General features: G+C 63.4%; 40 protein-coding genes, 3 rRNA genes and 1 riboswitch (2 of these 44 running past the window's edge). Of the genes, 18 read left to right on the forward strand and 25 right to left on the reverse strand.

What is annotated here, in order from left to right; translation table 11 throughout:
- The 15 genes from ACN9MU_RS31075 to ACN9MU_RS31145 form a co-directional block, all read left to right on the forward strand.
- Nucleotides 1–29, forward strand: the end of a protein-coding gene (locus ACN9MU_RS31075; protein ID WP_426166147.1) for an adenosylcobinamide-GDP ribazoletransferase. It extends 739 nt beyond the left edge of the window; the window shows 29 of its 768 coding nt (coding positions 740–768); its start codon lies off the left edge, out of view; it ends in the stop codon at nt 27–29.
- Entirely contained in the window at nt 20–559 is a 540-nt protein-coding gene (locus ACN9MU_RS31080; protein ID WP_426336606.1) for a histidine phosphatase family protein, read from the forward strand. Before ACN9MU_RS31075 ends, ACN9MU_RS31080 begins: the two co-directional genes overlap by 10 nt.
- Nucleotides 554–774, forward strand: a riboswitch (cobalamin riboswitch). (Overlaps the previous gene by 6 nt.)
- A gap of 69 nt (nt 775–843) precedes the next feature.
- Nucleotides 844–2,682: a TonB-dependent receptor domain-containing protein gene (locus tag ACN9MU_RS31085; protein WP_426336607.1), complete on the forward strand. Its 1,839-nt coding sequence runs from the start codon at nt 844–846 to the stop codon at nt 2,680–2,682.
- 19 nt (nt 2,683–2,701) lie between these two features.
- Nucleotides 2,702–3,724 carry a FecCD family ABC transporter permease gene (locus ACN9MU_RS31090; RefSeq protein ID WP_426336608.1) on the forward strand — a complete coding sequence of 341 codons (1,023 nt, stop codon included), beginning with the start codon at nt 2,702–2,704 and terminating at the stop codon, nt 3,722–3,724.
- A 1-nt stretch (nt 3,725) separates the two neighbouring features.
- Nucleotides 3,726–4,496, forward strand: coding sequence for an ABC transporter ATP-binding protein (locus tag ACN9MU_RS31095; RefSeq protein WP_426166158.1), 771 nt, complete (start codon nt 3,726–3,728; stop codon nt 4,494–4,496).
- Entirely contained in the window at nt 4,493–5,095 is a 603-nt protein-coding gene (gene cobO / locus ACN9MU_RS31100; RefSeq protein WP_426166161.1) for a cob(I)yrinic acid a,c-diamide adenosyltransferase, read from the forward strand. Before ACN9MU_RS31095 ends, cobO begins: the two co-directional genes overlap by 4 nt.
- Nucleotides 5,089–6,393: a cobyrinate a,c-diamide synthase gene (locus tag ACN9MU_RS31105; RefSeq protein ID WP_426336609.1), complete on the forward strand. Its 1,305-nt coding sequence runs from the start codon at nt 5,089–5,091 to the stop codon at nt 6,391–6,393. Before cobO ends, ACN9MU_RS31105 begins: the two co-directional genes overlap by 7 nt.
- Complete coding sequence (cobU, locus tag ACN9MU_RS31110) at nt 6,390–6,941, forward strand: bifunctional adenosylcobinamide kinase/adenosylcobinamide-phosphate guanylyltransferase (RefSeq protein WP_426166165.1); 552 nt, start codon at nt 6,390–6,392, stop codon at nt 6,939–6,941. The genes ACN9MU_RS31105 and cobU overlap by 4 nt, the downstream gene beginning before the upstream one ends.
- 2 nt (nt 6,942–6,943) lie before the next feature.
- Nucleotides 6,944–7,921, forward strand: a complete 978-nt coding sequence (gene cbiB, locus ACN9MU_RS31115; RefSeq protein WP_426344910.1) for an adenosylcobinamide-phosphate synthase CbiB — start codon at nt 6,944–6,946, stop codon at nt 7,919–7,921.
- On the forward strand, nt 7,914–8,894 hold the full coding sequence (gene cobD / locus ACN9MU_RS31120; protein WP_426319661.1) for a threonine-phosphate decarboxylase CobD: 981 nt from the start codon (nt 7,914–7,916) through the stop codon (nt 8,892–8,894). Before cbiB ends, cobD begins: the two co-directional genes overlap by 8 nt.
- The gene (locus tag ACN9MU_RS31125; protein ID WP_426343903.1) at nt 8,891–9,769 is read left to right on the forward strand and encodes a cobalamin-binding protein; all 879 of its coding nucleotides are present in this window, start codon (nt 8,891–8,893) and stop codon (nt 9,767–9,769) included. Before cobD ends, ACN9MU_RS31125 begins: the two co-directional genes overlap by 4 nt.
- The gene (locus ACN9MU_RS31130) at nt 9,766–11,208 is read left to right on the forward strand and encodes a cobyric acid synthase (RefSeq protein ID WP_426319663.1); all 1,443 of its coding nucleotides are present in this window, start codon (nt 9,766–9,768) and stop codon (nt 11,206–11,208) included. The genes ACN9MU_RS31125 and ACN9MU_RS31130 overlap by 4 nt, the downstream gene beginning before the upstream one ends.
- A gap of 175 nt (nt 11,209–11,383) precedes the next feature.
- Nucleotides 11,384–14,398, forward strand: a complete 3,015-nt coding sequence (locus tag ACN9MU_RS31135) for a hypothetical protein (RefSeq protein WP_426343904.1) — start codon at nt 11,384–11,386, stop codon at nt 14,396–14,398.
- On the forward strand, nt 14,395–16,035 hold the full coding sequence (locus ACN9MU_RS31140; RefSeq protein ID WP_426343905.1) for an SWIM zinc finger family protein: 1,641 nt from the start codon (nt 14,395–14,397) through the stop codon (nt 16,033–16,035). The genes ACN9MU_RS31135 and ACN9MU_RS31140 overlap by 4 nt, the downstream gene beginning before the upstream one ends.
- A gap of 307 nt (nt 16,036–16,342) precedes the next feature.
- Nucleotides 16,343–18,220, forward strand: a complete 1,878-nt coding sequence (locus tag ACN9MU_RS31145) for a reverse transcriptase domain-containing protein (RefSeq protein ID WP_426166179.1) — start codon at nt 16,343–16,345, stop codon at nt 18,218–18,220.
- 55 nt (nt 18,221–18,275) lie between these two features.
- Here the strand turns inward: ACN9MU_RS31145 and ACN9MU_RS31150 are convergent, their stop codons facing one another.
- From ACN9MU_RS31150 to ACN9MU_RS31170, 5 genes are all read right to left on the reverse strand, one after another.
- A complete protein-coding gene (locus ACN9MU_RS31150) occupies nt 18,276–20,003 on the reverse strand; it encodes a M4 family metallopeptidase (protein ID WP_426166181.1) in 1,728 nt (575 codons plus the stop codon).
- A gap of 211 nt (nt 20,004–20,214) precedes the next feature.
- Nucleotides 20,215–21,927 (reverse strand): lactate permease LctP family transporter, encoded by a 1,713-nt coding sequence (locus tag ACN9MU_RS31155; RefSeq protein ID WP_426336616.1) that lies wholly within the window; start codon nt 21,925–21,927, stop codon nt 20,215–20,217.
- Between the two features lie 70 nt (nt 21,928–21,997).
- Nucleotides 21,998–23,443 (reverse strand): LutB/LldF family L-lactate oxidation iron-sulfur protein, encoded by a 1,446-nt coding sequence (locus tag ACN9MU_RS31160; RefSeq protein ID WP_426336617.1) that lies wholly within the window; start codon nt 23,441–23,443, stop codon nt 21,998–22,000.
- The gene (locus ACN9MU_RS31165; RefSeq protein WP_426336618.1) at nt 23,440–24,141 is read right to left on the reverse strand and encodes a LutC/YkgG family protein; all 702 of its coding nucleotides are present in this window, start codon (nt 24,139–24,141) and stop codon (nt 23,440–23,442) included. Before ACN9MU_RS31165 ends, ACN9MU_RS31160 begins: the two co-directional genes overlap by 4 nt.
- A complete protein-coding gene (locus ACN9MU_RS31170; RefSeq protein ID WP_426336619.1) occupies nt 24,138–24,950 on the reverse strand; it encodes a (Fe-S)-binding protein in 813 nt (270 codons plus the stop codon). The genes ACN9MU_RS31165 and ACN9MU_RS31170 overlap by 4 nt, the downstream gene beginning before the upstream one ends.
- A 108-nt stretch (nt 24,951–25,058) precedes the next feature.
- Between ACN9MU_RS31170 and ACN9MU_RS31175 the strand changes: the two genes are divergently transcribed.
- Nucleotides 25,059–25,754 (forward strand): FadR/GntR family transcriptional regulator, encoded by a 696-nt coding sequence (locus tag ACN9MU_RS31175; protein ID WP_426166194.1) that lies wholly within the window; start codon nt 25,059–25,061, stop codon nt 25,752–25,754.
- Nucleotides 25,755–25,834: 80 nt separating this feature from the next.
- Here the strand turns inward: ACN9MU_RS31175 and rrf are convergent.
- The 3 genes from rrf to ACN9MU_RS31190 all read right to left on the reverse strand — a co-directional run bounded on the left by rrf (nt 25,835) and on the right by ACN9MU_RS31190 (nt 30,654).
- A 5S ribosomal RNA gene (gene rrf, locus ACN9MU_RS31180) occupies nt 25,835–25,947 on the reverse strand.
- A gap of 84 nt (nt 25,948–26,031) precedes the next feature.
- A 23S ribosomal RNA gene (locus tag ACN9MU_RS31185) occupies nt 26,032–28,903 on the reverse strand.
- A 220-nt stretch (nt 28,904–29,123) separates the two neighbouring features.
- Nucleotides 29,124–30,654 (reverse strand): 16S ribosomal RNA (locus ACN9MU_RS31190).
- The 16S, 23S and 5S rRNA genes sit together here, the layout of an rRNA operon.
- Nucleotides 30,655–31,122: 468 nt before the next feature.
- Here ACN9MU_RS31190 and ACN9MU_RS31195 point away from each other — a divergent pair.
- Nucleotides 31,123–33,069: a sigma-54-dependent Fis family transcriptional regulator gene (locus tag ACN9MU_RS31195; protein ID WP_426343906.1), complete on the forward strand. Its 1,947-nt coding sequence runs from the start codon at nt 31,123–31,125 to the stop codon at nt 33,067–33,069.
- A 4-nt stretch (nt 33,070–33,073) separates the two neighbouring features.
- On the opposite strand, the gene ACN9MU_RS31200 is transcribed toward ACN9MU_RS31195, so the two are convergent.
- The 5 genes from ACN9MU_RS31200 to ACN9MU_RS31220 all read right to left on the reverse strand — a co-directional run bounded on the left by ACN9MU_RS31200 (nt 33,074) and on the right by ACN9MU_RS31220 (nt 39,133).
- Nucleotides 33,074–34,225 carry a porin gene (locus ACN9MU_RS31200; protein WP_426343907.1) on the reverse strand — a complete coding sequence of 384 codons (1,152 nt, stop codon included), beginning with the start codon at nt 34,223–34,225 and terminating at the stop codon, nt 33,074–33,076.
- 173 nt (nt 34,226–34,398) lie between these two features.
- Complete coding sequence (locus ACN9MU_RS31205) at nt 34,399–36,114, reverse strand: PQQ-dependent methanol/ethanol family dehydrogenase (RefSeq protein ID WP_426344911.1); 1,716 nt, start codon at nt 36,112–36,114, stop codon at nt 34,399–34,401.
- Between the two features lie 17 nt (nt 36,115–36,131).
- A complete protein-coding gene (locus tag ACN9MU_RS31210) occupies nt 36,132–36,524 on the reverse strand; it encodes a DUF779 domain-containing protein (protein WP_426343908.1) in 393 nt (130 codons plus the stop codon).
- Between the two features lie 22 nt (nt 36,525–36,546).
- A complete protein-coding gene (gene adh / locus ACN9MU_RS31215; RefSeq protein ID WP_426343909.1) occupies nt 36,547–38,067 on the reverse strand; it encodes an aldehyde dehydrogenase in 1,521 nt (506 codons plus the stop codon).
- A gap of 127 nt (nt 38,068–38,194) precedes the next feature.
- The gene (locus ACN9MU_RS31220; protein WP_426343910.1) at nt 38,195–39,133 is read right to left on the reverse strand and encodes a beta-propeller fold lactonase family protein; all 939 of its coding nucleotides are present in this window, start codon (nt 39,131–39,133) and stop codon (nt 38,195–38,197) included.
- A gap of 150 nt (nt 39,134–39,283) precedes the next feature.
- On the opposite strand from ACN9MU_RS31220, the gene ACN9MU_RS31225 reads away from it, so the two are divergent.
- Entirely contained in the window at nt 39,284–41,413 is a 2,130-nt protein-coding gene (locus ACN9MU_RS31225; protein WP_426343911.1) for a TonB-dependent receptor family protein, read from the forward strand.
- On the opposite strand, the gene ACN9MU_RS31230 is transcribed toward ACN9MU_RS31225, so the two are convergent.
- The 12 genes from ACN9MU_RS31230 to ACN9MU_RS31285 all read right to left on the reverse strand — a co-directional run.
- The gene (locus ACN9MU_RS31230) at nt 41,410–43,572 is read right to left on the reverse strand and encodes a TonB-dependent receptor (protein WP_426343912.1); all 2,163 of its coding nucleotides are present in this window, start codon (nt 43,570–43,572) and stop codon (nt 41,410–41,412) included. The two genes, ACN9MU_RS31225 and ACN9MU_RS31230, sit on opposite strands and share 4 nt — an antisense overlap.
- Nucleotides 43,569–44,384, reverse strand: a complete 816-nt coding sequence (locus ACN9MU_RS31235; protein WP_426166214.1) for a substrate-binding periplasmic protein — start codon at nt 44,382–44,384, stop codon at nt 43,569–43,571. Before ACN9MU_RS31235 ends, ACN9MU_RS31230 begins: the two co-directional genes overlap by 4 nt.
- 12 nt (nt 44,385–44,396) lie before the next feature.
- Nucleotides 44,397–44,858 carry a cytochrome c-550 PedF gene (gene pedF / locus ACN9MU_RS31240; protein WP_426166217.1) on the reverse strand — a complete coding sequence of 154 codons (462 nt, stop codon included), beginning with the start codon at nt 44,856–44,858 and terminating at the stop codon, nt 44,397–44,399.
- Between the two features lie 125 nt (nt 44,859–44,983).
- Nucleotides 44,984–45,736, reverse strand: coding sequence for a YfaP family protein (locus ACN9MU_RS31245; protein ID WP_426166220.1), 753 nt, complete (start codon nt 45,734–45,736; stop codon nt 44,984–44,986).
- Between the two features lie 4 nt (nt 45,737–45,740).
- Nucleotides 45,741–46,538 (reverse strand): YfaP family protein, encoded by a 798-nt coding sequence (locus ACN9MU_RS31250; protein WP_426166223.1) that lies wholly within the window; start codon nt 46,536–46,538, stop codon nt 45,741–45,743.
- Nucleotides 46,535–48,220: a DUF2300 domain-containing protein gene (locus ACN9MU_RS31255; RefSeq protein WP_426336627.1), complete on the reverse strand. Its 1,686-nt coding sequence runs from the start codon at nt 48,218–48,220 to the stop codon at nt 46,535–46,537. Before ACN9MU_RS31255 ends, ACN9MU_RS31250 begins: the two co-directional genes overlap by 4 nt.
- The gene (locus ACN9MU_RS31260) at nt 48,220–52,806 is read right to left on the reverse strand and encodes an alpha-2-macroglobulin family protein (protein WP_426343913.1); all 4,587 of its coding nucleotides are present in this window, start codon (nt 52,804–52,806) and stop codon (nt 48,220–48,222) included. Before ACN9MU_RS31260 ends, ACN9MU_RS31255 begins: the two co-directional genes overlap by 1 nt.
- Complete coding sequence (locus tag ACN9MU_RS31265; RefSeq protein ID WP_426166231.1) at nt 52,743–53,405, reverse strand: DUF1175 family protein; 663 nt, start codon at nt 53,403–53,405, stop codon at nt 52,743–52,745. Before ACN9MU_RS31265 ends, ACN9MU_RS31260 begins: the two co-directional genes overlap by 64 nt.
- Nucleotides 53,402–54,985, reverse strand: a complete 1,584-nt coding sequence (locus tag ACN9MU_RS31270; RefSeq protein WP_426343914.1) for a DUF2138 family protein — start codon at nt 54,983–54,985, stop codon at nt 53,402–53,404. The genes ACN9MU_RS31265 and ACN9MU_RS31270 overlap by 4 nt, the downstream gene beginning before the upstream one ends.
- A gap of 132 nt (nt 54,986–55,117) precedes the next feature.
- A complete protein-coding gene (locus ACN9MU_RS31275; RefSeq protein WP_426343915.1) occupies nt 55,118–55,615 on the reverse strand; it encodes a zinc-ribbon domain containing protein in 498 nt (165 codons plus the stop codon).
- Nucleotides 55,608–56,627: an RNA 3'-terminal phosphate cyclase gene (gene rtcA / locus ACN9MU_RS31280; protein ID WP_426319700.1), complete on the reverse strand. Its 1,020-nt coding sequence runs from the start codon at nt 56,625–56,627 to the stop codon at nt 55,608–55,610. Before rtcA ends, ACN9MU_RS31275 begins: the two co-directional genes overlap by 8 nt.
- Nucleotides 56,628–56,647: 20 nt before the next feature.
- Nucleotides 56,648–57,671, reverse strand: partial view of an RtcB family protein gene (locus ACN9MU_RS31285; RefSeq protein ID WP_426323886.1) — the 3' portion only. Its footprint extends 203 nt past the window's final position; only the last 1,024 of its 1,227 coding nucleotides appear in the window; its start codon lies off the right edge, out of view; the stop codon is at nt 56,648–56,650.

Below are 57,671 nucleotides of genomic sequence, written 5' to 3' on the forward strand. Positions count from 1 at the left end.
TCGCGGCACTGGCCTGCATGTGGAACTGATCCTCGTCCGCCATCCGCAGCCCGATGTCGCGCCCGGCCTGTGCTACGGCAGCAGCGACATTCCGGCAGCAGCGGACGCCCTGGCCGCCGGCCACGCCGCCCTGGCGCCGCAACTGGCCAGCGCCCTCACCCGCGGCTACCGCCTGTACTCCAGCCCCCTGCGGCGCTGCACGGCCCTGGCCTCCCTGCTGGGCGCCTTCACGTCCGACCCGCGCCTGGTGGAAATGGATTTCGGCGCCTGGGAGCTGTGCAGCTGGCCCGACGTCGCGCGCGCCGAGGTCGATGCCTGGGCCGCCGACCTGCTCGATTACCGCCCTGGCGGCGGAGAAACCGTGCGCGAGGTGGCGCGCCGCGTGCAGTCCTTCCTCGATGAGTTGCAGCACGACGCCATTGTCGTCTGCCACGCCGGCACCATGCGCCTGATGGCGGCCATCGCCGCCGGTGAGCCCTTGCAGCAGGCGGCCGCCAGGCCAAACCACATCAAGTATTGCGGGATCCTTCGCTTGTCCTGGCCAGCCAAGTCCGTATAATGGCGGGGTTTTGGTGCCCGCAATCGAATTCTCGAATGCAGTTAAACGGGAAACACGGCGCTGTCCCTGACAGCCAACGTGTGCTGCCCCCGCAACGGTAAGCAAGTGCCGCCTTCAATGTGCGGCAGCGACCTCCCGGCCACTGTGCGCAAGCATGGGAAGGCCAGGCCGCCAGACTTGCCAGCCCGGATACCGGCCAGACCAGGTGGGAACGCGCCCTGCGCCCGTTCCTGTTCATGCCGGCTTACGGGGACGTGGGCCGGCGGCTCGTTACGAAAGTTGTCATGTCCTTTCCCCTTACCCGGCAAGCGGCCATCGCGTCGCTGGCACTGGCCGTTGCCGCACCTGCCGTCGAAGCACAAACCCAGGCTGCCGTACTGAATTCCGTGCTGATCACCGCCACCCGCACGCCGCAAGCAGCACGCGACATCATCAGCGACACGCTCAGCATCGGCCCAGAGGAAATCGCGCGCAGCGGCGCCGGCTCCATCACCGAACTGCTGCAGCGCCAGCGCGGCATCGAAGTGAGCCGCAACGGCGGACCGGGCACCAATGCCAGCGTGTTCCTGCGCGGCTCCAACGGCAACCAGGTCATCGTCCTGATCGACGGCGTACGCATCGGCTCCGCCAGCAGCGGCGCGGCCGCCTGGAATGCCATTCCGCTGTCCGCCGTCGACCATATCGAAGTCGTGTACGGCCCGTTGAGCACCCTGTACGGCGCCGATGCCATCGGCGGCGTGGTGCAGATCTTCACGAAGAATGGCCAGGGCAGCCCGGCGATCGATGCCGGCGTATTGGCAGGCACTTACGGCACCCGATCCGGCACCGCAGGCATTGCCGGCAGCGCCGGCGCCTTCAACTATGCCCTCAGCGCGGGCAAGGAACGCTCCGGCGGCTTCTCCGCCACGCTGCCGGCCAGCTCCAGCTACAACAGCGATGACGACGGCTACGACCGCAAGCACGCCAACGGCCAACTGGCCTGGCAGGTCGCGCCCGGCCACGAGCTGGGCGTGCAGTTCCTGCATAGCGACCAGGAAGCGGATTACGATAGCGGCACCAAGGTGCGCGCCTGGAGCACGCAGAAGCTCGACACCGCCGCGCTTTACTCGCGCAACCGCCTGAGCGACGCCTGGCAGATGACGACGCAAGCCGCGCAATCGCGCGACAAGTCCGGCAGCTTTGCCGCCACCGCCAGCCAGATCGATACCAAGCAGACCCAGTTCAGTTGGCAGAACGATATCGCGCTGGGCACCGACAGCCTGCAGCTGCTGGCCGAACACCGCAAGGAAGAAATCGAATCCAACACCGCCGCCCTGGTGCGTGAGCGCAGCACCACTTCCTGGGCCGCCAGCTACAACATGAAGCGCGGCGACCACCTGCTGGCCGCCGCCGCCCGCAACGACGACAGCTCGCAGTATGGTTCGAAGAGTACCGGCTCGCTGGGCTACGGCTACCGCATCACGCCGGGCCTGCGCGTCAACGCCAGCTACGGCACCAGCTTCCGCGCGCCGACGTTCAATGAGCTGTACTACCCCGGCTACGGCCTGCCGGCCAATCGCCCGGAAGAAGGCCGCAACCGCGAAATAGGCGTCCACTTCGAACAGGGCGGCACAGCGCTGGGCGCCGTGGCATACCGCAACAAGCTGACCGACCTGCTGGTGAACATCGCCCCTTGTCCGCTGCCCGGCTTCCGCCTTGGCTGCGCCTACAACGTCAACCAGGCCACGCTGGAAGGCATCTCCCTGTCGGCACGCCAGCAGCTGGGCAGCAATTTCACGCTGTCCGCGAGCGCCGACCTGCAGAACCCGCAGGACGACATCAGCGGCAAGCTGCTGGTGCGCCGCGCCAAGCGCCACGGCAACCTAGCGCTGGAATATACTGCGGGCAGCCTGAGTACCGGCGCCGAGTGGCAGCTTTCCGGCTACCGTTTCGACGATACGGCCAACCGCAACCGCCTGGGCGGCTACGGCTTGCTGAACCTGTATGCGGCCTGGGAATTCGACCGTTCCTGGACTGCCACCCTGCGCTGGAACAACGTGGCCGGCAAACACTATGAACTGGCGCGCAATTACGCCACCGCCGGTTCCACCGTGTATGCCGGCCTGCGCTTCAGCTACAAATAAATGAGATAAGCTGCCCGCTATGCATCCACTTTCCGCCAACCTGCGCATGCGCGCCGTCACCGTCATCATCCTGCTGGTGCTGTTATCGCTGGCCAGCCTGGTTGCCGCCGGCATGATCGGTTCGGTCAGCATCCCGCTGGCCGACATGCCTGGCGCGCTGCGGGAGTTCATCAGCGGGCAACCGACCTCATTGCCTGGCCACTTGCTGGGCCTGCGCGCCGAACGCGCGGCGACGGCGTTTGTCACCGGCGCTTCCTTGTCGCTGGCCGGCGTGATGATGCAGGCCTTGCTGCGCAATCCGCTGGCCGACCCTTATGTGCTGGGCATTTCGTCCGGCGCATCGGTTGGCGCACTGGCGGCATTGCTGTTCATGTGCGCGGCGTGGATGGTGGATGCCGCCTCCTTCGCCGGCGCGGTCGTGGTATCGATGATGCTGTACTTCCTGGCGCGGCGCGACCTGCGCGGCGGCACCGCCGCGGAAGGCGGCACTGCCCTGCTGCTATTGACCGGGGTGATCCTGTCTTCGGGCTGCATCGCCCTGGTCACCCTGATGCTGTCGATTGCGCCGGAAAGCCGCCTGCGCACCATGGTTTTCTGGCTGATCGGCGACCTGTCCGGTTCCCCGATCCGCTGGCTGCCGTGGATTGTGCTGGCCGGCGGGATGGCGTTCGCCCTGCGCGCTGCACGTTCGCTGAACGTGATGGCGCTGCATGCGGAAGCGGCAGCCACCCTGGGCATCCGCGTGAGCGCGCTGCGCAAGGGCCTGTTCTTCTGTTCCGGCCTGCTGACCGCCAGTGCTGTAACAACGGCGGGCAGCATCGGCTTCGTCGGCCTGATCGTGCCGCACGCTTGCCGGTTCGCCTTCGGCCCCGACCATCGCCTGCTGGTGCCAAGCGCCGCGCTGGTCGGCGGCGCCTACCTGGTGCTGGCCGATACTGTGGCGCGTACCATCATCGCGCCGCAGCAACTGCCTGCGGGCGTGGTCACTGCGCTGGTGGGCACGCCGGTCTTCCTGTACCAACTGCACCGGCTGAGGAAATAAGATGATCGGCACCCATCAACTACGCCTTGCCATGGGCAAGCGCACCCTGGTCGACAGGCTGGACTGGCAGGTCGGCGACGGCGAATGCTGGAGCGTGATCGGCCGCAACGGCGCCGGCAAGAGCACCTTGCTGCGCACCCTGGCCGGACTGCGCCAGCCGGAAGCCGGCCATGTCAGTATCGACCGCCGCGCACTTGGCGAATGGCCGCTGCAGGAACTGGCGCTCAAGCGCGCCTTCCTGGCGCAGGCCCGCAGCGATGCCTTCTCGTACTCCGTGATCGAAACCGTGCTGTCGGCGCGCCATCCCTACCACGACAACCGGTATTGGGAAAACAGCGACGACCACCAGGCCGCCATTGCCGCCCTGGCCGCAATGGAAGTCGACCACCTGGCGGCACGCGACGTGCGCACGCTGTCCGGCGGTGAGCGCCAGCGCGTGGCCATCGCCGCCATGCTGGCGCAGGATACGCCGCTGCTGCTGCTCGACGAACCGGCCAACGCGCTGGACCTTGCGCACCAGGTCAGCGTGATGTCGCTGCTGTCCAGGCTTTGCCGGGAGCAGCGCAAGACCGTGGTGATGGTTGGCCATGACCTGACGCTGGCGCACAGCGTCTCTTCCCACGCACTGCTGCTGATGGGCGACGGGCGCTGGCTGGCGGGCCCGGTCGAGGAAGTGATGCAGCCCGCTGTCCTCAGCGAATACCTCGACCATCCAATCGAAACCGTCCGCCACGGCGAACGCACCATCTTCATTCCCGGGAGCCCCCAATGAGCGATATCAACGACCGCCACCGCGACCGCATGGCGCGCAAGAAGGCCATTATCGACGCCAAGATCGCGGCAGCCGACAAGAACATCGGCGTCCTGATCGTCAACACCGGCAATGGCAAGGGCAAGAGCTCGAGCGGCTTCGGCATGGCGATGCGTGCCATGGGGCACGGCATGAAAGTGGGCGTGGTGCAGTTCATCAAGGGCGCCATGTCGACCGGCGAAGAACAGTTCCTGCGCCGTTTCCCTGAAGAGTGCAGCTTCCACGCCATGGGCGAAGGCTATACCTGGGAAACGCAGAACCGCGAGCGCGATATTGAAAAGGCGCAGCAGGCCTGGCAGCAGGCGCGCGCCTTCCTGCGCGATCCATCCTACGGCATGGTGGTGCTGGATGAACTGAACATCGCCCTGAAGTACCGCTACCTGGACGTGCACGACGTGATTGCCGACCTGCTGGATCGTCCGGAGATGCAGCATGCGGTGGTTACCGGCCGCGCCGCGCCGCAGGAACTGATCGACGTCGCGGATACCGTCACTGAAATGACCGTGGTCAAGCACGCGTTCAAGGCCGGCATCGCAGCGCAGCCGGGCACGGAATGGTAGCCCGCGCCGTCCTCATTGCAGCCGCCGCATCCGGCCAGGGCAAGACCACTGTCACGGCAGCGCTGGCGCGCAAGCTGGCGAGCGCCGGGCGCCGCGTGCGGGTCTTCAAGTGCGGACCGGATTTCATCGACCCGATGGTGCTGGCGCGCGCTTGCGGCTCGCCGGTCGAATCGCTCGACCTGTGGATGGTGGGCGCTGAACGCTGCCGCGCCCTGCTGGCCGAGGCGGCGGAGCAGGCCGATGCGATCCTGGTCGAAGGTGTAATGGGCCTTTACGATGGCACGCCTTCCGCCGCCGACCTGTCGCGCGAATTCGGCTTGCCGGTATTGGCCGTGATCGATGCCGGGGCCATGGCGCAAACAGCCGGGGCGTTGGTGCACGGCTTGCGCGATTATGGGCCGGTGGCCATGGCTGGCGTGGTGGCGAACCGCATCGCCAGCGCCGGACACGCGGCCATGGTCGCGGCCTCCCTGCGCGACATCCCACTGCTGGGCACCCTGCCCAAGCAGGCCGCATCGCTGCCCGAGCGGCATCTGGGTCTTGTATTGCCGGACGAAGTCGCCGGCCTCGATGCATTGCTCGACACGCTGGCCGGCCAGCTGACGCTCGATCTCGCAGCCTGGGACGCCTTGCCAATCATGTCGATTGCGGCTGGCGCAGACGCTGCTGCCGGCAACGGCGCGCCAGGACGGCCTCTTGAAGGCTCCCGCATTGCCATCGCACGCGACGCGGCCTTCATGTTCCTCTACCCGGCCAACCTGTCGACGCTGGAAGCACTCGGCGCGCAGCTCGACTACTTTTCGCCGCTGGCCGACGAGCCGGTGCCGCGCGAAGCCACGGCCGTTTACCTGCCTGGCGGCTATCCCGAACTGCACGCCGCAGCGCTCTCCACCGGACAGCGCTGGCAGGCATCGCTGCGCGCCGCGCATGCCGACGGCCTGCCCATCGTCGCCGAGTGTGGCGGCATGATGGCGCTCGCGGACTCGCTGCAGGACAAGGAAGGCAAGGAGTGGCCGATGGCCGGCCTGTTGCTCGGCAAGGTCGCCATGCAGGCCCGCCTTGCCGGCCTGGGAGCGCAAGCGATGCCTACCGCGCAGGGCCCGCTGCGCGGCCATACCTTCCATTACTCGCGTCTGGAGACCTCGGTGCCCGCCGCCGCGACGACGCAAAAGCATCCAAGCGGCGCCGCGGGCGAAGCCGTTTACCGCGTGGGTTCGCTGCAAGCGTCCTACTTCCACGGCTATTTCCCGTCCAACCCCGCCGCGGTGGCGGCCTTGTTCTTGCGGAGCGCTGCATGACACGCACACTGGTCTTTGGCGGCGCCCGTTCCGGCAAGAGCGTCCACGCCGAGCAGCTTGCGGCGGCTTCCGGCAAGGAGGTGGTCTACATCGCCACAGCCGCAGCGGGCGATGCCGAAATGTCGGCCCGTATCGCCCAACATCGCGCGCAGCGGCCCCAACACTGGCGCACCGTCGAAGAGCCAGTCGCGCTTGCAGCCGCCCTGGCCGAATGGCGGGCGGCGCACCGCCTGGTGCTGGTCGATTGCCTGACGTTGTGGCTGTCCAATCTGATGTTCAGCGACGGCACGCAATACCCGGAAGTCGGCACGATCGAGCTTCCGGCGTGCTTCCACGAACAGCGCGCGGCCCTGCTCGGCGAGCTGGCGGTCGAGCGCGGCGAGGTCGTGCTGGTGTCGAATGAAGTCGGCATGGGCATCGTGCCCTGGGGCGCCGTCTCGCGCAGCTATGCCGACGAAGCCGGCCGCCTGAACCAGTCGGTTGCCGCCGTCTGCGACCGGGTCGTCTTTGTCGCGGCGGGCCTGCCGCTGATGCTGAAAGGCGCCTGATGCTGCTGGCTGGCCTGGACTGGACCACATTCGCTGCCGCACTGCTGGCTGGCGTGCTGCTCGACGCCATCCTCGGCGAAGTCTCGCGCCTGCATCCGCTGGTCGGCTTCGGCCGCCTGGCCAACGCAATCGAAGCGCGCCTGAACCGTTCCAGCGCCGCCGCCCCGGCTGCACCCGTTGCCCGCTTCGCACTCGGCGCACTTGCCTGGGCGCTCGCCGTAGTGCCTCTCACCATGCTGGCAGCATGGACCTTCGCACAGCCGCTGCCCGCCGCAGCACAGGCGGCCCTGCACGCCACCCTGCTGTACTTCTGCCTTGGCCTGCGCAGCCTGCGCGACCACATGATCCCGATCGGCCGGGCCCTGCAATCCAAGGACCTGCCGGCCGCCCGCGCCCTGACCGCCCGCATCGTCAGCCGCGACACCGAACAGGCCACCGTTTCCGAACTCGCCAAGGCCGCCACCGAATCAACGCTGGAGAACGGCAATGACGCCGTCTTCGGCACCCTGTTCTGGTTCGCCATCGCCGGCGGGCCCGGCGCCCTGCTGTTCCGCCTCGCAAACACGCTCGACGCCATGTGGGGCTATCGCACTGAACGTTTCAACCTGTTCGGCCGCAGCGCGGCCCGCATCGACGATGCGCTCAACTATCTGCCGGCGCGCCTGACCGCCATGAGCTACGCCCTGCTGGCGCCCGGCGCCGGAAGCACGCGCCGCGCATTGGCCTGCTGGCGCAAGCAGGCTCCCGCCTGGAGCAGTCCCAACGCGGGGCCGGTCATGTCTACTGGAGCCGGCGCGCTCGGCCTGCAACTGGGCGGGGCAGCAAGCTATGGCGGCCAGACCGAACAGCGCCCGCCGCTCGGCGAGGGCGCCGAAGCGTCTGCCGCCGACATTACGCGCGCCTGGCGCCTGGTGCGCAACGCAAGCGGGCTATGGATTGCCGTCATGCTCGCCATCGCCTATGGAGTACATCATGCTTGAACACGGCGGCAAGCTGCGCGAAGCAGCGCAACGCTACGGCCGCAACGACTGGCTGGACTTGTCGACCGGCCTGAATCCGGGCGGCTATCCAGCGCCAGCCTTGGCCTCCGACGCCTGGCATCGACTGCCCGAGCACGACCCGGCCCTGCTGCATGCCGCGCAATGCTACTACCGCGCACCGCGCATGCTGGCAGTCGCGGGAACACAGGCGGCAATCCAGGCCCTGCCCCGCCTGCGCGCGCCATCGCGCGTGGTGGTCGCCAGCCCAAGCTATGCCGAGCACCTGCATCATTGGTCGCAGCATGGCCACCGCACCAGCCCAGTTCCTTACAGCGAACTTGACGCCGCCGTGGCCACGGCCGACGTTGTGGTGGTCTGCAACCCGAACAACCCTACCGGCGCCTTCGTACCGCGCGCAACCCTGCTCCGGTGGGCGGAAGCGCTGGCAACTCGCGGCGGCTGGCTGGTCGTCGACGAGGCCTTCGCCGACACCGATGGCGCCCACAGCCTTGCCGACGCCACGCAGGCCGCTGGCCTGGTCGTGCTACGCTCCGTCGGCAAGTTCTTCGGCCTGGCAGGCTTGCGCCTCGGCTTCGTCGCGGCGCGCGACGACATCCTCGCGCCGCTGGCCGACATGCTCGGCCCCTGGGCAGTCAGCGGACCGGCGCAGCAAGTCGCGCGCGCCGCGCTGGAGGACAGCGCATGGCAGGGCGCCGCGCAGGAAAAGCTGCACGCTGCCGGCACCCGGCTGCGCGCGCTGCTGGCCAGCCACGGCATCGCCAGCAACGGCACCTCGCTGTTTCAATGGTGGCCTGAACCGCTTGCCGAAGAATTCCACGACCACATGGCGCGCCGCGGCATCTGGGTACGCCTGTTCCGCGAAGCGGCGCGCGGCATCCGCCTCGGCCTGCCGCCCGACGAGGCAGGCTGGCAGCGCCTTGAACTGGCATTGAACGAATGGACGAACCGATGAAAAGTTACCTGCTGATCTCCGCACTGTGCGCCGCCCAACTGCAGGCGCACGCCGCCATCACCGTCAACGACGATGACGGCAAGCCGGTCACCCTGCAAAAGCCGGCGCAGCGCGTCGTCGCACTGGCGCCGCACGTCACGGAACTGCTATTCGCAGCCGGCGGCGCCGAAAAAATCGTGGGTGCGGTCAGCTACAGCGACTATCCCGAAGCCGCCAAGCAGATTCCCCGCGTCGGCGACAATCGCCAGGTCGACATGGAGCGCCTGCTGGCGATGAAGCCGGACCTGCTGGTGGTCTGGCGCCACGGCACCTCCGAGCGCCAGATCGACCAGCTGCGCCAGCTCGGCATCCCGATGTTCCACAGCGAGCCGAAAAAACTGGACCAGATCGCCGACAACCTGGAAAAGATGGGCAGGCTGCTTGGCACCGAGCCCGCCGCCAACGCGGCAGCGAAGGAACTGCGCCAGAAGCTGGCTGCCCTGCGCGCGCAATATGCGGCGCGTCCGCCGGTGCGCACCTTCTACCAGGTATGGGACAAGCCGCTCTACACACTGAACGGCGAACACATCGTCAGCGACGCACTGAAAGCATGCGGCGGCCAGAACATCTTCGCCGACCAGAAGGTCACGGCGCCGGTAGTCAGCGTGGAGGCCGTGCTGGAAGCCGATCCCGAAGCAGTCTTCGCCACGGCGGAAAAGGACTATGGCGGGGTCGGCCTGTGGCGCCCTTACAAGACGCTCAAGGCGACCAGGCAGGACAACCTGTTCACGATCGACGGCAGCCTGCTCAATCGCGCCGGTCCGCGCATGATCGCCGGCACCGCAGTGCTGTGCGAAAAGCTGGATGAAGCGCGCAAGCACCGTCCTGCAAAATGAGCTTCCCTTACCGTACCCTGATGGTCCAGGGCACCACGTCCGACGCCGGCAAGAGCACCATTGTCGCGGCCCTGTGCCGCCTGCTGAAACAGCGCGGCGTGCGCGTCGCGCCCTTCAAGCCGCAGAACATGGCGCTCAATAGCGCGGTCACCGTCGACGGCGGCGAAATCGGACGCGCCCAGGCGCTGCAGGCGATTGCCGCCGGCATTCCGTCGCACACCGACATGAATCCCGTGCTGCTCAAGCCAAGCAGCGATATCGGCGCCCAGGTCATCATCCACGGCAAGGTGCGCGGCGACATGAATGCGCGCGACTACCACCAGTACAAGACCGTCGCCATGGCGGCCGTCCTGGAATCCCACCAGCGGTTGTCGGCACAGTATGAGACCGTGGTGGTGGAAGGCGCCGGCAGCCCGGCGGAAATCAACCTGCGCGACCGCGATATCGCCAACATGGGCTTCGCGGAAGCCGTCGACTGCCCCGTCATCCTGTGCGCCGACATCGACCGCGGCGGCGTGTTCGCCCACATTGTGGGCACCCTGTCCTGCCTGTCGGAGAGCGAACGCCGTCGCATCATCGGCTTCGTCATCAACCGCTTCCGCGGCGACATCAAGCTGCTGGAGCCCGGCCTGGACTGGCTGGAACAACAAACCGGCAAGCCGGTGCTGGCAGTGCTGCCCTACCTGCATGGCCTGTACCTGGATGCCGAAGACGCGGTGCAGGCCGTGCAGGCCGAGCGCGGCGCCTTCCGCGTGGTGGTGCCAAGCCTGCCGCGCATGAGCAACCATACCGACTTCGATGCGCTGCGCGCCCACCCCGGCGTCGACCTGCGCTTTGTACGCAAGGGCGAAGCAATCCCGCCTGCCGACCTGCTCATCCTCCCGGGAAGCAAGAACACGCGCGACGACCTGGCCGCGCTGAAGGAAGGCGGCTGGCCGCAGGCGATCGCACGCCACCTGCGCTATGGCGGCAAGGTGATCGGCATTTGCGGCGGCTTCCAGATGCTGGGCACCCAGGTGGACGATCCGCACGGCGTGGAAGGCCGGGCCGGCAGCGAGACCGGCCTGGGCTTGCTGGACATGCGAACGGAGCTCACGCGCCACAAACGCCTGGCGCAAGTCTCCGGCCAATGCGCCTTCAACGCTGCGCCGGTCAGCGGCTACGAGATCCACATGGGCGTGTCGCACGGCCCCGCAATGGCGCAACCAGCCTTCTTTATCGACGGCCGGCCGGAAGGCGCCGTCTCGTCCGACGCCCAGGTGCTCGGCACCTACCTGCACGGGCTGTTCGACCACCCGCAAGCCGGCCGCGCCTTGCTGCACTGGGCCGGCCTGGCAACGCAACACACCGTCGATACCAACGCCTTGCGCGAAGCTAGCCTGGATCGGCTGGCTGCCGCCTGCGAACCGCTGCTGGAAGCGCTGCTCAAGACGGCGTAGGAATTGCTTTATTTGCAAACACTTGCAAGATTGGCTAACATCGTCCTGTTGAGTAACCGGATTTCAAGTCAAGGCCCGCACTACAGTGAAGCTGATTCGGAAAAGCAGCCTGGTTCGCAGGCAAAAAGACGCCACCATCCATTGCGAGATTGAGCTCTGCGAAGTGGCGGGCGCAGTGGCAGGATCTCCTGGCCGCTACCTGGTCAACCTGCGCCAGGGCCGCACCGGCGAAGAGTGGCGCGAAAGCACGCGCACTCCGCAGCCGGTCGACTGGCAAGCCGCCGAAACCCTGTTTGAGCTGGCGCTGATCGAACGCGCTGCGCAAGGTTTCGTCGACCCGGCAACCGCGCCCGAACCGGCCCTGCCGCAAAGCGCGGTATCCGCTCCAGCCCCGGCGCAAACGCCATCCGATCCTGCCGCCGTCGCGCTGCTGCAGCAACTGCAAGCGGGAAACTGGAAAAAGCTGGACCAGCACCACCGCAACCGGGTCATCTGGCGCATCGGCGAACGCCGCCTGCGCGGCGCCGTCCCCGCCATGGTCGACCTGATAGCGCGCGGCGACGTCATGCAGGATTACTGCCTGGCCTGGGCGATCGGCCGCTGCGGCGATGCCGGAGCCGCCGTCGCCATGCAGGAGCTGCACGCGCGCGGCCGCAGCGATGCCGTGCGCCGCATCGCCCTGCAAGCCTGGCTGATGCTGGCCGACGGCGCCGCACTGCAGGCGCACGCGGCCCGCTTGCTGGCCGACTGGCCGGCAGTCCTGCGCAACGCCTGGGACCAGCAGGATGAAGAAAAATTTCTGTCGATTGCCGCCGGCGACGACGAGTGGCAAGGCCTGTCGAAGTCGGACTGGCTGGAGCAGTTGCACCAGGTGGCCCTCAGCCAGCCGATGGCGCGCCGCCTGCTGCGCACCCACCTGAAGCGGATGCGCCTGCGCGCCGGGACTTTCCGCGCCGTGCGCCATATCTACAAGGCAGCCGAGATGGCCGGCGATGCCGAGCTGTGGGGCCTGATCCAGCAGCGCTTTGACACCGATACCCATACCAGCAGCAGCCAGTGGATTTATGTGCGCCGCGCCTACGTCAAGTACGCGGAGGAAGCCTCGCGTCCCGACAGCAAAGTGGCTTACGGCCTGCGCACGCGCGACTACCTGCGCCGCCGCGGCTGGCGCACATTGCGCCGGCTTGCGGAGGACGGCGACGCGGCCTACGTCCGCATGGCGCTCGGGGTCCTGGCTGCGATGGATGACAGCGACGCCGGCCAGGCAAGCGCCCGCGGTGGCCGTTTCTACGACAGCTACAGCTACTGGATGGTCTTCAACCGCATGCTGCGCGCGCGCGGCCATTGGCTTAGCAACCGCCCGGGCACGAGCTGGTACCAGCCGCACCCGATCCAGCCCGACGACAGGCGCCAGGAAGCCTTCCCCGAGCTGTGGGATGCGCAGCCGCAGGCCCTGCTCTCGCTGATGCAGCAAAGCCGCTGCGCCGGCGTGCACGAATTCGCGGCGCGCGCGCTGGCCGACAACAAGGCCTTCTGCGCCGCCCTGGAGCCGGACGTGATCCGCGAGCTGTTGCGCAGCCCCTACCTGTCGACGGCACGCTTTGCCTTCCAGGTGGCGCGCCAGCGCTTCGAACCGGGCATTCCGCCAACCGAGTGGCTGCTGCTCCTGATCCAGTGCACCTTGCCGGAAGCGACCCAATACGCGCTGGACTGCATCGTGCGCGACCCGCTGAACTACGCTGCCGACCCGCTGCTGGTCGCGACCATCGCCTGCGCTCCGCTGGAGGCGGTACGCCGCCAGGGCCGCATGTTGTGCCAGGTCGCTGCGACCTTGCCAGGCCAGGCTCCGGCCATTGTCATGCAACTGCTTGACTGGCTGGACAACTGCGCCGACATCGACGATGCGCGCAACGCCGTGCCGCCGATTGGAGCCGACCTGCATTGGCTGATCGAGAATCCGCTGCGCGATGCCGCGGCAGGCGCACCGTACGAACGCCTGCTGCAACTGCTTGGCCACGCGCTGGCTGCGGTGCGGCTCCTGGCCTGCCAATGGCTGATCTTGCATCCCGCGCCCACCGGCATGCTGCCCGGCTCCAGGCTGGCCATGCTGCTGAAGGATGAAGATGCCGAAGTGCGCGGCGCAGCGGTACGCCTGTTCGGCACGCTGCCGGACCAGGTGCTATGCGCGCAGTCGGAGCTGATCATCGCCTTTGCCACCAGCGCCGAGGCAAGCGTACGGCGCGGCGTCGATCCGGTCATCCAGCGCCTGAGCGTCGCCGATGCCGGCTTCCGCCAGGCGCTGCTGGCCGGCCTGCTCGACGCGCTGTTCCGCAGCGAAACCGGCGAAGGCATGCATGCCGACCTGGTGGCCTGGGTCACCGGTCCCTTGAAGGATGAGGAACAACTGGCCGATACCGCCTTGCTGGCGCGCCTGCTGGCTGCGCGCAGCAAAGGCGCCCAGCTGCTCGGTGCGCGCCTGCTGCCCGGCTTCCGCCCCGAACAGTTTGACGTCGCGGCCTGGGCCGCTTTCGGGCGCAACCCCACGGCCAGCGTGCGGCAATGGGCTTTCCAGGCTTATCGTTCCGCTCCTCAGCGCGTACGCAGCCAGATGGAGGCGGCGCTGCGCATTTTCGACAGCCGCTTCGACGACAGCCGCGAGTTCGCCTCGGCCTTCTTTACCGAGGCCTGCACCCGCGACGACTGGACGCCGCTGCTGCTGGTAAACCTGTGCGACCACCAGGACCCGGCGGCGCAACGCTTCGGCCGCGCCATGATCACCAGGCATTTCGACGTCGGCGACGTGACCGAGCTGCTGGATAAGCTGAGCCAGCACCCTTCCGCCAATATGCAGCTGTTCGTCAGCTCCTGGCTGGAAAGCGCCTGCGCCGGCGACGTGCACAAGCTGCAGCGCATGGAACCTTACTTCCTCAGCGTGCTGTCGCAAGTGAATCGCGGCCGCGTCGTGAAAAGCCGCGTGCAGGCGTTCCTGCGCGCGCAGGCCGAACTGTCGGAGGAAATCGCCGCCTTTGTGGCCAGGGTATTTGCACGCCAGGTGCTGACAGTCGCCATCGCCGACAAGGCGCAATACATCGAAGGCCTGCGCGCCATCCAGCAGCGTTATCCCGGGCTGCCGGCAGCCATCACGATCCACACGCCAGCAGCCATCGCCGGCCGGGGAAGCAAGACATGAGATTCCAGTACCGCTACTACGGCGAGACCTACGTCAGCAACAGCGCCGCGTCGACCGATATGCGCTTCGTGCCGGATACCCTGCGCGCGCCGACCCACTTCGTCGCCGACATCAACAAGCACATTCCTTTCCGCGAGGCGATCTCCGCCCTGCACGATGTCGTGGTAGCCGACCAGCGCTACCAGCCCAAGGACAAGACAGCCTACAAGGAATGGGTAGCGCAAAACGAAGGCATGATGCTGGCGCAGTTCCAGGCCCGCGGCAGCGAGCTGAAAGAGCAGTTGCAGCCGCTGCAAGCTGAAATGCGTGCGCTGCGCGAGCGCAAGTCGAAGCTGATGAAGCCCTTCTACGATGCGCAAGCGAGGTACTACAACTACCTGTACCAGACTAACCGCGAACTGTGGATCGCGCTCGACCCGGTCATTACCGTGCATCCGGACCGCGTATTCTTCGAGTGTTTCAGCCGCGACGAATCGAGCTACGCTTCGCTCAGTTGCAGCCATAATGTGTTCGACCACATCGGCGACTTCGCCTGCGGCACCACCAACATCGACTACTCGGAAAGCCTGTACGGCGAATTCCAGAAGATCCGCGACTACAAGAGCACCAGGCTGTCGATCGATCCGGGCGGCTTCCAGGTCAAGACCGCCGACGATCCCGAATTCATCGAAGAGAAGATCGACGTGCCCGACACCTGGGTGCGAGGCTTCCTGCAGGTCAGCAGCGCAATGAACATGGTGGCGCGCCGGCTGGACCTGCACCCGATGGACGTGCACAACTTCTGCCTGCAGATGCGGCGCAAGAAGGAGCGCGTCGGCCCGCGCTCGATCCGTTTCGTGCTGGCGCCGGGAGAACCGGTGCGCGCGGTGTTCGAACCTTGGAACGAGGAAGTGGTTTGCCGCCGCTCCATCTATCAGGGCAACGTGGCGGAAGAAGTTCGCGTCTGGGGCCGCCGCCGCCTGATGCTGCTTGAGCGCCTGATTCCCGTCGCCCAGAGCTTCACTGTGCACCTGATGGGCAGCGGCCTGCCAAGCTTCTGGATCGCCAACATGCCCGGCATGCAGTTCACGCTTGGGCTTTCCGGCTGGACCGCCAACGACTGGTCGCATGCCGGCCAGTTCGATTTGCTCGCGCCGCGCGGCGAGATCGACAACGACAGCAAGAAAAAAGTCTTTGCCGCGCTGGGCAAGCGCTGGTTCGCCACCAGCGCCCAGTTGTCGCTCGACACCGGCCTCGATCGCATGCTGGTCGAACGCGCGCTGACCCTGTACACCCAGGCCGGCCGCGTGATCTACGACCTGGTGAATGAAGTCTACCGCCTGCGCGAACTGGCGCGCGAGCCGCTGCCGCTGGACACGCTGCGTTTCGCCAGCCCCGAGGAGGAGGAAGCCCGGAAGCTGGTCGCCCTCCATGCAATGAACGGACACGCCGTGGAAGCGGTTGCAGACGGCAGCATCCGCCTGAGCGCACAGGCAAAGCAAGGCGACCGCCAGTACCAGGTCATGCTGCGGCTGGATGCCGACGAACGCATCGTCGATGGCGCCTGCCAATGCAACTTCTTCACGTTCAACCGCATGCACAAAGGTCCTTGCGCGCACATGCTCGCGCTGCGCATGTCGCGGCAGCAGGCGGCTTGAGGATGACGATCGATATGAAAAAAGCAAATGAACTGATATACTCGTTCCAGCAAACACGGCGGGATGGCTCTTGCAACCCGAACGGTGGATCGCCGTTCACGTATTCAGCTCTTCCCATGCGCCACTGGCACGCTCTTCACAGTGCCATACTGACACCGGTGCCGCAAGACGGTGTGACTGCCCTGCAGTCCATTCGCAGCACCGGTGTCGTATGGCATCGAGTGGAGCGCCCCAGTCTTAAAGGCTCTTCGATGACAATCCCGCCGTGTCTGCATCTTTCGCGCTCGCCTCGCCAGGAGGCCATGCAATGAGCGCCACCGAATCCAGCCCAGTCACCACGCGCGCAGAATTGATGGAGCGCCTGCGTAACAGCTCGCGCCAGGAAGTCGTGCTGGGCGAGATGCAGCGCCTCGGCTTCTGGCCTGCCAATACCGGCGAGCCTACCGAACTGGAAGAAGTCGTCAAGCGTGAAGCTGAACTCAGCAGCGCCCTGCACCGCCTTGGCCAGGAACTGCGCACCATCCAGGACCCGGAACAGGCTCTCAAGGCGATGCGCAAGGAGCGCATGGCCAAAGCGCGGCAACGGCGGGAAGAGACCCGCCAGAAGCGTGCGCGCGAACGTTTTGAACGCGCGACGGCCTGGCATCAGCGCCAGTCCACCGAACTGCTCTACCTGGGCGAAGGCGTTTCCGCCGGCCTGAATCACGCCGAGAGCAATGCCGAAAAACTGGCGCGCTGGTCGCTGCCTGCAATGAACAACGCGAGCGAACTCGCAACCGCCATGGGCATCACGCTGCCCGAGCTGCGCTTCCTGAGTTTCGAGCGCCGCGTATCGCGCATCAGCCACTATCGCCGCTTCGCCATGCCGAAGAAAACCGGCGGCGAACGCATCATCTCTGCGCCGCTGCCGCGCGTGAAGCGCCTGCAGTATTGGGTGCTGGACAACATCCTGGCCAAGGTGCCGCTGCACCCTGCCGCGCATGGGTTCATCCCAGGCCGTTCGATTGTCAGCAATGCCCACCCCCACGTGGGCAAGTCCGTGGTCATCAACCTGGACCTGAAGAATTTTTTCCCGTCCATCAGCCTGCCGCGCATCAAGGGCGTGTTCAGGGAGCTGGGCTACAGCGAACAACTGGCCACCACGCTCGGGCTGGTTTGCACGGAGACGCCCGTTGAAGAAGTCAGCGTGGACGGCGAAAGATTCTTTGTCGCCACCGGCGAGCGCGCCCTGCCCCAGGGCGCTCCGAGCAGCCCGGCGCTGACCAACATCCTGTGCCGGCGTCTCGACGCTCGCGTGCAAAGCTGCGCCGCAAAGCTTGGCTTCACCTACACCCGCTATGCCGACGACCTGACCTTCTCCGGCGATGCCGCCGCGCGCAAGCTGGCCGGCAAGCTGCTATGGCGCGTCAAGCAGATCATTGCCGACGAAGGCTTCACGCCTCACCCGGACAAGCAGCATGTCATGAGCGATGCGCATTGCCAGAGCGTGACCGGCATCGTGGTCAACAAGAAGCTGTCCCTCGACCGCGATACCTTGCGCCGCTTCCGCGCGACCCTGTTCCAGGTCGAAAAAGACGGCCCGGCCGGCAAACAATGGAACGGCAATGAAAACGTGATCGATGCGCTCGAAGGTTACGCGCAGTTCATCAAGATGGTCGACGCCGAGAAAGGGGCACCGTTACTGCAACAGGTGCGGGCAGCCCGCGCGAAATGGACTGCGCAAGCGCCGGCAGCAAGCGCACCTGTCGCCCGCCGCAGCAGCGGCTTCCGCGCTTTGTCGGCGCAAGGCAAGGAACCGTGGGCCGGCTTCTGGCAAGCGGCAATACCGGCTGCGCCCGTGCTGGAGAAAACGCAGGAGCAGTTGACGCAGGCAAAAGCCGCTGCAAGGCAAAAGCCTGCTGCGCCCACAGGCTCTCCTTCGAGGCCGGCGGCAAGGCCGGCTACCACGCCGCAGCCTCCTACGCGCGAAAGCCGCGGGATGTTCACCGGACGTCCATGGGTGGCTATCCTCATCCAGCTCTACTTCGCCACGACCTTGTGCCTGAACTTCCGCACGCCGATTCCATTCGTCGCCGCCGTGGTACTTGCAGTGCTGGCATGGCGAAATTTCAGTGCCGGCTGGCCGCGCTATTTCTTCACCATGTTCGTAGCGGTGATTGCGACGGTCGTGCTGCGGCACGCTTAAGCCGAAAAAAAAACCGCCAGGTCACCCTGGCGGTTCTCATGCAGGGACGCGCAGCTTATTCAGCGACGTCTGCACCCACGTTGATCGCGGCGTAAGCGCGCATGGCCGCCTTGGCCTCAACGCTGCCAACGCCATACAGTTCCTGCGCTGCTGCCACGACTGCTGCACGTGCGTCAGCATAGGTCGAGCCGGAAGTCAGCTTGGTGGTGTTGGCCTTGAACCAGATGCGATATGCCTTGTCGATGCCGATGCCGGTCATGTTCTTCGGGGCCTGGGTCAGGTACTGGGAGTAGTAGTCGCTGGTGGACACCGAGCTCGAACCCATGGCCAGGAAGTAGAACATGCGGTTGTTAGGGCCGCTGCTGTAGTGCGGGTCCAGGCGCTTCAGGGAAGTGCTCCATGCATTCGGGCTCTTGCCGTCCTTGCTTGGCTTGTACAGCCAGCGCAGCGGGGTACCGGTCTTCGAGATTTCCTTGCCCATCATCCAGTCGTTGCCGGCGTTGACAACGCTGCCGGTGCCGCCGTTGCGTGCGTAGGCTTCCACCGCTTCGCCGTTGATGTCGGACGAAGATTCGTTCAGGCCGCCGGACTCGCCGCGGTAGGTCAGGTTGGACGTTGCAGCGGTCACGCCGTGGCCCATTTCGTGGCCGATCACGTCGATCGAACCAAGGCTGTAGAAGCTGGAACCGTCGCCGATGTACATGCACTTGCAGGAATCGGTGTAGAAGGCGTTGTCGTAAGCGGTGCCCACGTGTACGGCGATGTAGGTTGCGGTGTTGTTACCGTCCAGCGACTTCCAGCCCAGCACATTGCTCATGGTGTCGTAGGTGTTCTGCAAGCCCCACAGCGCATTGACGGCAGCGGTCTGGCCGTTGGCGTTGGTGGTGCTGCCGCCGGAAATGTAGTTCTGGCCATCGCCCCAGACGTTGGTGCTGTTGGTGTAGATCACGCCCGGAGTCGGGTTGGAAGTCGAAGCGTGGTTGGCATTGGTGATTGCAGCACCGCCGAACTGGCCGCCGACGCCGCGGGTGGAATCGAGCATCTGGTAGGTGGTACCGGACAGGGTGGTCTGGATCGGCACGTCGCCGTTGTACTGGCTATGGCCGGTGCCGACCACGCTCTGCACCATGCTCCACTGGTCCAGCAGGCTGCCGTCCCTGGCGTTCACGATGGTATTGTGGAAAACGGCTTCCTGTCCCTTGGTCATGCGGGTCTTCACCAGGTAGGCGAGCTGGTAGCTGCCCACCACGTCTTTCACGTCCAGTGCATTCAGGTCGGCTTCGGCCTTGGTTTCGGCGCCGGCAACGCGCACGGTCTTCATGACGGGGAAGATGATCAGTTCAGCGGACGGCGGGTCGATGTGGCTGGCGGCTGCCGGCAGGGTTGCCATTGCCTTGGAAATGGCGGCGCTGCCCGACAGGGTTGGCTTCACGTCGAAGCGCTTGGCAGACAGGCTGGCGCGGCGGTCGGTCACCGATTCGCCAACGATACTGCCGGCCTTGTCGGTCACGATCACGGACTCGGATTCGAAAATGCGCACGCCCTTGTAGGTATGGCTCATGCGGCTGATCGCCTGGCCTGAAGCGCCCGGATGCTGGGAGGCGATGCTGTAGCCGTGGTCAGTATCCAGGCCGAACTTGCCGCGCTCGCCGTTCAGGGTTGCCAGCAGGCGTGCCTTTTCCTGGGCGGAGAATGCGACTGGGCTGGCCATCATGCTGGCGGCGCCAGCCTGTGCTGCTACAAGGGTGATCGCTGCCGCGATCAGGGTCTTGCGAATCTTCATTTTTGCTCCATTAGTCCCGTGATTGTCTTGTGTTTTGTCGTCCGGTTTCTCCGGCTCGAATACCAACACTAGCTAGGTTGCATGGAGCTAGTCAACGTTTGCACAAAATTGAGACAACCTTCTGTTGTATGTCGTATTTGAGACTTTCGAAAGAAAATGGCCTGCCTTGCCTTCATTCGCAAGACAGGCCTGGACCAGTTTGCGGCCCGCGTCAGTGCGGCACCATTCCGGGGAACACATAGGCCTGCAAGACCGTCATCAGGCCCACGATGGCGGCAAACAGCAGGCTGTGTTTGAGCGTGAAGCGGAACAATTCGGACTCCCGCCCGACCAGGCCCGTGGCTGCGCAGGCAACGGCAATCGACTGCGGCGAAATCATCTTGCCGGTCACGCCACCGGTGGTATTCGCGGCCACCAGCAAGGTATCGGATACGCCAACCTGGTGCGCGGTGGTGTTCTGCAGGGAGCAGAACAAGGCATTCGACGAGGTATCGGAGCCGGTCAGGAACACGCCGAGCCAGCCGAGGAAAGGCGAGAAGAACGGGAAGGCCGCGCCGGTCCCGGCCAGCACCAATGCCAGCGTGGAGGACATGCCCGAGTAGTTGGCGACGAACGCAAACGCCAGTACTAGCCCGATCGACAGCACGGGGCGGCGCAGTTCAAGGACGGTGTCACGCAAGGCCCGCAAGCCGTTGCCCAGGCTAAAGCGCAGCAAGACCATCGACAGCAATGTCGAAACCAGGATCGCCGTGCCGACGGCCGAGACCAGGTCCAGCTTGAAGACCGCCTCATATGCCTTGGGCGCTGCGACGATCGGCGCCATCTTGACCACCATCATGTCCAGGTATGGGACGTGAAATTTCAGCACTGTGCCGGCCAATGCGCCTTTGGCAGCGAACAGCGCCTTGAACTGCGGCAGGCTCCACACCGTCACCACGGCGGTCAGCAGGCCGAATGGCGCCCAGGCACGCACCGTTTGCGCGGTGGTGTATGGCGATTGGCTGCGGCTGCGCGGCTGCGTGCCCGCTGCCGCAGCACCGCCGAACGGCGACATGGCCGCCGTGCCGCCGCCCATCGAAATGGTATTGCGTGCCCCGGCCTTGGCGCTGGCGGGCTGCCATACCTTCAGGAAGCCGGTCAGGGCGCCCAGGCTGACCAGGGCGGAGGTGATGTCCGGCAGTTCCGGGCCTATATAGTTGGAGGTGATGTACTGCGTGACGGCGAAACTGCCGCCGGCCACCAGCGCTGCGGGCCAGGCCTCCTTGATGCCGCGCTTGCCGTCCATCATGAACACCAGCCAGAAAGGCACCAGCAGCGACAGCAGCGGCAGCTGGCGGCCGGCCATGGCGCCGATGTTCATCGCGTCGAGGCCGGTGACCTGCCCCGCAACGATAATGGGAATGCCCATGGCGCCAAAGGCTACCGGCGCGGTATTGGCAATCAGGCACAGGCCGGCCGCGTACAGCGGATTGAAGCCCAGGCCAACCAGCAGCGCGGAAGTGATCGCCACAGGTGCGCCAAAGCCTGCCGCCCCTTCCAGGAAGGCGCCGAAGGAAAAGCCGATCAGCAGCATCTGCAGGCGCTGGTCGTCCGTAATCGATACCACCGACGCGCGGATGATTTCGAGCTGGCCGGTACGCTCAACCACCTTGTACAGGAACACCGCGCTGATAATGATCCATGCGATGGGCCACATTCCGTAAGCAAAGCCGTAGCCCGCAGCAGCCAGCGCCTGCGGCACCGGCATGCCATAACAGAAAATCGCGACCGCAAGCGACAATGCCAGTGTCACGGCGGCGGCGACATGGCCTTTGAGGCGCCAGACTGCCAGCGCGACAAAGAAAAAGAGAATGGGAATGGCGGCGACCAGGGCCGACAGCGCCAGGCCGCCCAACGGGGCGTAGATCTGGTTCCAGGTTTGCATTTGACTCTCCTCCAATGGTTTGAAATTTTTCTTATGCCGGCGCCAGGCGCCGTAATGGGTGCAACAATCCTTATTCCGCCTGTCCCCTTTCCCGCAGCAGGTCGGACAGGCTGCGCCGAGCGGGCACCAGCGGTGCACGGTGGCGCGTCCACCCCAGTTGGGAGGACGGAGCGAAGTCTCGCAGCCGGGTCGCCAGCCAACGGAACCAGCGATAGGCCGAGGGGCGCGCGAAGGCGCCGCTCCAGAAGCGCCACACCAGCCGGTCACCGCGGCTGAAGCTGGCCCCCTGGCCGCGCAGGGGATGCTCGACCTGCTGCGCAGGATCGCGATTCGCCTCGGTGCGCAGCCGCACCAGCAGCGACGGAATCGGAATGCGCACCGGACATACTTCGGCACAGGCGCCGCACAGGCTGGAAGCTGTCACCAGGTCGGCCGTCTCTTCCAGTCCCAGCAGATGCGGGGAGATGATCTTGCCGATCGGCCCCGGATACGTGGTGCCGTATGCATGTCCGCCCACCCGCTCATATACCGGGCAGTGGTTCATGCAAGCGCCGCAGCGGATGCACTGCAAGGTGGCGCGCAACTGCTGGTCGGCATAGGCCTGTGTGCGGCCGTTATCGAGCAGGACCACATGCATTTCGCGCGGACCATCCAGTTCGCCGGCGCGGCGCGGACCGGTGATCAGGTTGAAATAGGTGGTAATGGCCTGGCCGGTGGCCGAGCGTGTCAGCAGGCTCGCCAGCGGCACAATATGCTCCAGCCTCGCCACCACCTTCTCCATGCCCATCAGGGCGATATGCACATCCGGCACCGTGGTCGACAAGCGGCCGTTGCCCTCGTTCTCCACCAGCCACAGGGTGCCGGTATCGGCTGCCGCAAAGTTGACGCCGGACAGGCCGATATCCGCATCGGCGAATTTCTGGCGCAGGCTGCGCCGGCCTGCCAGGATCAGCGTGTCAACATCTTCGGTATAGGGCGTGCCGGGCAGGTGGCGTTCGAACAGGGCGCCAATCTCGGCGCGCGTCTTGTGCAGGGCCGGCATGACGATATGCGAGGGCTTCTCCTGCGCCAACTGCACGATGTATTCGCCCATGTCGGATTCGATACAGCCGATGCCGCGTTCAGCCATATAGTGGTTCAGCTCCACCTCTTCGCTGGCCATCGACTTGCCCTTGACGATACTGCGGGCACCGTGGCGCTGTGCGATTTCATGGATGATGGCGTTGGCTTCGTCCGCCGTGGCGGCCCAGTGCACGTCCACGCCTAACGCCTGCAGGCTGGATTCGAACTGCACCAGCAGGTCCGGCAGGTTGGCCAGCGCATGCTGGCGTATCGCTTCGCCCAGGTCGCGCAGCTGTTCCAGTTCGCCAGTGTCGGGGAATTGGTTGCTGCGCTTGGCCTGCAGGAAATCCATCGCGCCGCGCATGCTGGAGCGCAGGGCCTGGTCCTGCAAGGCTCCGCTGACCCGCTCGCGAAAGTCGGCAGGCGAAACAAAGTGCATTGGCCGCGCGTTCATGCCTGCACCTCCCTGTCGTCATCAACGATCACCACCCACAGTGCGGCTGGCCCGTGCGCGCCGTAGGCCAGGGTTTGCTGGATATCCGAAGTTTTTGAAGGGCCCGATACCAGCACCAGGTTGGTCGGCATGCCTGCGCACCAGCGCTCGGCGTGCACGGCCGCATGCAGGTCGGCATGCAGCGTGCTCGCATACACCAGCGCCACGTGCAGCGGCGGCACAAGCGATACGGTACGCGGCGTGCCCGCATCGGGCGCCAGCACCAGCGTGCCGGTGGTGGCGATTCCGGAACGCGCCACGGTAAAGCCTGCATCCACCGAGGAGAACAATGAATCCTTCCACGCTTCCAGCGGCTGCGCGAACGAGAGAGCCTGCATGCCGGCTGGCAGTGCGGCGGCAAGCGCCGTGCCTTCGGCTGTGGCATGGTCGAGCAGCAAGCGCTGCACGCCGGCCCGCCCAAGCTTGCCGACCAACAGTGCGGGCCATTTCGCGGCGCTGCTGCGCCAGACTTCCGTGCGCACCGAAGTCATGACGCGCTCCATGACGTCCGCTCGCTGCTTCGGCGAGGCTGCGCGCAGGGCGCCATGTGCATGATGCTGGCTGATGCGCGACTCCACGTCGCGGCTGTCCGGCGTCGCGGCCGGCGCGGCAATGCGCAAGGCGCCCAGGATGCGCTCGCGGCTACCCATGCTGCTCATTGCGCACCTCCATCCTGCTCCGGCGCGGCGGCATGACCGTTCAGGCGGCGCCACAGGAAGCTGGCCATATGCTCCACTTTGAGCGGCGCTCCCTGGTGCTGCGCTGCATGACCGATATTCAGCAGGCAGCCGCAGTCGGCAGAAACCAGGCGCGTGCAGCCTGTCGCGCAGGCCGCAGCGATCTTGTCGGCGACCATCGCGCCGGAAATGTCGGGATGCTTGAGCGAGAAGGTGCCGCCAAAGCCGCAGCACTCCGATTCGCGCTGATGCTCCACGCGTGTCACGCCAGGCAAGGAGTCGAGCAATGCCACGCCATGCTCCCTGGTGCCCATTTCGCGCCGGGCGCCGCAAGAGGTGTGCAGCACCACCTTTTCATCGCCCTGCGCAGGCGCAGCCTGGAAGTCGACGTGCAGTACATGCAGCAGGAATTCGCTCAGTTCGTAGATCCGACCTGCAAGCTCGCGTGCCTTGGCGGCAGCCTCCGGATCATCTTTGAACAGTTCGGGCCAGTGATGTCGCATCATGCCCGCGCAAGAGCCGGACGGCACGACGACAGGCCATGGCTGCGGGAACAAATCCAGCTGCGCGCGCGCCACGGCTTGCGCCTGCTCAGGGTTGCCGCTGCTGTAGGCAGGCTGGCCGCAGCAGCTCTGGCCGCGCGGGAAGTGCACGGTCACGCCTTGCTGCTCGAGCAGGCGTACCGCATCGAGTCCCGCTTCCGGCATGAACAAGTCGATCACGCAGGTACCGAACAGGTACACATGTTGATGGCGCTGGCTTGCCAGCGATGGGTAGTGTCGGGGCCTCATGGCGCGTCTCCTCTGTTTTGCTTATTCCGTCGACAGGTCCCATAATTCCCGCATGCCGGCGGCGCCGCAAACTGGTTGGACCATGGGCCGCAAAAGGAGATCGCCAAGATGAAAACAAGCGGGCTGGTAGAAGAGGTTCAACGCCAACTGGAAGTGGCGCTGCTGGATGGCCGCTATCCCGCCAACGCAAAGCTGCCGTCCGAGCGCGTGCTCGCCGAGCAGTTCTCAGTGTCGCGCAATACGATCCGCGAGGCGCTGCAAAGAATGGTGGCACGAGGCCTGCTGCGCAGCCGCCCTGGCGCGGGCATGTTCGTGGGCGATCAACTACGCACCGGCAGCGCATCGCCGTGGGCGCAACTGGTCGTCGATCATCCGGTGCTATTGAGTGAGGTGCTGGAATTTCGCCGTGTGCTGGAAGGCGCCACGGCCTATTACGCCGCGCTGCGCGGTACTGATGAAGAGTATGCCGGCATTCGCGCCCTGCTGGCGGGACTTGAGCAAGCGCGCCAGGACGATCACGCCGCGAAGGAAGCGGCACTCGACGCGGAACTGCATGAGGCCATCGCACTGGCATCTCACAACAGCATGTTCCTGCACCTGCATGCCAGCGTGCTGGGAATACTGCGCGAACACATTACGCTGAATGGCTCCAATTTGCGGGCACTGGATGACGAGGTATCCGGCCAGCTATTGCAGCAGCACCGCGCAATCTGCCAGGCCATTTGCGCGCGCAAGCCCGAGGCGGCGCGCACCGCGATGCAAGCGCATATCGACTACGTGGCGGGCAAGCTGGAGGCGGCCTGACTGGTCCAACCAGTAACCCATCGGACGCGCAAAACAAAAAGCCCGCCGGCATTCATGCCTGGCGGGCTTTTCTAATAAGAGCCTGACGATAACCTACTTTCACACTGGTTGCAGCACTATCATCGGCGCAGAGTCGTTTCACGGTCCTGTTCGGGATGGGAAGGGGTGGGACCGACTTGCTATGGTCATCAGGCATGACTTGTCAACAATCGTGGAAGAAGTAAAGTTGGGGTAGTGTTCTCAAACACGGTAAGTGCTACATAACCGTCAAGGTTATAGGGACAAGCCGTACGGGCAATTAGTATCAGTTAGCTTAATGCATTACTGCACTTCCACACCTGACCTATCAACGTCCTGGTCTCGAACGACCCTTCAAGGAGCTCAAGGCTCCGGGAAATCTCATCTTAAGGCAAGTTTCCCGCTTAGATGCTTTCAGCGGTTATCTCTTCCGAACTTAGCTACCCGGCAATGCCACTGGCGTGACAACCGGTACACCAGAGGTTCGTCCACTCCGGTCCTCTCGTACTAGGAGCAGCCCCCTTCAAATTTCCAACGCCCACGGCAGATAGGGACCAAACTGTCTCACGACGTTTTAAACCCAGCTCACGTACCACTTTAAATGGCGAACAGCCATACCCTTGGGACCGGCTACAGCCCCAGGATGTGATGAGCCGACATCGAGGTGCCAAACTCCCCCGTCGATATGAACTCTTGGGAGGAATCAGCCTGTTATCCCCAGAGTACCTTTTATCCGTTGAGCGATGGCCCTTCCATACAGAACCACCGGATCACTATGTCCTACTTTCGTACCTGCTCGACTTGTCGGTCTCGCAGTTAAGCACGCTTATGCCATTGCACTATTAGCACGATGTCCGACCGTACCTAGCGTACCTTCGAACTCCTCCGTTACCGTTTGGGAGGAGACCGCCCCAGTCAAACTGCCTACCATGCACTGTCCCCGATCCGGATCACGGACCAAGGTTAGAACCTCAAACAAACCAGGGTGGTATTTCAAGGATGGCTCCATAGGAACTGGCGTCCCTACTTCAAAGCCTCCCACCTATCCTACACAGATTGGTTCAAAGTCCAATGCAAAGCTACAGTAAAGGTTCATGGGGTCTTTCCGTCTAGCCGCGGGTAGATTGCATCATCACAAACACTTCAACTTCGCTGAGTCTCGGGAGGAGACAGTGTGGCCATCGTTACGCCATTCGTGCAGGTCGGAACTTACCCGACAAGGAATTTCGCTACCTTAGGACCGTTATAGTTACGGCCGCCGTTTACTGGGACTTCAATCAAGAGCTTGCACCCCATCATTTAATCTTCCAGCACCGGGCAGGCGTCACACCCTATACGTCCACTTTCGTGTTTGCAGAGTGCTGTGTTTTTATTAAACAGTCGCAGCCACCAGTTTATTGCAACCTTTTCGCCCTTCCACAGTAAAGTGGTCAAGCTACCGAGGCGTACCTTATCCCGAAGTTACGGTACCAATTTGCCGAGTTCCTTCTCCCGAGTTCTCTCAAGCGCCTTAGAATACTCATCTCGCCCACCTGTGTCGGTTTGCGGTACGGTCTCGTATGACTGAAGCTTAGAGGCTTTTCTTGGAACCACTTCCGATTGCTTCGCGAGCAAGCTCGCTCGTCCCAGTCCCTTGAATTACGCGCCCGGATTTGCCTAAGCGCCTTCTATGAACCAGGAACTGCCTATTCCAACAGGCAGACAACCTTCCGCGATCCGTCCCCCCATCGCATCATACGACGGTGCAGGAATATTAACCTGCTTCCCATCAGCTACGCATCTCTGCCTCGCCTTAGGGGCCGACTCACCCTGCTCCGATGAACGTTGAACAGGAAACCTTGGGCTTACGGCGTGCGGGCTTTTCACCCGCATTATCGCTACTCATGTCAGCATTCGCACTTCTGATACCTCCAGCATCCTTTACAAGACACCTTCGCAGGCTTACAGAACGCTCTCCTACCATATCCTTGCGGATATCCGCAGCTTCGGTGACTGGCTTAGCCCCGTTACATCTTCCGCGCAGGACGACTCGATCAGTGAGCTATTACGCTTTCTTTAAATGATGGCTGCTTCTAAGCCAACATCCTGACTGTTTTAGCCTTCCCACTTCGTTTTCCACTTAGCCAATCTTTGGGACCTTAGCTGGCGGTCTGGGTTGTTTCCCTCTTGACACCGGACGTTAGCACCCGATGTCTGTCTCCCAAGCTCGCACTCAACGGTATTCGGAGTTTGCAATGGTTTGGTAAGTCGCGATGACCCCCTAGCCATAACAGTGCTCTACCCCCGTCGGTGATACTTGAGGCACTACCTAAATAGTTTTCGGAGAGAACCAGCTATTTCCAAGTTTGTTTAGCCTTTCACCCCTATCCACAGCTCATCCCCTAATTTTTCAACATTAGTGGGTTCGGTCCTCCAGTGCGTGTTACCGCACCTTCAACCTGGCCATGGATAGATCACTTGGTTTCGGGTCTACACCCAGCGACTGGCGCCCTGTTCGGACTCGATTTCTCTACGGCTCCCCTATCTGGTTAACCTCGCCACTGAATGTAAGTCGCTGACCCATTATACAAAAGGTACGCCGTCACCCCTTACGAGGCTCCGACTGTTTGTATGCACACGGTTTCAGGATCTATTTCACTCCCCTCCCGGGGTTCTTTTCGCCTTTCCCTCACGGTACTGGTTCACTATCGGTCGATTACGAGTATTTAGCCTTGGAGGATGGTCCCCCCATGTTCAGACAGGATTTCTCGTGTCCCGCCCTACTTGTCGTACGCTTAGTACCACCGCTCTGATTTCGTGTACGGGGCTATCACCCGCTATGGCTCCTATTTCCAGAGGATTCCACTATCAGAACGACTATCACGTACAGGCTCTTCCCATTTCGCTCGCCACTACTTTGGGAATCTCGGTTGATTTCTTTTCCTGCAGCTACTTAGATGTTTCAGTTCGCCGCGTTCGCTTCACACACCTATGTATTCAGTGAGTGATGACCTATAAGGCCGGGTTTCCCCATTCGGAAATCTTCGGATCAAAGCTTGTTTGTCAGCTCCCCGAAGCTTATCGCAGACTTCTACGTCCTTCATCGCCTGTAATCGCCAAGGCATCCGCCATGTGCACTTAGTCACTTGTCCCTATAACCTTGACGGCTATAAGTTCAAGCACTTACTACTGTGTTTGATGAGTTTTACTACTACCCTAAGTAATATCTTTCGATATCGCTTAATAAAACTTTTACTTCTTCCAGATTGTTAAAGAACGTTACTACTCAAACCTAAACCCGAAGGCTTACGTTTGACCAGTACCTAACAACAGCCGATAAGTGTGAACGTTTGAGTCTGATGCCGACTCTAGAAAGGAGGTGATCCAGCCGCACCTTCCGATACGGCTACCTTGTTACGACTTCACCCCAGTCACGAATCCTACCGTGGTAAGCGCCCTCCTTGCGGTTAAGCTACCTACTTCTGGTAAAACCCGCTCCCATGGTGTGACGGGCGGTGTGTACAAGACCCGGGAACGTATTCACCGCGACATGCTGATCCGCGATTACTAGCGATTCCAACTTCATGTAGTCGAGTTGCAGACTACAATCCGGACTACGATACACTTTCTGGGATTAGCTCCCCCTCGCGGGTTGGCGGCCCTCTGTATGTACCATTGTATGACGTGTGAAGCCCTACCCATAAGGGCCATGAGGACTTGACGTCATCCCCACCTTCCTCCGGTTTGTCACCGGCAGTCTCATTAGAGTGCTCTTGCGTAGCAACTAATGACAAGGGTTGCGCTCGTTGCGGGACTTAACCCAACATCTCACGACACGAGCTGACGACAGCCATGCAGCACCTGTGTGCAGGTTCTCTTTCGAGCACTCCCAGATCTCTCCGGGATTCCTGCCATGTCAAGGGTAGGTAAGGTTTTTCGCGTTGCATCGAATTAATCCACATCATCCACCGCTTGTGCGGGTCCCCGTCAATTCCTTTGAGTTTTAATCTTGCGACCGTACTCCCCAGGCGGTCTACTTCACGCGTTAGCTGCGTTACTAAGTCAATTAAGACCCAACAACTAGTAGACATCGTTTAGGGCGTGGACTACCAGGGTATCTAATCCTGTTTGCTCCCCACGCTTTCGTGCATGAGCGTCAGTTTTGACCCAGGGGGCTGCCTTCGCCATCGGTGTTCCTCCACATCTCTACGCATTTCACTGCTACACGTGGAATTCTACCCCCCTCTGCCAAACTCTAGCCTCGCAGTCTCCATCGCCATTCCCAGGTTAAGCCCGGGGATTTCACGACAGACTTACGAAACCGCCTGCGCACGCTTTACGCCCAGTAATTCCGATTAACGCTTGCACCCTACGTATTACCGCGGCTGCTGGCACGTAGTTAGCCGGTGCTTATTCTTCAGGTACCGTCAGCAGTCGTGGATATTAGCCACGACCTTTTCTTCCCTGACAAAAGAGCTTTACAACCCGAAGGCCTTCTTCACTCACGCGGCATTGCTGGATCAGGGTTGCCCCCATTGTCCAAAATTCCCCACTGCTGCCTCCCGTAGGAGTCTGGACCGTGTCTCAGTTCCAGTGTGGCTGGTCGTCCTCTCAGACCAGCTACTGATCGTTGCCTTGGTGAGCCTTTACCTCACCAACTAGCTAATCAGATATCGGCCGCTCCAGGAGCACAAGGCCTTGCGGTCCCCTGCTTTCATCCTTAGATCGTATGCGGTATTAGCGTAACTTTCGCTACGTTATCCCCCACTCTTGGGTACGTTCCGATATATTACTCACCCGTTCGCCACTCGCCGCCAGGCCGAAGCCCGCGCTGCCGTTCGACTTGCATGTGTAAAGCATGCCGCCAGCGTTCAATCTGAGCCAGGATCAAACTCTTCAGTTCAATCTCTGTTTTTGCCGCATTTCTGCGGCAGGTCACTCACTCAAAATACTGACGAAATCTCATAAAGAGATTTACGTTTAATTTTGTGCGAGCGTTATAACGTATATTTTGAGCATCGAGCCCGAAGGCCCGGGCATATCGTCAAACGCCCACACTTATCGACTGTTGATTTTTAAAGATCGCTGCCTGTTTGTTCGACGAAGCGTTGTGTTCGTCAGCAGCAGAGAAGCGAGATTATGCGGTACAGCGTGCAACTCGTCAACCCCTTCTTTTTCGCTTCGCTGCGTTGTCGTTTGACTGCGCTGCGTTGCGAGGGACAGAACTATAGCCGACCGGCTCCCAGAGCGCAAGGGGTATCTGGCATCTTGTTTGCTTGCTTAACAATGCAACGCGTCTGGCAATCTGCTTTTGTTCAGTTTTGACACAGGTGCTACATTAAAGAAAGCCGCAAAGGCTGCTGGGGGAGACATGCAACAGGAAACTGTTCCAAATGTGAACAACGCAATCATCGAGACTGCGCACCTGCGCTCACGCACTTATGGCCTCGATCCGTGCAGCGACGTAGACCTGGGCCCCATCGACCGCTGCTCCCTATCCAATATCATTGAGCAGAACCGCTTGTTGCACACGCATGCCGTGCCGGCAATGGAAACGCTCTACCAGCAGATCGTGAACACTCACAATATGGTGATCCTGACGGACGCCAAAGGTGTGATCCTACACTCCCTTGGCGACGAGGACTTTTTGGAGAAGGCCAATCGGGTCGCCTTGCAGGCCGGCGCCACCTGGTCCGAGCAATGTAAAGGCACCAATGCGATCGGCACCGCCATCGCCGAAGCCAAGCCGGCCCTGGTGCATGCTGATCAACATTTCCTGCAAGCCAACCACTTCCTGACCTGTTCCGCGGCACCAATTACCGACCATGCCGGCAATGTGATTGGCGTGCTCGATGTCTCGGGCGACCAGCGCTCCTTCCATAAGCACACCATGGCCCTGGTACGGATGTCGGCCCTGATGGTGGAGAACCAGCTGTTTGCCGCCGCTTTCGAAGACGTCATTACCCTGCACTTCCACGCCCGTGCTGAATTTATAGGCACCCTGATGGAGGGCATCGCCTCATTTACCCCCGGCGGCCGCTTCATCGCAGCCAACCGCGCCGGCCTGTTCCAGCTTGGCCTGTCGTTCGCGGCGCTGCAGTCCCATACTTTCAGCTCCCTGTTCGGCCTTCCGGTGTCGGCGCTGTTCGACCATTACCGCACTGCGGCGCCGGGACTGCTGGACCTGTGCCTGCATAGTGGCGTGCGCGTGTTCGGCCGCGCCCAGCTTCGGTTGGCCAACAACCACTTCCAGCACCCGATCATTTCGGCGCGCGAGGAAAGCCACCCGGCGCAGACCAATCCGGCCCACACGGCGCGCCGCCTGTCCGGCCTGCGCTACCTGCGCACCGGCGACCAGCAGCTTGAGGCGGTCATCGACAAGGTCACCCGCGTGCTGGGCAAAGACATCCCGATCATGATTATGGGGGAGACTGGCACCGGCAAGGAATTGCTGGCGCAAGCCATTCACAACGACTCGCCGCGCGCCCAAGGGCCATTCGTGCCGGTCAACTGCGCCTCGATTCCAGAGACCCTGATCGAGTCGGAACTGTTTGGCTATGAGGACGGGGCGTTCACCGGTGCGCGCAAGAAGGGCGCAGTCGGCAAGATCCTGCAGGCGAATGGCGGCACCCTATTCCTCGACGAAATTGGCGACATGCCCTTCCCATTGCAAGCCCGCCTACTGCGCGTGCTGCAGGAACGGATGGTCACGCCGCTGGGCAGCGACAAATCGATTCCGGTAAATGTGGAAGTAATCTGCGCCACCAACCACAACCTGCGCGACCGCATGGCCAAGGGCCTGTTCCGCGAAGACCTGTATTACCGCCTGAACGGGCTGGTTGTGAAATTGCCGCCGCTGCGCGAACGCACCGACCTGGAAACCGTGGTCAACAAGATCCTGACGACCGATAGCGGCGGCAGACGCTATACGGTTTCATCCGAATTGATGCAGCTCTTCTTGCGTCACAAATGGCCCGGTAATTTCCGCCAGCTCACCAACCTGCTGCGCACCGGCGTGGTGATGGCCGGCGACGAGAGCGAGATCAGCATGCAGCATATGCCGGACGACTTCCTGGACGACATGCGTGAGGCACAGGCGGACGCCGCCACCGATGGCAGCCCCGCGCCGTCCGCCGCCGTTTCGAGCGTCGCTGCGACTGCCGCAACAATGCCCTGCACCGGCGCTCGGCTGGAAGACATGGAGCAGACCCTGATCGTGTGTACGCTCGAAGCGCACGGCGGCAATGTCTCCGCCACCGCCCGCGCCCTGGGCGTTTCGCGCAACACGATCTATCGCAAGCTGCCCCATCTCAAGTAGCGCCTTAGAAGAAGAGGATGCCGCCAAAGGAGGCGCCATTCATCTTGGCCTCGGCGCCCGTGAAGGATTTCGAGCGTGTCTGCCCTACTTCGCCGACCAGCGTGATGGCGCCGGTCAACGCGTAATAGGCGCCGGCAGTGAGGTTGGCGTTCGATTTCAGGCCATTCGTGCCGGCCGTATCGTCGTCGTTTTTGCTGATGCCATAACCCAGGCCAAGCTTCAGTTTTTCGCTGGCCTTGAAAGTTCCTTGCAGCAGACAGTGCTTGCTGCGTACATTGCCCTGGTCCGCATCCGACAGCACGCCAAGTCCTTTGCCTCCCTGGTAATTAGCCAGCAGGCCAAAGGCGCCATGCTGCAGCGAAACTCCAGCCTCCCATCCGGACATGGTGAAGTCCGGCACGCTCAAGGCCACACCCTCGAACTTCTGCGATTTCGCGCCAAGCCAGGCTTTAAATGGTCCGTCCGAGTATGTGAGCTGCGCCTGTACCTGCGGATTGGAGCGGGTGGTGTACTGGGCCGTCGATACAATGGGCGAATCGGCTACCGGATTGAACACGCCGGCATCCACGCTGAACCCGGACAGCTTGGGCGAGCTGTATGCCATCTGCCCGTAATATCCAACGTAGGCATAGCCAGCGCCGATGTGGCCCAGGGCGACGCGGCCACGCTGCGTGGCCTGCACGGGCGCCCCGGCGCCGATCAGCGTCATGTCACCGAAGATGGCATTGGCGCCGAAGATGCCGTTGTCCCGCCCCAGCTTGAAGGTCCCCACGTCCGCGTTGCCGAAGCTGAAATAGGCCTGGCGCACGTCGACTTCACTATTCTGCGCGATGGCGCTGTCGGTCGCAGTAGCGTGATAGATGCCAATATGCGCTTTGATGTCGAAGCCGGACTGCCTGGTGGTAGCTGAAGTTACCAGCCCGTTTGGCAACAGGCCGTTGCCGATCGTAGTACGGCGGTCCTCGCCGCCGCAGCCGATACCTTCTGCAGCCAGCGCCAGCCCGCCTACGACGTCCCCGCTGCACGATACATAGGTGTAATAGGCGTTGACGATGCCCCCAACGTTTACGTTCCAGTCACCGGCCTTGATGTCGACGGCGTAGGCTGCTGGGGCCAGCATTGCGCCGGCAGTGGCGGCAAGCACGATCTTCTTCATTGTTGTCTCCTCGGTTTGATTGATGGATGCTGCACAAGGGACAGGGCAATTTGCGTGCCGGTGCCGCGCACCGGGGCGCAAGGCGGTCCCCAGTCCGCGATGCGCCATATCGGATCAGCGCTGTTCAAAAAAAAAGCGGCCCGCAGGCCGCGAATGCAACACATGGAGATCGTCTACTTCGGCGCCAGCTTGAAGACCCACACCGAGCCACCCTGTTCAAGCAGATTGACTTTCTTCGCCACTTCGCCGCCCCACAGCGGCACCGCACCGCCCCAGCCGGAAACCACGGCCACATATTGCGTGCCGCCGTCCTGCCAGGTAATTGGCGGCGCCACCACGCCGGAGCCGGTCTGGAACTTCCACAGTTCCTTGCCGGTCTGCGCGTCAAGCGCCTTCAGGTAGCCTTCCGGCGTGCCATAGAACACCAGGCCGCCAGCAGTCGCCATCGCACCGCCCCACAATGGAGCGTTGTTCTTCACTTCCCACTTGATCTTGCCGGTTTTCGGATCGATCGCGCGCAAGGCGCCGATGTAGTCGTCGAACAGCGGCTTGATGGTGAAGCCAGCGCCGAGGTAAGCACCGCCTTTCTTGTAGCTGATCGGCTCATTCCAGATATCCATGCCCCATTCGTTTGCCGGAACGTAGAACAACTTGGTCTGCGGGCTGTAGGCCATCGGCTGCTGGTTTTTCGCGCCAAGGAAGGCCGGCGCAGCGAAGACCGAAGCGCCCTTTTTGCCCTCTTCGCCCTTGGTCGGGTCGCCTGGACGGCCTTCAACGATGTAGTTCGGACGGCCGGTCTTCAGGTCAATGCCACTGGCCCAGGTGATCTTGCGGACGAAGGGGAAGGCGTTCTGCAGCCTGCCGTCGTTGGCATCGATCACATAGAAGAAGCCGTTGCGGTCGGCCTTGCCGCCATAACGCTTGCCGTCCATGTCGAAAGTGACGAACTCGTTGGCGCCGTCGAAGTCCCAGGCGTCGTTCGGCGTATTCTGGTAAGCCCATTTGATGGCGCCTGTCTTCGGGTCAAGTGCCACGGTGGACGAGGAATACAGATTGTCACCGGGGCGCAGGTGGCTGTTCCATGGCGCCGGATTACCGGTGCCAAAGTAAGCCAGGCCTGTCTTCGGGTCGTAGGTGCCGCCCAGCCAGGTCGAAGCGCCGCCGGTTTTCCACAATTCGCCAGGCCACGACTTGTTGACCGAGCCGGTGACGCCGGTCTCCGTTGCCTTGCCTTCGCTGTCGTACTTGTAGCCCATATGGCCCTCGACCGTCGGGCGCATCCACAGCAGTTCGCCAGTCTTCGGGTCACGGCCCTCCACACGGCCGACGATGCCGAACTCGCCGCCGGAAACGCCTGTCAACAGCACGCCATTGGCGACCAGCGGTGCGGCAGTCATCGAGTAGCCTGCCGCGTAGTCGTCCACCTTCTCCTTCCAGACTACTTTGCCGGTTTCCTGGTCCAGTGCGACCAGCTGCGCATCCAGCGTGCCGAAGATCACCAGGTTGTCATACAGCGCCGCGCCGCGATTGACCACGTCACAGCAAGGCATGATGGCGTCCGGCAGGCGATGCTCGTACTTCCACAGCTTGCTGCCGGTCCTGAGGTCGATGGCGAAGATGCGCGAGTACGACGCGGTCACAAACATCTTGCCGTTGTAGATCAGCGGCTGCGATTCCTGGCCGCGCTGCTTTTCGCCGCCGAACGAGAACGACCACGCCGGCACAAGACGGCTGACATTCTGCGTGTTGATCTGCTTGAGCAGCGAGTAGCGCTGCCCTTCCGAATCCATGCCGGAGGAAAGCACGCTGCTGGTGTCCTTCGCAGCGTTATCCAGCATTGTCGTGGTCACGCTGGCAGCCTGCGCCAGCGTCGCCGCCCCCAGCAGCATTCCGATGGTGATGTATTTCACGTCCTGTCTCCTTTTTTATGGTCTATTTTCCCGAGTGCCGTGCATTCCTCGCCGGTGAACAGGCGCGAACGAAGCAGGAAACGTTTGCCGGTGCCGTTATCGAGCGAGAACATGCCTCCGATGCCGGCCACCACGTCCACGATCAGTTGGGTGTGTTCCCAGTACCCGTACTGTTCAAGCCCAATATAGAAAGGCGCGCCGCCCAGGCTGCCGAGGTAGACGTCGGTCTCGCTGACGTCGAACTCACCCGCCGGATAGCACATCGGCACGCTGCCGTCGCAGCAGCCGCCCGACTGGAAAAACATGATCGGGCCGTGCTGCTGGTGCAGTTGGTCGATGAATTCCAGCGCCGGTGCGGTCGCTGTGACCCTGGCAATTGCGTTGTCCATGCTTCGCCCCGCCTTTCCTGCCTCAGAAGAAGCCCAGCGCGTTAGGGTTGTAGCTGACCAGCAGGTTCTTGGTCTGCTGGTAGTGGTCGAGCATCATCTTGTGGGTCTCGCGGCCAATGCCCGACTGCTTGTAGCCGCCGAACGCAGCGTGGGCCGGATAAAGGTGGTAGCAGTTGGTCCAGACGCGGCCGGCCTGGATGGCGCGGCCCATGCGGAAGGCGCGGCTGCCGTCGCGGCTCCAGACACCAGCGCCCAGTCCGTACAGGGTGTCGTTGGCAATCGCCAGCGCTTCGTCTTCGTCCTTGAAGGTAGTGACCGATACCACCGGGCCGAAGATCTCTTCCTGGAAGATGCGCATGGTGTTGTCGCCTTTGAATACGGTTGGACGCACGTAGTAGCCGCCTTCCAGGTCGCCGGCCAGCACCTGGCGCTCGCCGCCCGCCAGCAGTTGCGCGCCTTCCTGTCGGCCGACGTCCATATATGACAGGATCTTTTCAAGCTGCTCCTGCGAAGCCTGGGCGCCGATCATGGTGCCGTGGTCCAGCGGGTTGCCTTGCTTGATCGCTGCCACGCGTCTCAGCGCACGCTCGATGAAGCGTTCGTAGATCGATTCCTGGATCAGCACGCGCGATGGACAGGTGCAGACTTCGCCCTGGTTCAGCGCAAACATGGCAAAGCCTTCCAGGCATTTGTCGAAGAAGGCATCGTCAGCCGACATCACGTCTTCGAAGAAAATGTTGGGCGACTTGCCGCCCAGTTCCAGAGTGACCGGGATCAGGTTCTGCGCCGCATAGCCCATGATCAGGCGGCCGGTGCCGGTTTCGCCGGTGAAGGCCACCTTGGCGATACGCTTGCTCGAAGCCAGCGGCTTGCCCGCTTCCAGGCCGAAGCCGTTCACCACATTCAGCACGCCAGCCGGCAGCAGGTCGCCGATCAGCTCCAGCAACACCATGATGGAGGCCGGGGTTTGCTCGGCTGGCTTGAGCACGACACAGTTGCCGGCGGCCAGCGCAGGGGCCAACTTCCATACCGCCATCAGGATCGGGAAGTTCCATGGAATGATCTGGCCGACCACGCCGAGCGGTTCATGGAAGTGATATGCATAGGTTTCGGAGTCGACCTGCGCCACCGTACCCTCCTGGGCGCGGATGCAGCCGGCGAAGTAGCGGAAATGGTCGATCGCCAGCGGAATGTCTGCCGCCATCGTTTCGCGGATCGGCTTGCCGTTGTCGATGGTTTCAGCGGTCGCGATGAGCTGCAGGTTCTGCTCCATGCGGTCAGCCATCTTGTTCAGGATATTTGCACGCTCGGTCGGCGAAGTCTTGCCCCATGCAGCCTTGGCTGCGTGCGCGGCGTCCAGCGCCAGCTCGACATCCTCGGCGGTGGAGCGTGCGATCTCGCAGAAAGGCAGGCCGGTGATCGGCGTGATATTGGCGAAGTACTCGCCTTTGACCGGCGGGACGAATTTGCCGCCGATGAAGTTATCGTAACGGGTCTTGAAGGGATTGGCGACGCCCAGTTTGCTGATGTCGGCGAGATTCATGTCGTCCTCTATATTGAGTGGTTGTGGGTACTGCCTTATTCGCAATTGCCGTGCCAGCGGCTTTTGCTCCTTGGCCGAAGCACCGCGCAACAACAACTGTTCCAAACTTGAACAACTGTTGCGCAAATCAACGGATCACCACGCCCCAGGGCAGTTCGCCGACCGGGATATCAGCCACCTTGCGTGCGGTAGCGGTATCGATCACCGAGACTTTGTTGGAGCGGCCGTTGGCGACATAGAGCTTGCTGCCGTCCGGAGTGATCGCCATATTCCAGGGACGCTTGCCGACTGCAATCGTGGCGGTCACTTCATTGCGGGCGGTATCGATTCGCATCACGCTGCCGTCCATCCCGTTGGAGACGTACACGCTACGCCCGTCCGGGTGGACGGCGATGCCGTTTGCATTGCGTCCGGCGGGAATGGTGGCCAGCGTGCGCAGCGTGGCCGGGTCGATCACGTACACTGCATTCGCCATCTCGCACGCGACGTACACCCGGCTGGAATCGGGCGCGAAGCCGATCCCGCGCGGGCGCAGGCCTACCGCGACGGAGCCGGACTGGCGGCGCTGCGCCACGTCAATCACGTCGACCTGCTCCGCCTCCTCGGCGCTGACATAGAGGTAGCGGCTGTCCGGGCTGAAGACTGCGTGCTCCGGATTGCGGCCTTGCACCGGGATATCCGCCAGCCGCGCGTGGGTGACGGCATCGAACAGCGCCACGCTATTGCCCTCTTCCACGGCTACCGCCACCAGCTTGCCGTCCGGCGAGACGCTGACGCCCTCCGGCGAGCGCCCCAGCGCCAGCGTTACGCTGCTGCCCGCCATGCTGTCGATGGCCAGCAGGCTGCCGCTGGAGGCATCGCTGACAAAAAGCTGGCGCCCGCCCGGATCAATGCCGATGCCGCGCGGCCGTTTTCCGGCATTCAACTGGCGTACCACGCTATCGGTTGCGGTATCGATGACGCTGATGGTGCCGGACTTCTCGTTCGGCACATAGGCGAATGGCGCGGCAAAAGCGAGGCTGGCGGCGCCTGCAGCACACAATGCTGCGACCGGGTTTGCCTTCATGATGTCTCCTTTGGTATGGTGTGTGCCCGTTAGTTATGCAAGCGATATGCCAGCAAACGTGCGGCCTGTCGTTGGCTTGGCAGGCATATTGCTTATGTGATCGGGAGACCCGCGCAGCGGGCACGCTGAACCGATCCGAGGAGACTGAACATGAACCCCATTCGCTTGAACGCCATCGCCGCCCTGCTGGCCAGCCTGTTTTCCCCCATGCTGGCGCATGCTGCGTCGGCCGAAGCCACGCCGGAAGGCGCTGCGATCGCCGACGTTGTCGTCATCAGCGGCAGCCGCGTCGAGCATTCCAGCTTCGACCTGCCGGCCGCGATCAACGTGCTCGATGCACAGCACATCCGTGACGGACAGTTGCGCGTGAATGCCTCGGAGTCCCTGGCCGCCGTTCCAGGCGTGGTGGTGCAGAACCGGCAGAACTACGCACAGGACTTGCAGGTTTCTTCGCGCGGGTTTGGCGCCCGGTCGGCTTTCGGCGTGCGCGGCGTGCGCCTGATCACAGATGGCATCCCGGCCAGCATGCCGGACGGCCAAGGCCAGGCCGCTACCTTCAACCTGGACATGGCAGAGCGCATCGAGGTGCTGCGCGGCCCCTACTCCGCCATCTACGGCAACCATGCCGGCGGCGTGATCCAGCTCTTTACCCGCGACGGCGAAGGTGCGCCGACGGTGGAAGCCAGCTTTGCCGCTGGCAGCGACGGCCTGCGCAAGACCGACCTGAATGCGCAAGGAAGCGCTGCCGGCATAGGCTATGTGCTGGATGCCTCGCGCTTCGATACCGATGGTTACCGCGACCACAGCGCCGCCCGCCGCGACCAGGCGATGGCCAAGCTGACCATGCAGCCGCTACCCGGTGCGAAGCTGGTGCTGGTCGCCAACGGTCTGCGCCAGGAGGACACGCAAGACCCGCTGGGCGTAACCTGGGCCACTTGGCAACGCGACCCGCGTGCCGGCGAAATCGATGCCACCGACACGCAAGTACCCAAGCGCACGCTGGCGGAGCGCTATAACACCCGCAAGAGCATTGACCACCAGCAGGGAGGCGCCAGCTGGGACCAGCGCTTCGAGTCAGGCCGGCTGCACGTCGGCCTGTGGGGCGGCAATCGCCGCGTGACGCAGTTCCAGGCGTTTTCCAAAGGCTTCCAGGCGCCGGCCAGCCATTCGGGCGGAGTGGTCGACTTCGACCGCGATTTCTACGGCACCGACATCAACTGGCAGGACATGCGCGAACTTGCCGGCGGCAGGCTGACGACCACGGTGGGCGTCGAGTACGGCCGATCGAGCGATGACCGCAAGGGGTATGAGAATTTCATCGGCAATACGTTCGGCGTGCAGGGCAAGCTGCGGCGCGACGAGAACGACGTGGTGTCGAACACCGATCCCTACCTGCAAACGGAATGGCAGGGCGAACGCTGGCAGTTCACCGCGGGCCTGCGCCACAGCCGCATGCGAGTATCAGTGGACGACCATTTCCTGGGCAATGGCAATGACAGCGGCGCCCTGCGCTACAGCCGGACTACGCCCCTGCTGGGAGTTTTGTACAAGCTGTCGCCGGCGGTGAACCTGTATGCGACGGCGGCGCGCGGCTTCGAGGCGCCAACCTTGAATGAGCTGTTCTATTCCGGCACCGGTGCCGGTTTCAACTTCCAGTTGCGGCCAGCGCGCAGCACACACATCGAAGCAGGCATCAAGGCACGTGCCGGCGACACCCGAATCGATGCCGCATTGTTCCAGGTGCGCACGCACGATGAACTGGTGGTCGATGCTTCGAGTGGCGGCCGCACCAGCTACCGCAACGCCAGCGAAACCCTGCGCCAGGGCGCCGAAGTATCGTTGGACAGCAAGCTGGGGGCTGGCTTCAGCGGGCGCGTGGCAGCCACCTTGCTGAAGGCGACTTACGAAAAGCCCTTTGGCAGCGTGCGTGAAGGCGCCCGTTTGCCTGGCGTGCCGCGCGCCAGCCTGTTTGCCGAACTGGCATGGAAGTCCAGCGGCGAGCACTTCACTGCAGCGTTGGAATCACTTTCGGTGGCGAGCGTGTATGCCGAAGATGCGAATGCCGACAAGCCAGCGCCTGGCTACAGCATCCTGAATGCGCGTGTGGTCGCAAAGCAGTCGACAGGCGGATGGCGCATCAGCGAATTTGCGCGCCTGAACAACCTGGCCGATCGCCGTTACATCGGTTCGGTGATTGTCGGCGACAGCAACAAGCGCTATTACGAAGCCGCTCCCGGACGCAACTGGGTGATGGGCGTCAGCGCCCAGTACCAGTTCTAGTAATTGATGCGCAGCCCGGCTGTCACCGTGCGTGGTGCGCCGGGCGCCACGAAGCGGGCCTCTTGCGCCTGGCCTGTGGAGAAGAAGTCGGCAGCCATCGCGCCGAAGGTTTCATATCGGCGATTGGTGGCGTTATTGATACGCACCTGCCATTCCCATTTTTCATTCGGACGGTAGCTGGCTTGCAAGCCAAGCAGGGTATGGCCGCCAACGCGCCAGCCCGGCCGCGCGCCATCTTCGTTGCCAAGGATGGCCATGCTGGAGGCGGCGTGCAGGGTAGCGCTCAATGACAGTGCCTCCGACACGTGCCAATCTGCGCCAAGCTTGAAAGTGTGGCGCGGCAGGCCTGCCATCCGTGTGCCTTTCCGTACCGTCACGTCGCGGCTACCGGTGAACAGGCTGCCATCTGCGCCGTACACGGCATCGAGGAAGCTGTAGACAATCGTCAACTGCACACTGGCGGCGCGCAAGCTGGCCGTGATGTCTGCCCCTTGATGCCGTGTGCGGGGAAAGTTGGCAAAGTAGCCGTGCTGGGAGACGCCGGCTGTGCGGAACAGGATGTCGTCCCTGTTTTGCGTGCGATAGATGGCCAGCGAAGCTTGCTGACCATCCTGCTTCCAGCGAGCGCCAGCTTCCACGGTACGTGAAACGACCTGCTTCAGGTATGGGTCCGATTGCAGGCCGACTGGCAAGCGGCAGGGTTGCTCGGGGTCCGCGCATCCCAGTTCGATCACGGTCGGTACGCGGTTGCTTTGGGAGGCATTGGCGAACAGCGTGAGCTTCGGGGCCGCCTGGTAGGTCACGCCGAGCGCTGGATTCAGCTTACGGTAGGTGAAGCGTTCGTGCTGCCCCGCGCCGTCATCGTGCCGGAGGGTGTTTGACAGGCGCGACCAGGCGTAACGCGCGGAGGCGGTCAGGGACCAGTCACTGCCAAGCGTCCAGGTATCGCTGGAGAACAGGGAAGCGCTGCGTGCCATACCATCGACAGCTGCTTCCAGTTCCGGCTCGCTGCCGGGCAGCGCCAGCACTTCGCGCCGTGCGCTGAACTCCCCGGCCTGGCTGAACTGCGCGAAGGATACGCTGCTGCGGTCAAACGTCGTCCCAAGCGCCAGCCGGTGCGCACCGAGTGTACGCTGCCAGCTCGCATTTGCGCCCTGGCTGCGCTGCCGTGTCACGGCCGTGTTGAAGCTGGCGGGTACCGGATCGCCGCTACTGCCGTCTTCTGCGTCGTCGCCGACATCGCCGTTCACGCCATCGCGCCGGCTACTGCGGGCGTAAGCGGACAAGGATAGCTGCGCTCCCCCATCGAGATGCCTGAGCAGGCTGGCCTGCACCTGGCGCAACTGGTTGCGGCTGCGGTCAGGACTGGTGTACACCGCCCGCCGGTCGGCTTGGTACAAGCCGTCCGGCAGCAGGCCGTTCCCCACCAGCCGACTGCCGCCTGCCAATACCGATATGTCCCATTCGAAAGGCCCCGCGCTGCGCCCTGCCTTGGCGAACAGCCTGGCCAACTGCCCCCGCGAGTCGGCCCGCCAGCCGCGGTCGTGGAACAAGGTGGCCGCCACATAGCTGTGCCATCCGCCATCGCTATGCGCTCCGTGCGACAGCTCCACTTGCCGACGTCCATAGCTGGCGCCAGTGACGCTGATGCTGCCGCCCGGATCATCCCGTCCATTGCGCGTCACCAGCACCAGCGCCCCGCCCAGCGTATTCAGTCCATACAGCGGGTTCGATCCCGGCGCCAGCAGCACTTTCCCGATGGCGGCTTCCGGCAGCATGTCCCAATTCACGACATCGCCGAACGGCTCGTTCACCCGCACGCCGTCGAGATAGACCGACAATCCCTGCGCAGTGCCAAGCAGCGGCGACGCCCGGAAGCCCCGATACGTCACGTCATGCTGGTAGGGACTGCCGGAAACCTCATTCAGGTTGACGCCCGCTAGCGTGCGCGCCATGGTTTCCGCCAGGGTCTCGCCCTGCAGCGGTACTGCGCCAAGCTGCACGGCATACGGCAGCAGACGGCGGTCGGTGACGAGGGCGGCAACAGGTGCAATGCCGACGATCTCCACCGACGGAATTCCGCCGCCCGCACCGCCTTCCTCGCCACGCGCTGCCGCCGCAAGGAGCGCCAGCAGCCCGCCCAAGGCGCTGCGCTTCATGGCTTTGCCAGTTGCACGCCATGGCGCGCAAAGATCTCCTTCAGCTCACCGCTGGCAGCCAGTTCATTCAAGGCCGCCTGCAGTTTGCGCGCCGCCTCAGTATTGTCCTTGCGCACCGCCATGCCAACCGCCCACCCGGCGCGCGGCAGGCGCTGGAAACTGACCTGCTCCACCGGGAAAGCAGGGTCGCCTCGCAATTCGGATTCGATCTCCGAGCGCGTCGCCAGCACCGCATCCAACTCACCGGCCTTGAGCTTTTGCAGAGCCTCGGCCGCCGTGTGGAACAGATGCACCTGGTCGCGGAAACGCCCATTCCCCTCCCCCAGCATCACCATGCCCGCCAGGGAAACCTGCTCCACCCCAATGCGCTTGCCCGCGAGGGAAGCCATGCCATCGAACACGGGAATGCTGCGTGCACTGCGCACCAGGCGCACTGCCTCCACGTGGTAGGGCGCGAAGATCTCCACCTTGTCGTTGGACGCCATCAGCGCGCGGTCCACCGGTACGTGCAGCATGACGTCCGCCGGGCCGTAGCCCAGGTAGTGCCCCTTCCATACCATATTACGCAAGTCGTCGTTCAGGTTTTCACCCGCAGGGAAAGGCAGCAGGCTCAGTTTCAGCGACAGCTTGCGGGCCAGGGCCGCAGCCAGGTCGACATCGACGCCATGGCCTTTGTCGGAGAACGGGGCGAACTCCTGGTAGACGGCGACCTTCAGGATGCCGGTTTCAGCATGTACCGGCAGTGCAGCCACCAGCAAGGCGCAGCAGATCAGCAGCATAGCGCGGAGGCCGCGCAGGCGCAGGATAAGCATGGCGGCCTCGCGTCAGTTGGTAACGCGACGGGTTTCCAGGTAGGTCTTGATGGCCCACATGGCTTCCTGGTTGAAGACCCCTTCGAACGGCGGCATGTACACGGCGCCGTTACGTACCTTGCCGCCGCGGATCGAGGTCAGGAAGTAACGGTCGATCTCTTTGTAGCACGCCTGCTTCTTGGTCTCGTTGCGCATGCCGACGCAATCGCGGTCCAGCATGCGCAGGTCGGGGGCAATGCCGCCGGAAACTGCTTCCAGGCCGTGGCAGCGGGCGCAGTTCTGGTTATAGGCGGAAGAGCCGATCTTCAGCGCCAGCTTGTTGTCTTTGTAAGGGTTTTCATCGCGCCATTTATCGCCGAGGACTGGCAGGCCGGTCGTGTCGACGCCCTGCGGCGTCACATTTCCGTGTGCGACGGCGAACAATGAGGTGGTAACTGCGGCCGCTGCGGCAACGGCAAGGATCAGGCGTTTCATGGATGTCTCCTGCATGGTGTGGTTGTAATACCCATGCAGGAGCAAACGGCGTGCCATGATTTTCCGCCTTGTGGGGCAGGACAGCTGCTCCAGTTTGGAACACCTGTCACAGGCCAGGTGTCACATCAGGGATAGACGAAGGACTTCACCAGGGTCAGTTCGCCCGCGGCACGCAGCGGCACCATGAAGGTCTGCTGCTTTTCGCTCGGCGTGTTCTCATTGGTGATGATCGAGACGGTGGCCACGGTGATGACCTGCTTCTCGGAGTTGCCGCCGAAATAATTCACATAGACGTGGTAGTTGCCCTTGGCCGGCGCCGGGCTGGAATAGATCTCCGGGCCATAGCCGCCGGTGACGTCGACATCCAGCCCGCTGCCGTCGGGCAGCATGCGCTGGCCAAACCAGGAGTGGCCGCCACTCGGCGTGATCACGTGCAGGTCGACATCGGTGCCCGGACTGTCCCAGGACAGCACAACCCGCAGGCGCGACTTGGTCTTGCCGCTGTAGCTGTCGTAGAACTGGCTGCGCGCGCGGCTCTTGCCGTCCGGCGAACGCACCTCGACGCCGTTCGAGCCGGGGCCGAAGATGTAGGGACGCGCAAAGCTGCCATCTTCCTGCAACTCGACCGGCATGGCGACGCCGTTGACAATCAGCTTGGCCGGCTTGTTCCGGCCGGCGCCCGCGATCTTGCCGCGGATCTGCGCCGTTTCGGCCTGCCCTGGCTGCATGTTCACGACCGATGCCGGGTAATTTACGGTCTGGGTGTACTGCTCCTCGCTGCCGCCCGAATGGCGCCAGCCGCTCTTGGGCGATTCAATGCTCACTTGCGCCATGGCGCAGGCGGGCAACAGCAACAGCGGGAGGCAGAGTTTCTTCATGTGCTCAATATACAAAGGATTTAACAAGGGTCAGGTCGCCGATTTTGCGCAGGGGGACAACGAAATCCTGCCGCTTCTCGCTAGCGGTGTTTTCGTTGAATACCAGGGTGATGCGCGTCGTGATGATGGGGCGCTGGCGCGTAGCTTCGTCAAAGTGGTAGCCCGAGCTGCCGAAATTGCCCCAGTAATTCACCCACACCTGGTAGGTACCGTGCAGCGGCGAGGTCATGGTGAACATTTCCGGACCGGGCCCGTCCACGCTGTCCGCATCCAATCCTCCGCCATTGGTGAGGAATGGGTGCGCAAAGAAGGCGTGCTGGCCATCCGGCGTAATGATGTGCAGGTCGATCTCGGCCTGGTTATCGTCCCAGGCGCCGATGATGCGCAAGCGCGGCTGCGGACGGCTGGTGTCCGCCTCGTAGAACTGCATGCGCTTCAGGGACTTGCCGTCCGGCGAACGGATTTCGACGCTGTTGGAACCGGAACCAAACGCATAGCCGCGCGCATAGCGGCCTTCGTCGTCCGTATACAGCGGCGTCGGGTTGCCGTTCACGATCAGCTGGTGGAAGGGTCGCTTGGTGCTGATCTTGGCCAACTGGCCGCGAATCATGGTGCGGTTTTTCTGCGCTCCGCGGTCGATCAGCGAATATGGATAGCTGACGGCGAGCTCGCCGGATTTGTCGGTCATGCCGGCACGATTCCAGCCACCGACGGGTCCCGTCAGCGTCTTGTCCTGCGCCAGCAAAGGCGCGGCGGCCAGCGCCAGCATCAGTGCGGAACTTAATTGGATGCGTGTTTTCACATAGCCTCCTGTGAGAGGTCATTCAGGCGGCGCGCCAGGCGCTCCACGTAGTCTTCGTCCTGCCCGCGCGGGTGGCGGCGCAGCCCGATGTGCAGGTATTCGTGCGCCAGCGTGATGCGGTCTTCGCGCGTCGCCAGCGGCCGCATGAAGATGCGGTTGCGCGACTGTTCGGAATACGGCGAACCGGCCGTCAGTGCGCACACGGCTGGCAGTTGCGCCGGCGCTTCGTAGCCATCCTCGCGGCGCAGCATGCGCTCCCAGCGCGGCAGCGCATAGGCCAGCCACTGCTCGTTCTTTGCGAGCCGGGCACAGGTGGTTCCGGTATTTCCCGCAATGGCGAGGGTTGTGTGGGGGTAGGCTGCGGCCAGGATGTCATCGAAACCTTTGCCGGCGCGCGCCTGCGCCTGCGCGTCGCTCCAGGCCAGGACGTTGGCACTGCCTTTGGTGCTGTGGTACTGCACCTGCGCGCCATCGAGCACCAGCTGGTCCGTCCAGCGCGCCACTTCCAGTGCGGCGGCGCTAGCCGGATTGGGACTGACGCGCTGGGTGGCGCTGCTGTCTGTAATGTACTGGCAGGACTCAGCGCGACGCGCGTTCTGCTGCAGGTAAGTCCGGGCCGCGATCGCGAAGGCACGCGCAGCTTCCGGCTCGGTGGTGCCGGCCTCGCGGTCGATCACGCGCGCAACGTATTCGTTCACGCCCATGCGGCCGCGAATCTGCGACTTGCCGTTCGCACCGGTAGCCAGCGTCAGCTCACCGCTGCTGCGGATCGGCAGGCTCTTGCCGTTTTCAAACTGCACCACGTAGCGGCCATTCAGCGCACCGGGCGCCGCCAGGCCTTCCGCTGTGCGCACGGAACGCACCGGGTAACGAGCGAAATAGTCGACCACGACGCAGCCGCTGTCTTCCGCTGCCTGCATGGGCGGCAAGGCTGCGGCAATTTGCGGCGCCCATTTCTGGAAGATGCCGGTGCTGCTGTCGCTGCCGCCAAACCATACCGGCGTGCCGTCGGCAAGCCAACCGGCCGCACCGCCCAGCCTTGCATCCGCGCGCTTGGGGTGATGCCATGAGTAGGTCTTCACGCGCAGCTGGCTGCCGAACCAGCGCACGCTGCCAGCGCCGCGGCCGTCCAGCACCACACGCAGCAGGGCTGCTTCCGCTTCCGTGCGGCTCGCGGGCGGAATGCTGCCCAGCACGCGCAACAGGCTGCCGAGCGTCACAAGGCGGGCCGGCTCCAGGCGAGCTGGATCGGCCAGCCAGGCGAATTCACCGGCGGGCGCGCTGCCAAGCCGGCGCGTCCAGTATTCCTGCCACGGACGCTGTGCGATTCCAAGGCGTTCCGGCGCGAAGAACAGGCCGCAGGATTGGGCCAGCGCGGCGTCCCGGCCGATGCTGCCGCCGGCTTCGCAGCAATATACTTCCTCCTGCTTGCGGCCGCCGCAGTTGTAGTCTGGAGTGGGCAGCTTGCTGTCCACCGCGTACACGTAGACAAACAGCTTCCACAGGCTGCCAAGCGGGATCTCGGCGCTGGCGGCCATCGCTTGCGCCGCCGATGCGCTGCGCTGCTGCAGCTGCACTGCCTGTACCTTGCCGTCGCGCCACCATGCCAGGTCGAGCGAGGCCGCCGCCGCGACAGGCGCAGCGCAGGCCAACAGCAAGGCGGGCAGCAGGCGTGGCAGCATTACTCGACTTTCAGCGTACGCGTGGTCTTGCCGCCGCCTTCAAAGGCTTTTTGCTCCGGCTGGTACATGCGATGGAAGCGGCTCGGCGGCAGGGTGTAGCTGCCCTTCTGGCCGAAGCGCAGCAGGTGGCGCACGACCACTTCGCCGCTCAGCGGCTCGATCGGCACGGCATAGCCGTCGCGGCGCTCGACGTGGCGTGCACGTTCCAGTTGCACAGGCTCGTCGCCTGCCAGCTTCATGCCCCAGGTGGTCGATTCGACCATCGCGCCCGGTGGCAGGGCCACCTCCAGCAAGCCAAAGCGGTGCGTCGCGCTGCCGGCTTTGAGCTTGATCTCGTCCATGTAGAGTTCGTCCGTGCGCAGCGCTTCACCCGGCTTGACCAGTTCCATGGTGTAGCCCTTGGAGCCGGCTTTCATGCGCAGGATGCGGCGCTCGATGCCGACATCCAGCGAATGCGCTTCGACGGCGCGGCTGTCATATTGCACGATCGCGACGGTACCGGCCGGCGCGGCCTGCGCCAGCTTCAGTTGCTCCGGCAGGGCCTTCGCATCGGTCCAGCGCCATACCGGCTGGCCGCTGCGGCTGTCCATCTGCTGCCATGCGCCTTCCAGCGCCGCCACAGGCGGCCTTGCGGCAGGCGATCCACCCAGTTTCTTCTGCACCCAGACCAGGGTCAGGGCACGGTCCATGGTCGGCATGTCGGCACGCACGGCCGACAGCACTGCGTCGGCCTGCGTTGCCGGCAGCTCACCAGCCAGCATCAGCAGGGCCTGGGCCACCGGCGCCGGCGAGACGCGCAGTGCTGCCCATGCCTGCGGCAATTGCTGCTGCAACTGCGTCGGCAGGGCAATGCCGTTCTGCGCTGCGACGACGGACGTCAGCCCGATCGCCATGGAACGGGTCACGCTATCCTGGCCATCAGCCAGCAGCACGCTGCTGGTGACGCCTTGCTTGCGCGGCGTAGCGCCGACTTCCAGGCTCGACGCATCCGCTACCAGGCTTTCCGCCAGAGTCTTCGTCGGCAAACCCATTTCATGCATCATCCACAGGCTCATGGCGCGCTCCAGCGGCGCGTTGTTCTTGCCATGCTCGCTGTAGACGCTGACCAGGTTGTTCCAGTGCTCGCCCGGCAGCTCCAGGCGCAGAGCGCGCGAGGCATACCAGTCGGCGTAGTAAGCGTAGGACGTCATCAGCGCGTCGCCTTGGGTTGCCGGGCCCCACCAGCTGAAGACGGCGTTCGGACCGGCCATGGATACCAGTCGCAGGCGCTGCGCCTGCATGATGGCCATCAAGCGCTCGCGTACCAGGCCGGCGTCCGCCGGCATGCTTTGCGTTGCCATGGTCAGCGGGATCAGGCGGCTGGCCGTCTGCTCCACGCAGCCATACGGGTAGTCGATCAGGTCATCGGCAATGCGGGCGAAGTGGCTCGCAGCGCCTTGCGCGAAGGAGACGCGGATATTGCGTGCATCGGCCGGCAGTTTCAGCGCGTTGTCGGTGCCGGTCAGCGCGACGCTCATGCTGCGCGGGCTGGTCCAGGCGGCAGGCTGCTCCTGCACCTTGGTGTCCAGCGCATCAACCAGCTTGCCGTCCTGCTTCACCTCCAGGCGCAGCGGCGCGGTGCCGACGGCAACCGGGAATTCGACGTAGTTCACGCCCGGCTTGGCCGACAGCTTCTCCACTTTAGGCTGCGGACCGCCGGACAGCGTCACCTCCAGGGATTTCGTATCGCTGGTCTGGTTGAAGATGGCGACGGAAGCGCGCGGCGCGTCGCCGGTGCGCAGCCAGTCCGGCGACGTCCACTTGGCGTAGAACGATTTGTCCGAGCGCAGGTAGCCGGTGCGCTGGCCGACGCGGCCCTGAGCATCCATGGCACGGCCAGTGATGCGCCAACGGGTCAGCGCATCCGGCATGGTGAAGGTGACGCGCGCCTTCCCGTCCGCATCGGTCTTCAGCGACGGCGCCCAGAACGCGGTATCGATATTGTCGCGGCGCGGGCGTTCCAGCACTTTCACGCCACGTTCGTTGTAGTTGTGGCGTGCCGGTACGTTCTCGCGACGGGCTTGCGCCATGTCGTAGCTGATGAAGGACAGGCTGGCCGTGGTGCGCACGTTATTGCGGCGAGGGTGGTAGAAGAAGTCCGCGATATCGGGGGCGATTTCCGGCTGCAGCACGTAGATCATTTCATCCACCACGCCCAGCGCCACCAGGGTGGACAGCGGCTTGCCGTCCAGCTGTGCCGTCACGTCGAGCGTGACTTTTTCGCCCGGCTGGTAGACCTCCTTGTCGGTCTTGAAGGTCAGCGCAATGCGCGGCTCAATCACCTGCAAGCCGGCGTTCTGGAACACAAAGTCGCCATTGCGGGTGTACGCCACTGAGAAGGTCATGTTCGGACCGTGCTCCTCCTTGACCGGGATGCGTACTCGCCACTGGTTCTTCGCCACGCGCTTGGCCTGGTACCAGTCGGCGCTGCCGCTCATCAAACCGTATTGCTCCACCTTGTCGCGTTCCATGGTCAGCAGGGCCTGGTCGACCGGGTCGGAGAAGGTTACCAGCGCTTCGGCAGTTTCGCCTGGACGATAGCGCACTTTGTCCATCACGATCTCGATGCTGCCCGGTGCCGCCTGCAAGCCTTCGCCGCTGACCCAGTGGCTGGCGCCCGCCAGCAGGTTGCCGCGCTCGTCGCGCAGCGAGAGCTGGTAGGAGCCTGGCTTGGCGAAGTTCACGTCCCAGCCCTTGGCGGCAGGATCGAATTTCCCTTCGGTCTTTTCCTGTTTCTCGAGCTGCACCATCTCCCACCGCACCGGGCGCGCCGCGCCCTGGCCGTCCGCCACCAGGTCGAAGTGCACCTGTTGGCCCGGTTCGGAGAAGGAGCGTGCAGCCTTCAATTGGTAGCTGCTGATGGAGCGTTCGATCATCAGCTCGCGCGTCGCCTTGACGCGGTAGGCCGCGCCGTCGGTCGCCATCACGGTCAGCACATAGCGCGACGGATCGGCGGCCGGCGGCAGCGTGAACGAGTAGTCGCCGCTGCGGTCGGTCTCCGCTTCCTCAGTCTTCAGCTGCACCGGGAACATGCCGCTGTAGCGCAATTCGCCCTCCACCATGGTGTTTTGCTGGCCGCGCAGGGACAGCGACAGCTTGGCGTTCTTTACAGGCTTGCCGTCCGGGTAGCGCAGAGAGATCGTGCCGCTGACTTTTTCGCCGGTCTTGAATTCCGGCTTGGCCGGCTGGACGTTGATCTCGAAGTGAGGCTTGACGTATTCCGCCACGCGGAACGCAGCACCGTACAGGCCATCCTTGTAGCTGAAACGCAGCTCATAGCCGCCAGCGGTGGCCTGCTCCGGCAGGCGGAAACGGGTTTCCGTGCCAGTTTCCGGCGACAGTTGCAGGGTTTGCGTCAGCACCGGCGTGCCGTTCGGATCGAACACGGTCAGGCCGATCGGCGCCGCAGCGGCAGCCTGCGACAGGCGCGCCGACTTGAATTCGCGGCCGAGGAACTTGACGTTCACTTCATCGCCAGGACGGTACAGGGGACGATCCGTCACCGCATACATCTTGGTGTTATAGATCTCGCTGTCGTAGTAGAAGTTTTCCGACACGAACACGCCGCCACTGCGGTCTTCGCCGATCACATAGGTGTGCTCAGGGCTGCTGCGCTCCATCGACACCACGCCGTCCCTGGCGGTCGTGCCGGATTGCAGAACGCCGGTGCCGTCGGTCCACATCACGTTGGCATCGGCCACGGCGGCGCTGTTGTCGCGGCGCGCAGCCCATACCAGCATCTGGCCGGATGACACCTTGGTCACCGCCATGGTGTCGGACACGAATACCAGCGTGGTCGCACGGTGCTCGCCGATGATGGCTTCCACCAGGTACAGGCCCGGCTTGCGCTTGCCGACCGGGATCATGACATTGCCGCTATTGCCGGCAATGAATTCGCTGCTGGAGCCGTCCATCTTGACGCCCTTCGGCGGCTCGATTGCCTTCGCCTGCCAGATCGGATAGCGGAAGCTGTCCACCATCTCGAAGCCTTTGATCGGCTTGTACTGCGGGTTGTTGGCGAATACGGTGGCGCGCTTCATCGCTTCGCCGTTGGTCGCCAGCTTGGGCTGGTTGCTGGTGACCGCGTGGCGGGCTTCGGACGAGAAGATCCGGCGCCATGCCAGGCGCGATTGCTTCCACCAGCTGTCCCACAGGAAGCTCAGGGCATTGGCCAGGCCCTCGCCCTGGTAATTGCCGTCCACCTGCACCCGGTGCAAGTTGCGCTGCTTCTTCAGGAATTCGAGCGGCTGCGGCACGCGGTACACCACGATGTCCGCACCGGAATACTGTTCAAGCTGCGAGCGGCCGAAGTCGCGGCCGGGCACTTCCAGGCGCACGCGCGCCTCGTCCGTGCTGCCATAGCTGGCATCGGACAGCAGGAAGAACGGCTCGCCCTTGAACAGCGTATAACCGCTGGACGGCGCCTCCTGTGCCGACGCGCCGGCCAGCGCGGTCAGCGCCAGCAGGCCTGCGAGGCACAGCTTCAGGACAGAAATGACAGCCGGAACACGCCGGCGAAGTTGGGATTGTTGACCGCTGGTTGCCACCGCGTGTCCTTCCATGTCGTTAGTTGTTGAATATCGACGGTACGGAGACCGTTATCTGTCGGGGTGACGGTGCCAGTGTGGTAAGCGATATGCGCCCCCATCCACACCATCAAATGTTGTTCGTCGCCCTGGTCGTAGAACAGCAGGTCGCCGGGAAGCGCCTGGCTGATTTCCCGCGCCACAAAGCGGCTGTTGTGCTGTACCAGCGCCAGCGCCGTGACGAAGTGGCCTACCTTGCCCTCGCCTTGCACCCAGCGGTTGCGCAGGGCTGCCTGTTGCGGCGTCAGGTCCAGTTCCGGCGGCAGGCGCCGGTCGCTGGCGATGCCGTTGGCACGCATCCACCTGGCGTCGTGCACGGACAAGGCTTCGTTGACGGCAAAGCGCACCAGGCCTGCGCAATCGCGGTGGTGCCAGCGCGGCGAAGGCCCTTGTTCGACCTGGGCGCTGATGATGCGCAGCATCCACGCCTGGAAGGCGCGCGACTGTGCCTGCGACAGGCGTACCTGCGCATCATTGGCACTGGTCAGCGCCAGCACCCGTGGCGCCGCTACAGCAGCGGCGCACGCGGCCAGCAGGCGTAGCGTACTGCGACGCTTCATTTGCCCGCTGCCTGCCATTCCAACGGCTGCCACGCAACGCCTTTGCTTGGCACGGACTTGAGAACCATGCGGTAAGGCGGATACTTCTTCAGCGCCTGCAGGCGCGGCACCAGGTGCGCGTCGACTGCGCCGCGCAGGACCGGCTCGCGCTGGCTTGGCAGGGTATTGAAGCTCTCTTCTTCGATCAGCTTCGCCACCGAAGCCGGTGCGATCAGGCCCACGGTATGCTTGGCATCCGGCAGCAGGTCCGAGGCGGCAGGCATTTCCTTGCGCTTCACAGCCAATACCTGGTCGACCAGCTTGGCGTCAGCCGAGAAAACCACGGTCTTGCCGCTGATCGCCAGCGTTGGCGTGGTGTCGCCCTGCGCGGTGGAAACCGCGCCGCTCCAGCGCAATTCACCCTTCTTGCCTTGCTGCTTCTCGACGCCCTTGCCGTCGCGGATCGCCGTCTGGAACAGGCTTTCGAACAGCGCCTCGTTGCCGCCGGCGCGGTTGGCCACGAATACCGGCGTATGCAGGCGGGAGTTGCCATACCAGCAGGCGGCAGCCGGGCCACTCAACTCGGTCGCCAGCGGCAGCACCGGCTGGCTGGTCTTGCCGCTGATGCTTTTCAGCACCGGCTGCAGGCTGTTCCAATCCACCGGCAGCGTGAAGCAGCTGCTTGGGTTGTACGGCAGCGCGCTCCACAGGGCGCTGCTGTCATAGCCCTCTTTTGGCAGCTTGGCCGCATCAAGCAGCACTTGCGAGCGCCAAGCGCCCTTGCTGAAATCGAAGCGCAGCGCTTCCAGGCCAGCGAAGAAAGGCTGGTAGCCGAAGGACAGGAAATCTGCCTTGATGGCGATGCTATGGCCGTCCTGTGCGGCTTTCTCGAAGTGGAACTGGTCGTGGAAGACCTTCTGCTGCGCGGAATCCTTCCCCAGCAGCTTGGCGACCGTGGTCTGCGCCTTATCGTCGCTCACCTTGCGGTCGGCGCCGTACAGCATGCCGGGGTGGGACAGGATCACCATGCGGTCGCCGTGGGCTGCGAACAGCAGGTTGCGCTGGTAGGCATAGTTCAACGCGTACACCGGCACCTTGTCGCCATCGACGCGCAATTCGCCGGCGACAGTGAGCTGGGTATCCTTCAGCGCCACCTTGCCCGCTTCTTCCAGCACGCGCGCCAGCTTGCCCCGCGAGACGGAGATCACATAGTGTTTGAGGGAGCCATCGGCATCGCGCCACATGGCCACTTCCGCCGGCTCGTCCAGCACCATGCGGATCAACTGGTCGCCCCATCCCAGCTCATGCTCGTAGGCGATGCGGCGCAGGCTGCCCTTCAAGCCCAGGCGGTCTTCGGTCTGCTCGTAATAGAACAGGAAGTCTTCGCGCAGCACGTCGCGCGCCAGCGGCACGGTCAGCAGATCACGCGGCAGGCTGGAAAGGCTTTTGGTGACGACCAGGGCATCCGGCTTGGATAGGTCGATCTTCAGGCTGTTGACAGGGCCAGTCATGGCGCCCCAGCCAAAAGCCCGGTAGGCGAAAACGCCGCCGGCAACGACTGCAACTGCCGCGGCGATCTTGGCCAAAGTCTTTTTGTTCATGGCGGGTCCGGCAAAGTTATATTAAATACAACGACGCCGAATTTTGCCATGGAGTAATCAAATTAGCTAGTTAAATTCGCAATCGTGCGGGCAGATTGCAGCAATCGCTGGAGCGCCTGGGTACCGTCGTACTCAGGAATCTGCCGCAAGGCAGCGTTTTTTTATCCTTCCCAGATGGGACAGGTTTTTCAGTTTCCCTTGCTGGAACAAGAAGATGCAGTCATCCACGAAATACATCATCTCCTTGCGTGACGGCGCGTCGCGCGCTTGCAGCTCCGCGTAGCGATCCATATGGCGCTTCGCCGCGTGCTGCTTGTGGCGACACTCGACGCAACGCACGCAGTCGACATCGATATAGAAACCCAGCGTCTCATACCAGTAACGCTGTTCCCGCGCATAAAAGATGAAGGCGCGCGCGCAATCGACGCAAGTCTTCAACATGTCCACGTAATAGGGCCTCGGAAAGACCGCGTAGCGCTGAACGCTCAAATCCGCGCGCAGAGCTGTCTGCGGAAAGATATGGGCATTCCCGTAGCGCCAGTATGACTGCCGGACCTCCTGCTCCGTGAGCTGGAGTTGCGGGCGAGGCGGCAGCCCGCGAAATCGCGGGTGCGGAACCAGCTTATCCACGTTTGACTTCGCAATAGCTGCACGCATCGCGCTTCTCGAACGTGATCGACACCGGCAGGAAGCGCGCGATCACTTCCGCGTTGGTGCGGGTGTGCTGCGACAGCACGTCCATGGTGAAGCTGCCGCCGCCGGCCAGCGCCATCGGAACCAGCAACTGGTCAGCCAGATGTTCGCTGACCGCAGCGCCCGATGCGATGAAGCGGCGCGCCTGTGCCACGGCGTCGCGCGCCACTTCTTCAGCGCGCCGGGCTTTTTCGCCGAAGGCGACGAAGACTTCCGTTACGTGCTCGTGGTCCAGCGTGATCAGCAGCGCGTTGCCTGGACCCCAGTTGTCCGGCAGCGTCTTGAAACGCAACTGGTCGCCGGACCACCCCATCGCGCTGGCCACGCAATCCAGTTCGCGCTTCGCAACGCCACCCGGCACGGCAGCAACCAGGCTCTCTGCGTAGGCTTCGCGCCGTTCGCCGCGCGCATCCAATGCCAGGCGACGCCAGGCTGCCAGCGGTTTCACGGTCGCCCGTACTGCGCCGCCGCCTGCGGGATAAAAGCCCGTGCGCTCCAGGTGGAATTCAAGCTGCGCGCCCATATCGGCCATGGCGCGGCCATAGGCGCGCTGCAGGAATTCGGCGGGCGGCGCCTTGGAGTTATGGGTGCCACCGCTGACGCGTACTACGGACTCACCCGGCGCATACAACAGCGCCGGCACCACGGTTTGCAATACCAGCGTGGAACTGCCGGCTGTACCGATCTGGAATTCATACACACCGGCCTTGATCGCACCAGGCACGAACGACAGGCTGGTCGAGCCAAGGGCGTCGCCCTCGACTTTCGCGCCGGAGATTTCCGCGGCCGCCTTGACCGAAGCAAGGTGCTGACGCATCAAGCCCGGTTTCGAGCGGTTGGCGCGGATGTTCGAGATACGGAACGGCTGGCCGGTAATCATCGAGAGCGTCAGCGCGGTGCGCAGCACCTGTCCACCGCCCTCCCCTTGGGATCCATCAATTTCAATCATTCTTGTTCTTATCCTTGTTCTTACCCTTTGACGCACACCACCTGCTTCAGGGTATGCACGACTTCAACCAGCTCTTCCTGCGCCTTCATGACGGCCTCGATGTCCTTGTAGGCCATCGGGATTTCGTCGATCACGCCTTCGTCCTTACGGCATTCGACACCTTCGGTCGCCTTCACCTGGTCTTCCAGCGAGAAGCGGCGCTTCGCCTCGTTACGGCTCATGGTGCGTCCGGCGCCGTGGCTGCAGCTGTTGAAGCTCTCCGGGTTGCCTTTACCGCGCACGATGAAGCTCTTCGCCCCCATCGAACCCGGAATGATCCCCAGTTCACCTTCGCGTGCAGACACTGCACCCTTACGGGTCACCAGCACGTCCTTACCGAAGTGGCGCTCTTTCTGCACATAGTTGTGGTGGCAGTTCACTGCTTCCACGTGCGTCTGGAACGGCTTGGTGATGACGGTACGCACGGAGGCGATCAGGTTCTGCATCATCACTTCACGGTTCATGCGGGCGAACTTCTGCGCCCAACCCACCGCCTCAACGTAGTCGTCATAGTGCTGGGTACCTTCTTCCAGGTAGGCCAGGTCCTTGTCCGGCAGGTTGGCGATATGGGTACGCATATCCTGCTGCGCCAACTCGATGAAGTGGGAGCCGATGGCATTACCCACGCCGCGCGAACCGGAGTGCAGCATGAACCACACCGAACCTTCTTCATCCAGGCACACTTCAACGAAGTGGTTACCCGAACCCAGGGTTCCCAGGTGGCGGTAGTTGTTGGTGTTTTTCAGCTTCGGCGTCTTCTCGCAGATCACGTCGAATTCATCCTTCAACTGCCCCCAGGCGACGTCCACGGCCGAAGGCGGGTTTTCCCACGAACCGCGGTCGCGGCCGCGGAACTTCGGGGTCAAGCCGTGCGGGATCGCTTTTTCGATCGCGCTACGCAGGGGACCCAGGTTATCCGGCAGGTCACGCGCATTCAGCGTGGTCTTGGCGGCCATCATCCCGCAACCGATATCCACGCCGACTGCCGCCGGAATGATCGCACCG

The organism is Pseudoduganella sp. R-32 (genome assembly GCF_049913245.1).
In the GTDB taxonomy this organism is placed as follows: Bacteria; Pseudomonadota; Gammaproteobacteria; order Burkholderiales; family Burkholderiaceae_D; genus Rugamonas.

Excerpts from the sequence above, each read along its gene's own strand:
- ACN9MU_RS31085 (WP_426336607.1), top strand. The coding sequence starts at position 844 with ATGTCCTTTCCCCTTACCCGGCAAGCGGCCATCGCGTCGCTGGCACTG.
- ACN9MU_RS31090 (WP_426336608.1), top strand. The coding sequence starts at position 2,702 with ATGCATCCACTTTCCGCCAACCTGCGCATGCGCGCCGTCACCGTCATC.
- ACN9MU_RS31095 (WP_426166158.1), top strand. The coding sequence starts at position 3,726 with ATGATCGGCACCCATCAACTACGCCTTGCCATGGGCAAGCGCACCCTG.
- cobO (WP_426166161.1), top strand. The coding sequence starts at position 4,493 with ATGAGCGATATCAACGACCGCCACCGCGACCGCATGGCGCGCAAGAAG.
- ACN9MU_RS31105 (WP_426336609.1), top strand. The coding sequence starts at position 5,089 with ATGGTAGCCCGCGCCGTCCTCATTGCAGCCGCCGCATCCGGCCAGGGC.
- cobU (WP_426166165.1), top strand. The coding sequence starts at position 6,390 with ATGACACGCACACTGGTCTTTGGCGGCGCCCGTTCCGGCAAGAGCGTC.
- cobD (WP_426319661.1), top strand. The coding sequence starts at position 7,914 with ATGCTTGAACACGGCGGCAAGCTGCGCGAAGCAGCGCAACGCTACGGC.
- ACN9MU_RS31125 (WP_426343903.1), top strand. The coding sequence starts at position 8,891 with ATGAAAAGTTACCTGCTGATCTCCGCACTGTGCGCCGCCCAACTGCAG.
- ACN9MU_RS31130 (WP_426319663.1), top strand. The coding sequence starts at position 9,766 with ATGAGCTTCCCTTACCGTACCCTGATGGTCCAGGGCACCACGTCCGAC.
- ACN9MU_RS31140 (WP_426343905.1), top strand. The coding sequence starts at position 14,395 with ATGAGATTCCAGTACCGCTACTACGGCGAGACCTACGTCAGCAACAGC.
- ACN9MU_RS31145 (WP_426166179.1), top strand. The coding sequence starts at position 16,343 with ATGAGCGCCACCGAATCCAGCCCAGTCACCACGCGCGCAGAATTGATG.
- ACN9MU_RS31150 (WP_426166181.1), bottom strand. The coding sequence starts at position 20,003 with ATGAAGATTCGCAAGACCCTGATCGCGGCAGCGATCACCCTTGTAGCA.
- ACN9MU_RS31155 (WP_426336616.1), bottom strand. The coding sequence starts at position 21,927 with ATGCAAACCTGGAACCAGATCTACGCCCCGTTGGGCGGCCTGGCGCTG.
- ACN9MU_RS31160 (WP_426336617.1), bottom strand. The coding sequence starts at position 23,443 with ATGAACGCGCGGCCAATGCACTTTGTTTCGCCTGCCGACTTTCGCGAG.
- ACN9MU_RS31165 (WP_426336618.1), bottom strand. The coding sequence starts at position 24,141 with ATGAGCAGCATGGGTAGCCGCGAGCGCATCCTGGGCGCCTTGCGCATT.
- ACN9MU_RS31170 (WP_426336619.1), bottom strand. The coding sequence starts at position 24,950 with ATGAGGCCCCGACACTACCCATCGCTGGCAAGCCAGCGCCATCAACAT.
- ACN9MU_RS31175 (WP_426166194.1), top strand. The coding sequence starts at position 25,059 with ATGAAAACAAGCGGGCTGGTAGAAGAGGTTCAACGCCAACTGGAAGTG.
- ACN9MU_RS31195 (WP_426343906.1), top strand. The coding sequence starts at position 31,123 with ATGCAACAGGAAACTGTTCCAAATGTGAACAACGCAATCATCGAGACT.
- ACN9MU_RS31200 (WP_426343907.1), bottom strand. The coding sequence starts at position 34,225 with ATGAAGAAGATCGTGCTTGCCGCCACTGCCGGCGCAATGCTGGCCCCA.
- ACN9MU_RS31205 (WP_426344911.1), bottom strand. The coding sequence starts at position 36,114 with ATGCTGCTGGGGGCGGCGACGCTGGCGCAGGCTGCCAGCGTGACCACG.
- ACN9MU_RS31210 (WP_426343908.1), bottom strand. The coding sequence starts at position 36,524 with ATGGACAACGCAATTGCCAGGGTCACAGCGACCGCACCGGCGCTGGAA.
- adh (WP_426343909.1), bottom strand. The coding sequence starts at position 38,067 with ATGAATCTCGCCGACATCAGCAAACTGGGCGTCGCCAATCCCTTCAAG.
- ACN9MU_RS31220 (WP_426343910.1), bottom strand. The coding sequence starts at position 39,133 with ATGAAGGCAAACCCGGTCGCAGCATTGTGTGCTGCAGGCGCCGCCAGC.
- ACN9MU_RS31225 (WP_426343911.1), top strand. The coding sequence starts at position 39,284 with ATGAACCCCATTCGCTTGAACGCCATCGCCGCCCTGCTGGCCAGCCTG.
- ACN9MU_RS31230 (WP_426343912.1), bottom strand. The coding sequence starts at position 43,572 with ATGAAGCGCAGCGCCTTGGGCGGGCTGCTGGCGCTCCTTGCGGCGGCA.
- ACN9MU_RS31235 (WP_426166214.1), bottom strand. The coding sequence starts at position 44,384 with ATGCTTATCCTGCGCCTGCGCGGCCTCCGCGCTATGCTGCTGATCTGC.
- pedF (WP_426166217.1), bottom strand. The coding sequence starts at position 44,858 with ATGAAACGCCTGATCCTTGCCGTTGCCGCAGCGGCCGCAGTTACCACC.
- ACN9MU_RS31245 (WP_426166220.1), bottom strand. The coding sequence starts at position 45,736 with ATGAAGAAACTCTGCCTCCCGCTGTTGCTGTTGCCCGCCTGCGCCATG.
- ACN9MU_RS31255 (WP_426336627.1), bottom strand. The coding sequence starts at position 48,220 with ATGCTGCCACGCCTGCTGCCCGCCTTGCTGTTGGCCTGCGCTGCGCCT.
- ACN9MU_RS31265 (WP_426166231.1), bottom strand. The coding sequence starts at position 53,405 with ATGAAGCGTCGCAGTACGCTACGCCTGCTGGCCGCGTGCGCCGCTGCT.
- ACN9MU_RS31270 (WP_426343914.1), bottom strand. The coding sequence starts at position 54,985 with ATGAACAAAAAGACTTTGGCCAAGATCGCCGCGGCAGTTGCAGTCGTT.
- rtcA (WP_426319700.1), bottom strand. The coding sequence starts at position 56,627 with ATGATTGAAATTGATGGATCCCAAGGGGAGGGCGGTGGACAGGTGCTG.